This is a genomic window from Bowdeniella nasicola, from assembly GCF_900107735.1.
GTDB classification, from domain to species: domain Bacteria; phylum Actinomycetota; class Actinomycetes; order Actinomycetales; family Actinomycetaceae; genus Bowdeniella; species Bowdeniella massiliensis.
Window position 1 is genome coordinate 1 of sequence record NZ_FNQV01000005.1, and the last position, 55936, is coordinate 55936.

Annotated in this window: 64 protein-coding genes and 1 pseudogene (1 of these 65 cut by a window edge); 58 read left to right on the plus strand and 7 right to left on the minus strand. The window is 65.2% G+C overall.

Features of this window, described 5'->3' with window-relative positions; all coding sequences use genetic code 11:
* Window positions 1-236 precede the first annotated feature (236 nt).
* Together BLU67_RS04455 and BLU67_RS04460 are read left to right on the plus strand one after the other, a co-directional pair.
* Window positions 237-1436, plus strand: a complete 1200-nt coding sequence (locus BLU67_RS04455; protein ID WP_092562778.1) for an IS110 family RNA-guided transposase — start codon at window positions 237-239, stop codon at window positions 1434-1436.
* A 44-nt stretch (window positions 1437-1480) separates the two neighbouring features.
* A complete protein-coding gene (locus BLU67_RS04460; RefSeq protein WP_222842380.1) occupies window positions 1481-2485 on the plus strand; it encodes an alpha/beta hydrolase in 1005 nt (334 codons plus the stop codon).
* Window positions 2486-2577: 92 nt separating this feature from the next.
* On the opposite strand, the gene BLU67_RS04465 is transcribed toward BLU67_RS04460, so the two are convergent.
* Complete coding sequence (locus BLU67_RS04465) at window positions 2578-3321, minus strand: FadR/GntR family transcriptional regulator (protein ID WP_261977029.1); 744 nt, start codon at window positions 3319-3321, stop codon at window positions 2578-2580.
* Between the two features lie 437 nt (window positions 3322-3758).
* Here BLU67_RS04465 and BLU67_RS04470 point away from each other — a divergent pair.
* Together BLU67_RS04470 and BLU67_RS04475 are read left to right on the plus strand one after the other, a co-directional pair.
* Window positions 3759-4373: pseudogene (locus BLU67_RS04470) on the plus strand (ABC transporter substrate-binding protein); the annotation flags it as partial.
* Between the two features lie 74 nt (window positions 4374-4447).
* Window positions 4448-4897: an N-acetylmannosamine-6-phosphate 2-epimerase gene (locus tag BLU67_RS04475; protein WP_261977040.1), complete on the plus strand. Its 450-nt coding sequence runs from the start codon at window positions 4448-4450 to the stop codon at window positions 4895-4897.
* A 144-nt stretch (window positions 4898-5041) separates the two neighbouring features.
* On the opposite strand, the gene BLU67_RS12685 is transcribed toward BLU67_RS04475, so the two are convergent.
* Window positions 5042-5437: a hypothetical protein gene (locus tag BLU67_RS12685; protein ID WP_410002419.1), complete on the minus strand. Its 396-nt coding sequence runs from the start codon at window positions 5435-5437 to the stop codon at window positions 5042-5044.
* Complete coding sequence (locus BLU67_RS12540; protein ID WP_261977030.1) at window positions 5343-6941, minus strand: hypothetical protein; 1599 nt, start codon at window positions 6939-6941, stop codon at window positions 5343-5345. The genes BLU67_RS12685 and BLU67_RS12540 overlap by 95 nt, the downstream gene beginning before the upstream one ends.
* A gap of 622 nt (window positions 6942-7563) precedes the next feature.
* Here BLU67_RS12540 and rplJ point away from each other — a divergent pair.
* From rplJ to rplQ, 38 genes are all read left to right on the plus strand, one after another.
* A complete protein-coding gene (gene rplJ / locus BLU67_RS04485; protein ID WP_092562784.1) occupies window positions 7564-8085 on the plus strand; it encodes a 50S ribosomal protein L10 in 522 nt (173 codons plus the stop codon).
* A 57-nt stretch (window positions 8086-8142) separates the two neighbouring features.
* The gene (gene rplL, locus BLU67_RS04490; protein WP_092562787.1) at window positions 8143-8538 is read left to right on the plus strand and encodes a 50S ribosomal protein L7/L12; all 396 of its coding nucleotides are present in this window, start codon (window positions 8143-8145) and stop codon (window positions 8536-8538) included.
* A 905-nt stretch (window positions 8539-9443) separates the two neighbouring features.
* A complete protein-coding gene (rpoB, locus tag BLU67_RS04495) occupies window positions 9444-12944 on the plus strand; it encodes a DNA-directed RNA polymerase subunit beta (RefSeq protein WP_092562790.1) in 3501 nt (1166 codons plus the stop codon).
* Between the two features lie 86 nt (window positions 12945-13030).
* Window positions 13031-16912, plus strand: a complete 3882-nt coding sequence (locus BLU67_RS04500) for a DNA-directed RNA polymerase subunit beta' (protein WP_092562794.1) — start codon at window positions 13031-13033, stop codon at window positions 16910-16912.
* A gap of 373 nt (window positions 16913-17285) precedes the next feature.
* Window positions 17286-17660, plus strand: coding sequence for a 30S ribosomal protein S12 (gene rpsL, locus BLU67_RS04505; RefSeq protein WP_092562797.1), 375 nt, complete (start codon window positions 17286-17288; stop codon window positions 17658-17660).
* Window positions 17660-18130 (plus strand): 30S ribosomal protein S7, encoded by a 471-nt coding sequence (gene rpsG, locus BLU67_RS04510; protein WP_092562801.1) that lies wholly within the window; start codon window positions 17660-17662, stop codon window positions 18128-18130. The genes rpsL and rpsG overlap by 1 nt, the downstream gene beginning before the upstream one ends.
* Window positions 18131-18174: 44 nt before the next feature.
* Window positions 18175-20292, plus strand: a complete 2118-nt coding sequence (gene fusA / locus BLU67_RS04515) for an elongation factor G (RefSeq protein WP_092562804.1) — start codon at window positions 18175-18177, stop codon at window positions 20290-20292.
* A gap of 117 nt (window positions 20293-20409) precedes the next feature.
* Window positions 20410-21618: an elongation factor Tu gene (tuf, locus tag BLU67_RS04520; protein WP_092562807.1), complete on the plus strand. Its 1209-nt coding sequence runs from the start codon at window positions 20410-20412 to the stop codon at window positions 21616-21618.
* A gap of 528 nt (window positions 21619-22146) precedes the next feature.
* On the plus strand, window positions 22147-22455 hold the full coding sequence (rpsJ, locus tag BLU67_RS04525; protein WP_092562810.1) for a 30S ribosomal protein S10: 309 nt from the start codon (window positions 22147-22149) through the stop codon (window positions 22453-22455).
* Between the two features lie 10 nt (window positions 22456-22465).
* Entirely contained in the window at window positions 22466-23134 is a 669-nt protein-coding gene (rplC, locus tag BLU67_RS04530) for a 50S ribosomal protein L3 (protein WP_092562813.1), read from the plus strand.
* A 2-nt stretch (window positions 23135-23136) separates the two neighbouring features.
* Window positions 23137-23793, plus strand: a complete 657-nt coding sequence (gene rplD, locus BLU67_RS04535; RefSeq protein ID WP_092562816.1) for a 50S ribosomal protein L4 — start codon at window positions 23137-23139, stop codon at window positions 23791-23793.
* On the plus strand, window positions 23790-24095 hold the full coding sequence (gene rplW / locus BLU67_RS04540; RefSeq protein WP_092562819.1) for a 50S ribosomal protein L23: 306 nt from the start codon (window positions 23790-23792) through the stop codon (window positions 24093-24095). Before rplD ends, rplW begins: the two co-directional genes overlap by 4 nt.
* Complete coding sequence (rplB, locus tag BLU67_RS04545) at window positions 24095-24931, plus strand: 50S ribosomal protein L2 (RefSeq protein WP_092562822.1); 837 nt, start codon at window positions 24095-24097, stop codon at window positions 24929-24931. The genes rplW and rplB overlap by 1 nt, the downstream gene beginning before the upstream one ends.
* 12 nt (window positions 24932-24943) lie before the next feature.
* Window positions 24944-25225, plus strand: coding sequence for a 30S ribosomal protein S19 (gene rpsS / locus BLU67_RS04550; RefSeq protein WP_073715479.1), 282 nt, complete (start codon window positions 24944-24946; stop codon window positions 25223-25225).
* 50 nt (window positions 25226-25275) lie between these two features.
* Window positions 25276-25638 (plus strand): 50S ribosomal protein L22, encoded by a 363-nt coding sequence (gene rplV, locus BLU67_RS04555; RefSeq protein ID WP_092562825.1) that lies wholly within the window; start codon window positions 25276-25278, stop codon window positions 25636-25638.
* Window positions 25638-26456, plus strand: a complete 819-nt coding sequence (gene rpsC, locus BLU67_RS04560; RefSeq protein ID WP_092562828.1) for a 30S ribosomal protein S3 — start codon at window positions 25638-25640, stop codon at window positions 26454-26456. The genes rplV and rpsC overlap by 1 nt, the downstream gene beginning before the upstream one ends.
* Window positions 26457-26459: 3 nt before the next feature.
* A complete protein-coding gene (gene rplP, locus BLU67_RS04565) occupies window positions 26460-26879 on the plus strand; it encodes a 50S ribosomal protein L16 (RefSeq protein WP_092562831.1) in 420 nt (139 codons plus the stop codon).
* The gene (rpmC, locus tag BLU67_RS04570) at window positions 26879-27115 is read left to right on the plus strand and encodes a 50S ribosomal protein L29 (RefSeq protein WP_073715475.1); all 237 of its coding nucleotides are present in this window, start codon (window positions 26879-26881) and stop codon (window positions 27113-27115) included. The genes rplP and rpmC overlap by 1 nt, the downstream gene beginning before the upstream one ends.
* A 16-nt stretch (window positions 27116-27131) precedes the next feature.
* The gene (gene rpsQ, locus BLU67_RS04575) at window positions 27132-27419 is read left to right on the plus strand and encodes a 30S ribosomal protein S17 (protein WP_092562834.1); all 288 of its coding nucleotides are present in this window, start codon (window positions 27132-27134) and stop codon (window positions 27417-27419) included.
* Window positions 27420-27768: 349 nt separating this feature from the next.
* Window positions 27769-28137: a 50S ribosomal protein L14 gene (gene rplN, locus BLU67_RS04580; protein WP_092562837.1), complete on the plus strand. Its 369-nt coding sequence runs from the start codon at window positions 27769-27771 to the stop codon at window positions 28135-28137.
* A complete protein-coding gene (rplX, locus tag BLU67_RS04585) occupies window positions 28138-28479 on the plus strand; it encodes a 50S ribosomal protein L24 (protein WP_092562840.1) in 342 nt (113 codons plus the stop codon). It begins immediately after the preceding gene.
* A complete protein-coding gene (gene rplE, locus BLU67_RS04590; RefSeq protein WP_092562843.1) occupies window positions 28479-29039 on the plus strand; it encodes a 50S ribosomal protein L5 in 561 nt (186 codons plus the stop codon). The genes rplX and rplE overlap by 1 nt, the downstream gene beginning before the upstream one ends.
* A 3-nt stretch (window positions 29040-29042) precedes the next feature.
* Window positions 29043-29228 carry a type Z 30S ribosomal protein S14 gene (locus BLU67_RS04595; protein WP_073715467.1) on the plus strand — a complete coding sequence of 62 codons (186 nt, stop codon included), beginning with the start codon at window positions 29043-29045 and terminating at the stop codon, window positions 29226-29228.
* A 61-nt stretch (window positions 29229-29289) separates the two neighbouring features.
* Window positions 29290-29688: a 30S ribosomal protein S8 gene (gene rpsH / locus BLU67_RS04600; RefSeq protein ID WP_092562846.1), complete on the plus strand. Its 399-nt coding sequence runs from the start codon at window positions 29290-29292 to the stop codon at window positions 29686-29688.
* Window positions 29689-29710: 22 nt separating this feature from the next.
* Window positions 29711-30250 (plus strand): 50S ribosomal protein L6, encoded by a 540-nt coding sequence (rplF, locus tag BLU67_RS04605; protein ID WP_092562849.1) that lies wholly within the window; start codon window positions 29711-29713, stop codon window positions 30248-30250.
* Window positions 30251-30253: 3 nt separating this feature from the next.
* Window positions 30254-30625: a 50S ribosomal protein L18 gene (rplR, locus tag BLU67_RS04610; protein WP_092562852.1), complete on the plus strand. Its 372-nt coding sequence runs from the start codon at window positions 30254-30256 to the stop codon at window positions 30623-30625.
* Window positions 30626-30657: 32 nt separating this feature from the next.
* Window positions 30658-31338 carry a 30S ribosomal protein S5 gene (gene rpsE / locus BLU67_RS04615; protein WP_092562855.1) on the plus strand — a complete coding sequence of 227 codons (681 nt, stop codon included), beginning with the start codon at window positions 30658-30660 and terminating at the stop codon, window positions 31336-31338.
* Window positions 31338-31520: a 50S ribosomal protein L30 gene (gene rpmD / locus BLU67_RS04620; RefSeq protein WP_092562858.1), complete on the plus strand. Its 183-nt coding sequence runs from the start codon at window positions 31338-31340 to the stop codon at window positions 31518-31520. Before rpsE ends, rpmD begins: the two co-directional genes overlap by 1 nt.
* A gap of 2 nt (window positions 31521-31522) precedes the next feature.
* Window positions 31523-31978, plus strand: coding sequence for a 50S ribosomal protein L15 (gene rplO, locus BLU67_RS04625; protein ID WP_092562861.1), 456 nt, complete (start codon window positions 31523-31525; stop codon window positions 31976-31978).
* 208 nt (window positions 31979-32186) lie between these two features.
* Window positions 32187-33473 (plus strand): preprotein translocase subunit SecY, encoded by a 1287-nt coding sequence (gene secY / locus BLU67_RS04630; RefSeq protein ID WP_092563290.1) that lies wholly within the window; start codon window positions 32187-32189, stop codon window positions 33471-33473.
* On the plus strand, window positions 33470-34036 hold the full coding sequence (locus BLU67_RS04635; protein ID WP_092562864.1) for an adenylate kinase: 567 nt from the start codon (window positions 33470-33472) through the stop codon (window positions 34034-34036). The genes secY and BLU67_RS04635 overlap by 4 nt, the downstream gene beginning before the upstream one ends.
* The gene (gene map / locus BLU67_RS04640) at window positions 34036-34872 is read left to right on the plus strand and encodes a type I methionyl aminopeptidase (protein WP_410002417.1); all 837 of its coding nucleotides are present in this window, start codon (window positions 34036-34038) and stop codon (window positions 34870-34872) included. Before BLU67_RS04635 ends, map begins: the two co-directional genes overlap by 1 nt.
* Before the next feature lie 156 nt (window positions 34873-35028).
* Window positions 35029-35250 carry a translation initiation factor IF-1 gene (gene infA, locus BLU67_RS04645; RefSeq protein WP_092562870.1) on the plus strand — a complete coding sequence of 74 codons (222 nt, stop codon included), beginning with the start codon at window positions 35029-35031 and terminating at the stop codon, window positions 35248-35250.
* Between the two features lie 38 nt (window positions 35251-35288).
* The gene (rpmJ, locus tag BLU67_RS04650; RefSeq protein ID WP_015746489.1) at window positions 35289-35402 is read left to right on the plus strand and encodes a 50S ribosomal protein L36; all 114 of its coding nucleotides are present in this window, start codon (window positions 35289-35291) and stop codon (window positions 35400-35402) included.
* A 138-nt stretch (window positions 35403-35540) separates the two neighbouring features.
* Window positions 35541-35915: a 30S ribosomal protein S13 gene (rpsM, locus tag BLU67_RS04655; protein WP_092562873.1), complete on the plus strand. Its 375-nt coding sequence runs from the start codon at window positions 35541-35543 to the stop codon at window positions 35913-35915.
* Window positions 35916-35972: 57 nt separating this feature from the next.
* Window positions 35973-36380 (plus strand): 30S ribosomal protein S11, encoded by a 408-nt coding sequence (gene rpsK, locus BLU67_RS04660; RefSeq protein ID WP_092562876.1) that lies wholly within the window; start codon window positions 35973-35975, stop codon window positions 36378-36380.
* 99 nt (window positions 36381-36479) lie between these two features.
* The gene (locus tag BLU67_RS04665) at window positions 36480-37481 is read left to right on the plus strand and encodes a DNA-directed RNA polymerase subunit alpha (RefSeq protein ID WP_092562879.1); all 1002 of its coding nucleotides are present in this window, start codon (window positions 36480-36482) and stop codon (window positions 37479-37481) included.
* A gap of 17 nt (window positions 37482-37498) precedes the next feature.
* The gene (rplQ, locus tag BLU67_RS04670; protein WP_092562882.1) at window positions 37499-38059 is read left to right on the plus strand and encodes a 50S ribosomal protein L17; all 561 of its coding nucleotides are present in this window, start codon (window positions 37499-37501) and stop codon (window positions 38057-38059) included.
* Window positions 38060-38134: 75 nt separating this feature from the next.
* Here rplQ and BLU67_RS04675 read toward each other — a convergent pair whose 3' ends face one another.
* A complete protein-coding gene (locus BLU67_RS04675) occupies window positions 38135-38896 on the minus strand; it encodes an ROK family protein (RefSeq protein ID WP_092562885.1) in 762 nt (253 codons plus the stop codon).
* Window positions 38897-38932: 36 nt separating this feature from the next.
* On the opposite strand from BLU67_RS04675, the gene truA reads away from it, so the two are divergent.
* A complete protein-coding gene (gene truA, locus BLU67_RS04680; RefSeq protein WP_261977031.1) occupies window positions 38933-39808 on the plus strand; it encodes a tRNA pseudouridine(38-40) synthase TruA in 876 nt (291 codons plus the stop codon).
* Between the two features lie 21 nt (window positions 39809-39829).
* Here truA and BLU67_RS04685 read toward each other — a convergent pair whose 3' ends face one another.
* Window positions 39830-40645: an aldo/keto reductase gene (locus BLU67_RS04685; protein ID WP_092562891.1), complete on the minus strand. Its 816-nt coding sequence runs from the start codon at window positions 40643-40645 to the stop codon at window positions 39830-39832.
* Between the two features lie 2 nt (window positions 40646-40647).
* On the minus strand, window positions 40648-41106 hold the full coding sequence (locus BLU67_RS04690; protein ID WP_092562894.1) for a hypothetical protein: 459 nt from the start codon (window positions 41104-41106) through the stop codon (window positions 40648-40650).
* A 278-nt stretch (window positions 41107-41384) separates the two neighbouring features.
* On the opposite strand from BLU67_RS04690, the gene rplM reads away from it, so the two are divergent.
* The 5 genes from rplM (at window position 41385) to BLU67_RS04715 (ending at window position 45496) form a co-directional block, all read left to right on the plus strand.
* Complete coding sequence (rplM, locus tag BLU67_RS04695; RefSeq protein ID WP_092562897.1) at window positions 41385-41828, plus strand: 50S ribosomal protein L13; 444 nt, start codon at window positions 41385-41387, stop codon at window positions 41826-41828.
* A gap of 41 nt (window positions 41829-41869) precedes the next feature.
* Entirely contained in the window at window positions 41870-42358 is a 489-nt protein-coding gene (rpsI, locus tag BLU67_RS04700; protein WP_092562899.1) for a 30S ribosomal protein S9, read from the plus strand.
* A 126-nt stretch (window positions 42359-42484) separates the two neighbouring features.
* Window positions 42485-43384 (plus strand): variant leucine-rich repeat-containing protein, encoded by a 900-nt coding sequence (locus BLU67_RS04705; protein ID WP_092562902.1) that lies wholly within the window; start codon window positions 42485-42487, stop codon window positions 43382-43384.
* Window positions 43385-43490: 106 nt separating this feature from the next.
* The gene (glmM, locus tag BLU67_RS04710) at window positions 43491-44837 is read left to right on the plus strand and encodes a phosphoglucosamine mutase (RefSeq protein ID WP_092562905.1); all 1347 of its coding nucleotides are present in this window, start codon (window positions 43491-43493) and stop codon (window positions 44835-44837) included.
* Complete coding sequence (locus BLU67_RS04715; RefSeq protein ID WP_092562908.1) at window positions 44834-45496, plus strand: DedA family protein; 663 nt, start codon at window positions 44834-44836, stop codon at window positions 45494-45496. Before glmM ends, BLU67_RS04715 begins: the two co-directional genes overlap by 4 nt.
* A gap of 10 nt (window positions 45497-45506) precedes the next feature.
* Here BLU67_RS04715 and coaA read toward each other — a convergent pair whose 3' ends face one another.
* Window positions 45507-46448: a type I pantothenate kinase gene (gene coaA / locus BLU67_RS04720; protein WP_222842381.1), complete on the minus strand. Its 942-nt coding sequence runs from the start codon at window positions 46446-46448 to the stop codon at window positions 45507-45509.
* A gap of 83 nt (window positions 46449-46531) precedes the next feature.
* Between coaA and glmS the strand changes: the two genes are divergently transcribed.
* The 10 genes from glmS to BLU67_RS04770 form a co-directional block, all read left to right on the plus strand.
* A complete protein-coding gene (gene glmS, locus BLU67_RS04725) occupies window positions 46532-48391 on the plus strand; it encodes a glutamine--fructose-6-phosphate transaminase (isomerizing) (protein WP_092562914.1) in 1860 nt (619 codons plus the stop codon).
* 9 nt (window positions 48392-48400) lie between these two features.
* On the plus strand, window positions 48401-48781 hold the full coding sequence (locus BLU67_RS04730) for a holo-ACP synthase (RefSeq protein WP_092562917.1): 381 nt from the start codon (window positions 48401-48403) through the stop codon (window positions 48779-48781).
* Window positions 48781-50253: a bifunctional ADP-dependent NAD(P)H-hydrate dehydratase/NAD(P)H-hydrate epimerase gene (locus tag BLU67_RS04735; RefSeq protein WP_092562920.1), complete on the plus strand. Its 1473-nt coding sequence runs from the start codon at window positions 48781-48783 to the stop codon at window positions 50251-50253. Before BLU67_RS04730 ends, BLU67_RS04735 begins: the two co-directional genes overlap by 1 nt.
* A complete protein-coding gene (alr, locus tag BLU67_RS04740) occupies window positions 50250-51398 on the plus strand; it encodes an alanine racemase (RefSeq protein WP_092562923.1) in 1149 nt (382 codons plus the stop codon). Before BLU67_RS04735 ends, alr begins: the two co-directional genes overlap by 4 nt.
* A complete protein-coding gene (gene tsaE / locus BLU67_RS04745) occupies window positions 51395-51877 on the plus strand; it encodes a tRNA (adenosine(37)-N6)-threonylcarbamoyltransferase complex ATPase subunit type 1 TsaE (protein ID WP_092562926.1) in 483 nt (160 codons plus the stop codon). The genes alr and tsaE overlap by 4 nt, the downstream gene beginning before the upstream one ends.
* Window positions 51874-52704: a hypothetical protein gene (locus BLU67_RS04750; RefSeq protein ID WP_092562929.1), complete on the plus strand. Its 831-nt coding sequence runs from the start codon at window positions 51874-51876 to the stop codon at window positions 52702-52704. Before tsaE ends, BLU67_RS04750 begins: the two co-directional genes overlap by 4 nt.
* Before the next feature lie 10 nt (window positions 52705-52714).
* Entirely contained in the window at window positions 52715-53338 is a 624-nt protein-coding gene (gene tsaB, locus BLU67_RS04755; protein ID WP_092562932.1) for a tRNA (adenosine(37)-N6)-threonylcarbamoyltransferase complex dimerization subunit type 1 TsaB, read from the plus strand.
* Window positions 53338-53808 (plus strand): ribosomal protein S18-alanine N-acetyltransferase, encoded by a 471-nt coding sequence (rimI, locus tag BLU67_RS04760; protein ID WP_092562935.1) that lies wholly within the window; start codon window positions 53338-53340, stop codon window positions 53806-53808. Before tsaB ends, rimI begins: the two co-directional genes overlap by 1 nt.
* Before the next feature lie 137 nt (window positions 53809-53945).
* Window positions 53946-54644 carry a succinate dehydrogenase cytochrome b subunit gene (locus BLU67_RS04765; protein ID WP_092563293.1) on the plus strand — a complete coding sequence of 233 codons (699 nt, stop codon included), beginning with the start codon at window positions 53946-53948 and terminating at the stop codon, window positions 54642-54644.
* 15 nt (window positions 54645-54659) lie between these two features.
* Window positions 54660-55936, plus strand: partial view of a fumarate reductase/succinate dehydrogenase flavoprotein subunit gene (locus BLU67_RS04770; protein WP_092562938.1) — the 5' portion only. Its footprint extends 679 nt past the window's final position; only the first 1277 of its 1956 coding nucleotides appear in the window; it begins with the start codon at window positions 54660-54662; its stop codon lies beyond the right edge, outside the window.

The following is a 55936-nucleotide window of genomic DNA, read 5'->3' on the forward strand; positions in this document are numbered from 1 at the left end:
CCCGTTACATTTATTGGTAGGTCCTCACCAGAGGATCTGGTCGCTGGCCCTGGTATGGCTGTCTTGCCCTGTCATCGATGATCCGGGGGGTGTTGCCGCCAGGGGTCCAGGACGCGCGTTGACTGCTGATAGGGACACGGCCCGACTTCGGTTGAGGTCTCTTCGTAACGTGGGTGCCAGCATCGGGTGTCATGACACCAGCGGCCAGGGATACAAGCAGGACAAGGGAGCCTGTCATGACAACCGAATACGCCATCACACTGGGACTCGACGTCGGGAAGTCCACCCACCACGGATGCGCTCTCACTGCCGACGGGCAACGCGTGTACGACCGCGAGCTGCCCCAAGATGAGACCGCGCTGCGGAAAGTCATCACCAATCTTCAGCAGCACGGTTCGGTGCTCGTCGTCGTTGACCAGCCGAACACGATCGGGGCATTGCCGATCGCTGTCGCTCGCGATCTCGGCGCGGGAGTCGCATACCTACCCGGGCTGGCGATGCGCAAAGCCGCGGACCTGTATCCGGGACGGTCGAAGACCGACGCCAGGGACGCGTTCATCATCGCCGATACCGCCAGGACAATGCCACACACGCTCCGAGCCGTGGACCGCAACTCCGAGGTCTTATCGGCGCTGAAGGTGCTGTCCGGGTTCGACGAGGACCTCGCTCGCGAGTCGACGCGCGCGATCAACCGTCTGCGGTCCCTTCTGGTCCAGATCTACCCATCTTTGGAACGCGTTTTCCCTGGTGTCGTCCTCACCCGGGCGATCGTGTTGGATCTGTTCATCCGTTACCACGGACCCGCCGGACTCAAGGCTGCTGGGAAGGCCGGGGTGAAGCGGTGGGCACGTAACCACAGCAGGAAAGACCCGGGCCCACTCATCGACCAGGTTTTCACGGCACTGTCTGAGCAGACTGTCACGGTGCCCGGTGCAGAAGCTGTCGAGCTCGTCATCCCGAGGGTCGCAGCACAGATCAAAGAGCTCAAGCACCAGCGGGACATCGTTGCCGAAGAGGTCGAGAAGCTGGTCGACGACTTCCCTCTTTCCACGGTCTTGACGTCAATGCCGGGAGTCGGGGTCAAGACCGCAGCGCAGATCCTCCTGGCCGCCGGCGACATGTCCGCGTTCCCAAGCCCAGGACACCTGGCCGCCTACGCCGGGATCGCCCCAGTGACCCGACGGTCCGGGACGTCCATCCGAGGTGAGTTCCCCGCCCGCGCTGGGAACAAGCGGTTGAAGAACGCTTTGTTCCGGTCCGCGTGGGTCGCCTCATGCCACGACCCGCTGTCGAAGGCGTATTACGAGCGGAAGAGAGCCGAGGGCAAGCGCCACAACGCGGCGGTCATGTGCTTGGCGCGTCGCCGACTGAACGTCATGTACGCGATGATGAAAACAGGCACGCTATACGAGCCCCGAATCTCTGCAGCTGCTTGACAACCACCATAGGGACACCCCCCGAACGCACCAAGGAGACTGCCGTGAAGGCCTGGACGATCGCCGCGCTTGCCGCCGCTACGGGCGCCGGAGCATGGTTCGCGCGCCGCCACCGTCAGGTCCAACTGGCCCATCCCAGCCTGCGTCACCGGCTCAACTATCGCGTGCTGCCGGTCAACAACCCGCTCGTCCTTGCCTACTACCAGCACATCGTGCACAAGCCGACTCCCGTCCTGGAGGGCGTCAGCGTCGAGCACCTCCAGATCCCCACCGCGGCCCCGGACGACGACCACCTCGTTGACCTGTATGTCTATACCCCGCAGGCGGGTGTCACGTCCCGCGGCGCGCTGCTGTGGGTCCACGGCGGCGGCCTCATTATGGGCAGCGCCGCCCTCGACCACACGCACTCTTCGCAACTCGCACTCGACCTCGGCATCACCGTCGCCTCCGTCGACTACCGCCTCGCGCCGCACCACCCCTTCCCCGCAGCACTCAACGATTGTTTCGCGGCCCTGGCATGGCTCGCCGATGAGGCCACGAAGGGGCGCTTCGATCCCGCGCGCCTCGTGATCCTTGGCGCATCCGCCGGTGGGGGACTGGCAGCCGCGACGGCCCAACGCGCGCACGACGAGGGGATCGCGCTCGCCCTGCAAGGCCTCATTTACCCGATGCTCGAATCCGGCACGGGGCACACGCCCATGCCTGGCAAGGGCGAATTCTCCTGGACCCCCTCGGCCAACCGCTACGGCTGGCGCAGCTACCTCGGACGCGACGTCACCAATCGCGACGGGCGCCCCTACGCGGTGCCCGCCGAGCGCGAGGACCTGTCTGGCCTAGCGCCGGCGTGGATCGGGGTGGGCGAACTCGATCTGTTCTACGATGAGGACCTGCGCTACGCCGCGCGCCTTCGCGCAGCCGGCGTCCCCGTCGACCTCGTGACCGTGCCGGGCATGTACCACGCCGCCGACGGTCTGCGTCCCGAAGCACCTGCAATGCTCGAATTCCGCGCCGCCATGCTCAGCGCCCTGCGAGGAGCCCTCGCCTCCTAGCGCCGGCGACACACAACCGAGCGCGGCCGCCCGCAGCCACTAGAAGCCGCGCTAAGGGCGCCCGACGGCCTCCGCGGTGTGCGCCTGACCGACTACTCGGTGCGCGCCTCCTGCTCGGCCTCAAAGCGCTCGATATTGCGCTTCAGCGGCGCATAGTGGCTCGCAACCGCGGCCAAATATCCAGCCAAATCGCCTTCCTGCGCCGAACGCAGCATGTCCCCGTGCGAGCGCGCCGTCACCGCAATGTCCTCCGGTGTCGGCACGCCGAGCATCGGCGCCGTCACCGTGTGAATCTTCCAAAACGCCTCCACGAGCTGCATGAGCAGCGTCGAGGCAAGCGGCTCCACCAGGCGCACATGAAAAGCCCGATCCTCGTTGACGAAAATCTCGCCACGGTCAGCCTTCTCAGTCATGTCTTCGACGAGCTCATCGAGCTCCGGGTGCAGCTTGCCACGCATGAGCTCGACGAGGCTCGGGCCGATCGAGACATCGAGGCGGTGGCGCACGTCGACGATCTCTTTCAGGATCTGCAGGCTTGAGCCCTGCTGCGATATCGCGCCGCGAAAGACGATCGAGTCGATCATCGGCTGCAGCGACATCTGGCCGACGAAGGTGCCCGTGCCGTGACGCACCTCCACGATGTCGAGAGCGCTCAGCGTACGGATCGCCTCGCGCACCGAGGATCGGGAGACCTCCAGCATGTCGCACAGTTCGGACTCGGTCGGCAAGGGGTCGCCGGGGCGCAGGCCCTCGCGCAAAATGAGGTCCTTAATGTGCTGCATCGTGGCGTTGTGGAGGAGTCGAGCCGCTCGCGGCTTTGGGGGCGGGTTCGCCATCTGGCTACCTTTCGTGACCGTGGGCGAAAGTGCAGTATATGCGCCTCACACGTCGGCGTGTGAGAGTTCTTGCGCTTGTCTGCTCTTCCACGTACCCCAACTGTACCAGCGTCAGACATCAGACGTCCGATATGTCAGGAGACTCCAATGATGAATCCAACGGGAGGGACGGATCGCCGCAGCTTGCTGAGGCTTGCGGGCACCCTCACTGCTGCGGCCGGCATCGCGGCCACACTCTCAGCCTGCGGCGGCGACAAGGGTGGATCTCCACTACGAGCCCGGCAGCGGGCGGCTCCGGTAACGGTGGCGGCGAAGGCGGCAGCATCAATGCCGGCATTTCCTACGAGCTCGGCACCAACGGCTACGACCCCATGATGACCACCGCGGCACTCACCGTCGCCGCGAACTGGCACACCATGGAGGGCCTGTTCGAAATCATGCCGACGGAAGACCGCACCTGCTACGCGGCTCTGTCTAAGGACTCCGAGCCCGTCAAGGTCGACGAGATCACCTACGAGGTCACGCTGCGCGATGGCGCGAAGTTCCACAACGGTGAGGACGTCACGGCCGAGGACGTCGTCTTCTCCTTCGAGCGCGTGCTCGACCCGGCCAACCAGTCGCTGTATGCCGGCTTCATCCCCTTCCTGGACTCGGTCCAGGCCAAGGACGACAAGACCGTCACGCTGAAGCTGAAGTACCCCTTCTCCCTGGTGAAGGAGCGCCTGGCAAACGTGAAGATTGTCCCCAAGGCTGCAGCCCAGGACAAGGAAGCCTTCGACGCCAACCCCGTCGGCACCGGCCCCTACAAGATGACCGACAACGGCTCCGCCTCGGCCCAGGTCGTCTTCGAGAAGTTCCCCGACTACACCGGTCCCAAGCCGGCCAAGGCCGACAAGATGGTTTGGCAGATCCTGCCCGACGCCTCTACCCGCACCAACGCCATCGAGTCCAAGTCCGTCCAGGCAATCGACTCGGTGCCCTACCTGTCCATCGACCAGGTCAAGGGCTCGGCAAACGTCGAATCCGTCCAGGGCTTCGGGCTGCTGTTCATCATGTTCAACAACGGCGATAACTCGCCCATGAAGGACCAGAAGAACCGCCAGGCCGCGTCTACATCACGCCGTCCATCGCGCACGCCCGCGCCTGCGCCTACGCGGGTGCCTCTATCATCGCGATCGACGCGACGCTGCGGGAGCGCGGCGAGCAGGAAACCTTCGCCGACGCCGTCGTCGCAATCCACGACGAGTTTCCGGGCGTTGCGATCATGGCGGACTGTGCCTCGCTCACCGACGCCAAGGCAGCCGAGGATGCGGGCGCCGACATCATCGGAACGACGCTCGCCGGCTACACCCCCGGCTATGAGTACGCGCGGGAGAAGACCGACGGTCCCGACGTCGACTTCGTCCGCGAGGTCTTCGACGCTGTCTCCGCGCCCGTCGTCGTCGAAGGGCGGCTGCATCGCCCGGAGGACGTCGCCCGCGTTTTCGAGCTTGGCATCCACGCCGCGTGCGTGGGAACGGCCATCACTCACCCGACGACGATCACCCGCTGGTTCGCCGAAGCCGCCGGAAACTAGCGCCCCGTAGCTGCCTCGCGGCGGCTTCGACGAGCGCACCCCAGCGCCAATGAGCGCCGCTAGCAACGGGGAAGCCCCTGCCACCAGGTGGCGGGTATTGGTGACAGGGGCTTCCCCGTTGCTGCGTTGGCGTGCGGGTGTGCGTTAGAAGGGTGGTGGTCCGTTGAGGGCTTCGTCGAAGCGCCAGTCGTTGGCTAGGGTGAAGCCGCGCGGCTGCCCTGCCGCGCTTGTCTGCGTTGCCTCAGGTGTCATCGCGGTATCGGTGTTCGCGGTGGTGGTGAGGGGTTCATCTCCAGGCCGGGGTGGCGCGCCTGGTTTGGGGATGGCACACACGGGCGACGTGAGCCGGGGATGGTAGATCGGTTGTTGGTCGGGGTCGATCCGGCGGGGTGGCCGAGCTGCGGGGATCCCGTTCTGGTCGATGATGATGGTCCAGCTGTTGGGGTCACCGGGTGGTTTCTCGACTCGGGGATGATGCCGTGAACACACGAGTGCCAGGTTGGTGAGGTTGGTGGGGCCGCCACTTTCCCACGAAACAATATGGTGCGCTACGCATCCCTCGGGTGGGTCGGTACACATCGGGAAGACACACCCCCCCGTCCCGGAGGGCTAGGAGTTTCCGTAGCTTCTTGCTAGCGAGCCGGGTTTCTCGTCCCCGGTCTGCTTCGCGTGTGTCCCAGATGTGGCGGGTGCGCTCCGGAAAAGCGAGCAGCGCATCGTCTGCTGACACTGTGTGCGGGGCGGGCGGTGCCGGCGTCAACACCATGGTTTCTGGTTCGGTTGTGCTGGTTGTCGGCTCCGTGGCGCTGGCGCTGGGACGTGAGGTGTCGCCATAGGTGAAGTCATCGTCTGCCATGATGCGGTCGATAAGCGACTCGGCATCATCTTCAAAGGAGTCCGCTTCCGGGCCCTCGATATCGGCTCCATGACTTCCATTGCCACCAGGGTTATTCGGGAGCGGGCTTCCGCCACCACCATTGTTGCCTGACGGGCCGTCCTCACCTGAGGGGTCGTCGTCACCGGAGGGGCCGTCGTCACCGGAGGGGTCGTCGTTGCCGTAGGGGCCGGGGCCGTCGAACGGGTCTTCGTCGTTGAAGGACTCGACGCCGTCGAAGAGATCTTCGGAAGGATCTTGACCTGTCGGGTCCTGGCCGTTGTCGGTGTCGTTTCCGGTGAGGTGGGTGAGGTCGTCTGCCTCGGGTGGGTAGTGCCCGGTCATGGTGGTGAATAGTGCATCCAACAACCGGGTCTTCCGGTCGGCAGCCTTGCGGGTTTTGCTGTGGCGTTGGGCTCTTGCGATGGCTTCGGCTTTCTTCTCCAATGCTGGCATCAAGATGCGCAAGTATTCGGCGGGGATGTGGGCGAACAGGTTCGCCCCAAACTCACCGTCTTGGATCAGCGTGATCGCGAGCCCCCGCTCATCAAAGGACTGCTTGCGTCGTTTCGCGGTCGCGGCATTGTTGGCCTTACGTAGCGCTTCATCCAACATTTCGAGGGTGGTGCGGCATTTCTTACGGAACTCACCCGGTACCGGAGTCTCCGCCTCTTCCAACAATGCTGCTTCCACGTGCGGGAACTCGGTCTCGCTGTAGTGGGGCCGCATCTTCTCCAGCGTTTTGACCGCGGTATGCAGGTTGTCTTGGGAGATGCGGGATGCTGCGGCGGCTTTCAACACGTTCGGGAACTCAGCCTGAGAACGGGCGGTACGGATCTCGCTGGTGGCAGCATTCTTCGGGATGCGGCGTTCTTCAGCGATGACGTCTGCCATGGATAAGCCATCGATCTCGGCAGCACCCGCCCGGTCGGCTGCAGCAATAATCTGCGTGCGCAGCGTCGATACCGCATTAAATGCGCGTTCGATGTTGCGGGCCGCAATCAACTTATGCAGCGCCTCAGGCAGATCAACACCGTTCTCCACCGCCGCCGCAAGGATCCCAATCCCGAGATTCAATAGGTCTTCCGACACGACAGGCGCAGTACCTGCGGCCGGGTGGCTGGTGGGCACATCAAGACCAGCCGCCTCGAACAACGACGTGAGTTCCATAATGCGCCTCCCTCCAGCCAAACAGTGGGCGGATGATCTGTGCCTGCTGCGAGTGCTGCAAGCGACTGACCACGATCAAACCAACACGTCAACACCCAAAAACCTTGGACCCCCGAAAACCCGGATGCGCAGAGCGTCGGGAGGCGGAGTGTGGAGAACGACGGCCAGGCGAACAAGCCCTCACCACAGGGCCATGTGGTCAGCAGTCCGCAACAATTGCGTCCTCGCGCGCGTACGCGCAGGCGCGCGCAAGTGGGTACGCGCGCAAAACGATGGGCGTACGAGAGCGTGCGTGCACCCGTAGCGGTCGGGGGAGTGAGGGGCATAGCCCGTCGTGATGAGCGAACAGAACTTCGTGAGATGATGGCCTTGTGCGAGGTGGTCGATGTCACCCGTAGATGCGCGCCGGGTTACTTTACGTTTCGTCGCTCGCCTTGCTAGTGTTGTCGTTGCCGAAGACCGCCGGTCTTCCCGTCAGGGAAGCGAAGTCCGCAAGGAGCCCGCGTAGGTGGAAAGAGATACAGAGTTTTCTGTCGCCCTGTCCGCTTATGCGTGCAGGGTTTTTATTTTGCCCTCCTCGCTGCTTTGAGAAAGATCTGCGGCACCGATCGAAAGGAGGGCCATGGCGAGGCCTGATAAGGCAGCTGCCGTTGCCGAGATGGTGGAACTTTTCCGCTCCTCCAATGCGGTTGTGCTGACCGAGTACCGCGGACTGAAAGTGGAGCAGCTGAAAGAGCTGCGCCGTTCGCTTCGCGAGCACGCAACCTACGCCGTGGCGAAGAATACTCTCGCAGCCATCGCTGCCAAGGAAGCGGACATCGAAGGACTCGACGAGTACTTCGCTGGCCCGACCGCGGTGGCATTCGTATCCGGCGAGGTTCCGGATGCGGCCAAGGCGCTGCGTGATTTCGCCAAGGCGAACCCTCTGCTCGTGATCAAGGGCGCCTACATGGACGGCAAGGTTCTGCCGGCCGAAGAGGTTTCCAAGCTCGCTGATCTCGAGTCCCGCGACGTCCTGCTGGCCAAGGCGGCTGGTGTCCTCAAGGCCACCATGTTCCAGGCTGCTTACGTCTTCAACGCACCCCTGTCCAAGGCGGTTCGTACTGTCGATGCCCTGCGCGACAAGCAGGCAGCCGACGCTTAAGTCGGCAATAACAACCCCCTGCTCGCGTAGCAGAAACTCTAAGGAAGGAAAGCCCCCATGGCTAAGCTCACCAACGAAGAGCTGCTCGATGCTTTCAAGGAAATGACCCTCATCGAGCTGTCCGAATTCGTCAAGCTGTTCGAGGAGACCTTCGAGGTCACCGCTGCTGCTCCGGTTGCCGCTGTGGCTGCCGGTGGCGCCCAGGCTGCTGGCGGCGACGCCGGCGCTGGCGAGGAAGAGAAGGATGAGTTCGACGTCATCCTCGAATCCGTCGGTGACAAGAAGATCCAGGTCATCAAGGCTGTTCGTGGCCTGACCTCCCTCGGCCTGAAGGAAGCCAAGGACCTCGTGGACTCCGCTCCGAAGCCGGTCCTGGAAGGCGCCAAGAAGGAAGACGCCGACAAGGCCAAGGAAGAGCTCGAGGCTGCCGGCGCGACCGTCACTCTCAAGTAACTCCTTGCAGGCGCTAGCCTGCTGAAGCGAGACGCTTACTCAAAGACCCGCTCATCCCTCGGGGTGAGCGGGTCTTTTGGTTTCCGCGGGCGTCGTGAGATCGCTCGCAGCGAGCAGGAAAACGTGGTCAAGGTATGGGGATCATCGAGGGTATGTACTAGATTGATCGCGTGAAGAAGTCTTCCTAGCTCCGCGCCGCAGTCCTAGCGATCTCGGTTTCCACCGTTGGTGAACTGGCAGCCTGCACCGATTCGGAATCAACGCAGTCGCCGACGAGCGCGTCGGCCGAGTCGGACAAGCTTTTCGAGCAGACCTACCAGAAGCCCACGAAGGGCGGGGTAGAGGAGTACCTGTCGAAGAACCCCAAGATGTGGCTCTCACTTGTTCCGTCGGAGCCTTACCCCACCTTCGTCTCCTCGGTGGTCAACGGGGAAGATCTCACGGTGGACGTCAAGGTCAAGGACAACGAGGAAGTTGTCATTGTGCCGGTGTGCGCCGAGGAGGACTCGAAGTTCACCCTGCTGGTCAACGGTAAGGAACAGGGCGAGGGCCGTGCGGTTCGCCGAGGTCGTCCTACCGGTTCCGGCCGGATGCCGGTAATGCGAAGCTTGAGTTCAAGTTCTCCAACGAGACGCCGTTCGACGTGGCGATCTACACGCGCGAGCTGCCTAAGAAGTAGCTCGGGGGCGCCGGGCGGGCGGTAGTGTACCGCACGTGAGCAAGGCCATGAGGTCGACATCTAGACACGCGCGTAATTTGGCCCTAATGTAGAGAGTTGCGCTTATCGTGTCCGAGGTGGACTGTGGTCCGGCATCCGTTTCCGCGCGCAGGATGTGGTTGGAACAGTACCAGGTAGGGGCCGATGACGCGCCAGTGCGCATGAGAACCGTAGGGAAGGACACCCTTTGGCTGCCTCGAGCACCCCATCGGCTGACGCCATTAAGAATCGTACGGCTTCGCGCCGTCAGTCATTCGCAAAAATCCACGAACCGCTGCAGGCCCCCGATCTTCTCGGGTTGCAGACCGAGAGCTTTGACTGGCTCCTCGGCTCGGAGGCTTGGCGGGAGCGGGTAGCTGCCGCAAAGAAGAGCGGCGACCGTCAGATCCCCGAGACCTCCGGCCTGGAGGAGATCTTCGCTGAGATCTCTCCGATCGAGGACCTCGGCCAGACCATGGAGCTGACGTTCAAGGAGCATCATTTCTACGAGCCGAAGTACACGGTCGAGGAGTGCCGCGAAAAGTCCAAGACGTATGCGGCTCCGCTGTACGTCGTGGCCGAATTCATCAACCACGCCACCGACGAGATCAAGTCCCAGACGGTCTTCATGGGCGACTTCCCGCTCATGACCGACAAGGGCACCTTCATCATTAACGGCACCGAGCGTGTCGTCGTCTCCCAGCTTGTCCGCTCGCCGGGCGTCTACTTCGAGCGCAGCGAGGACCGCACCTCCGGCCGCGATATCTTCACCGCGAAGATCATCCCGTCGCGCGGCGCGTGGCTGGAATTCGAGATCGACAAGCGCGACGCCGTCGGCGTTCGTATCGATCGCAAGCGCAAGCAGTCCGTCACCCACTTCCTGCGGGCCCTTGGCATGACGACCGAGGAGATTCGCGAGGAGTTCGCGAACTACCCCGTCGTACTAGAAACCCTGGAAAAGGACACCGTCACGACGCAGGACGAAGCGCTCGTTGACATCTACCGCAAGATTCGTCCCGGTGAGCCGCCGAGCGCGGACGCGGGCCGTAACCTGCTGAACAACTTCTACTTCACGGGCAAGCGCTACGACCTGGCGAAGGTCGGCCGCTACAAGGTCAACAAGAAGCTTGGCCTGGACGCGGATCTGTCCGAGTCTGTCATGCGCGTGGAAGACGTCGTCGCGACGATCAAGTACCTTGCTGCGCTGCACGCCGGCCATGAAACGATGCCGGGCGTCAAGAAGGGCAAGGAGATCGAGGTTCGCGTCGAGACCGACGACATCGATCACTTCGGCAACCGCCGCATCCGCGCCGTCGGCGAGCTCATCCAGAACCAGGTCCGCACGGGCCTGGCTCGCATGGAGCGCGTCGTGCGCGAGCGCATGACGACGCAGGACGTCGAGGCGATTACCCCGCAGACGCTCATCAACATCCGCCCGGTGACGGCCGCGATCAAGGAGTTCTTCGGAACCTCGCAGCTCTCGCAGTTCATGGATCAGAACAACCCGCTCGCGGGCCTGACCCACAAGCGTCGCCTCTCGGCGCTCGGCCCGGGTGGCCTCTCGCGTGATCGCGCCGGCATGGAAGTGCGCGACGTGCACCCCTCCCACTACGGCCGCATGTGCCCGATCGAGACGCCGGAAGGCCCGAACATTGGTCTGATCGGTTCGCTCGCGACGTTCGCGCGCATCGATCCGTTCGGCTTCGTTGAGACCCCCTACCGCAAGGTCGAGGGCGGCAAGGTCACCGATAAGGTCGTCTACCTGACGGCCGACGACGAGGATCGTCACATCATCGCGCAGGCCAACGCCAAGCTCACCGACGATGGCCGCTTCGAAGAGGATCACGTGCTGTGCCGCGTCTCCGGTGGCGAGCCGATCCTCGCGCCGATCGAGCAGGTCGACTACATGGACGTCTCCGCGCGTCAGATGGTCTCCGTTGCAACCGCGATGATCCCCTTCCTGGAGCACGACAACGCTAACCGCGCCCTCATGGGTGCGAACATGCAGCGTCAGGCCGTGCCGCTGGTCCGCCCGGTCGCCCCGCTCGTGGGTACCGGTATGGAGCGCCGCGCTGCCGTCGACGCCGGTGATGTTCTCATCGCCGACGCGCCCGGCGTCGTCACCGAGGTTTCGGCCGATTCCGTCTACGTTGCGGAAGATTCCGGCAAGACCCGCGTCTACCGCGTGACGAAGTTTGCGCGCTCGAACCAGGGCAACGCCTACAACCAGCGCGTCGTCGTCTCTGAAGGCGATCGCCTGGAGGCGGGCTCGGTCATCGCTGATGGTCCGGCCACCGACGAGGGCGAGCTCTCGCTCGGCCAGAACCTGCTCGTGGCATTCATGAGCTGGGAAGGCTACAACTACGAGGACGCGATCATCCTGTCCCAGCGCGTCGTCTCCGATGACCTCCTGACCTCGATCCACATTGAGGAATACGAGGCCGAGGCGCGCGATTCGAAGCTGGGTCCGGAAGAGATCACGCGCGATCTGCCCAACGTCTCCGAAGACATGCTGGCCAACCTCGACGAGCGCGGCATCATCCGCATCGGCGCCGAGGTTTCCTCCGGCGATATCCTCGTCGGCAAGGTTACGCCCAAGGGCGAAACCGAGCTCACGAGCGAAGAGCGCCTGCTGCGCGCGATCTTCGGCGAAAAGGCTCGCGAAGTACGCGACACCTCCACCCGCGTGCCGCACGGCGAGTCGGGCATCGTCATCGGTGTGCGTGAGTTCAACGTCGAAAACGGCGATGATCTCGGCCCCGAGGTGACGCAGAAGGTCGTCGTCTACATCGCTCAGCGCCGCAAGATCACCGACGGTGACAAGCTCGCTGGCCGCCACGGCAACAAGGGCGTCATCTCCAAGATCCTGCCCGTCGAGGACATGCCGTTCATGGAGGATGGCACGCCCGTCGACATCATCTTGAACCCGCTCGGTGTGCCCGGCCGTATGAACCTCGGTCAGGTCATGGAGTTGCACCTCGGATGGGTCGCCGCTAACGGCTGGGACATCACCGGGCTGAAGCAGGCCGGCGAAGAATGGGTCAACTCGCTTCCGGAAGAAGCGCTGACGGGTGAGCCCGGCTCGCTCGTGGCCTCCCCGGTCTTCGACGGTATCCAGCGCCCCGAGCTCGAAGGGCTGCTCGCCAATGTCTACCCGAACCGCGACGGCGAACGCCTCGTGAACACGGATGGCAAGGCGCGCCTGTTCGATGGCCGTTCGGGCGAACCGTTCCCGGATCCGATCGCCGTCGGCTACATGTACATCCTGAAGCTGCATCACCTCGTCGACGACAAGATCCACGCGCGCGCCACCGGCCCGTACTCGATGATCACCCAGCAGCCGCTCGGCGGTAAGGCCCAGTTTGGCGGCCAGCGCTTCGGTGAGATGGAAGTGTGGGCCCTGGAGGCCTACGGCGCCGCTTACGCGCTGCAGGAGCTGCTGACGATTAAGTCTGATGACGTCACCGGTCGTGTGAAGGTCTACGAGGCGATAGTCAAGGGCGATAACATCCCCGAGCCCGGTATGCCGGAGTCCTTCCGCGTTCTCATCAAGGAAATGCGTTCCCTGTGCCTGAACGTGGAAGCGCTCGACGTCGATGGTAATGCCATCGAACTGCGCGAAACCGAAGACGACGACTTGCGCGCGACGGAGGAGCTGGGTATTGACCTCGGCCGCCGTCCCGATGGCGCGAGCTTCGACTCTCTGTAATAGGGCCGGCGCTGCCCGCCACGGCGGGCGGCGCGGTCACACCTTCGACACGGCTCTTATTAGAAATTTTGAGGAAGTAGGAAATCTTGCTCGACGTCAATGTCTTCGACTCGATCCACATTGGCCTCGCCACCGCCGACGACGTTCGTTCGTGGTCGCATGGCGAAGTGAAAAAGCCCGAAACCATTAACTACCGCACGCTCAAGCCGGAAAAGGACGGCCTGTTCTGCGAGAAGATCTTCGGTCCGACGCGCGACTGGGAATGTAACTGCGGTAAGTACAAGCGCGTCCGCTTCAAGGGCATCATCTGTGAGCGTTGTGGCGTGGAAATCACCCGCTCCAACGTTCGTCGTGAGCGCATGGCCCACATTGAGCTGGCGACTCCCGTCACCCACATCTGGTACTTCAAGGGCGTGCCCTCGCGCCTCGGCTACCTGCTGGACCTCGCGCCGAAGGACCTGGAAAAGGTCATCTACTTCGCCGCGTACATGGTCACGAAGGTCGACGAGGAGGGGCGCCACCAGGACCTGCCGGACCTGGAGGCCGAGATCTCGGTCGAGCGCAAGCAGATTGAGCAGCAGCGCGACGCGGACGTCGAGTACCGCCTGCGCAAGCTGGAAACCGATCTCGCCGCGCTCGAAGAGGCCGGCGCCAAGGCCGCGGACCTGGAAAAGGCTCGCAAGGGCGCTGACCGCGAGGTCAACAACCTGCGCCGCAACGCGGACAAGGAGCTCGATCGCCTCGAGCAGGTCTGGGACCGCTTCAAGAACCTGAAGGTCGGCGACCTGGAGGGCGATGAGTCGCTCTACCGCGAGATGCGTGCCCGCTACGGCATGTACTTCGAGGGCTCCAAGGGCGCTGCCGCGATCCAGGAGCGCCTGCGCAACTTCGACCTGAAGGGCGAAGCCGAGTCGCTGAAGGAAATCGCCGAGTCGGCCACCGGCCAGCGTCGCATCCGCGCGCTCAAGCGCCTGAAGGTCGTCAACGCATTCCTCACCACGGGCAACTCGCCCGAGGGCATGGTCCTGGACTGCGTCCCGGTCATCCCGCCGGATCTGCGCCCGATGGTTCAGCTCGACGGTGGCCGCTTCGCCACCTCGGACCTGAACGATCTCTACCGTCGCGTCATCAACCGCAACAACCGCCTCAAGCGACTGCTGGACCTGAACGCGCCGGAAATCATCGTCGACAACGAAAAGCGCATGTTGCAGGAAGCCGTCGACGCGCTGTTCGACAACGGCCGCCGCGGCCGCCCCGTCACCGGACCGGGCAACCGTGCGCTGAAGTCGATCTCCGACATGCTCAAGGGCAAGCAGGGCCGCTTCCGCGGCAACCTGCTCGGTAAGCGCGTGGACTACTCGGGCCGCTCCGTGATCGTCGTCGGCCCGACGCTGAAGCTGCATCAGTGCGGCCTGCCCAAGGCCATGGCCCTGGAACTGTTCAAGCCGTTCGTCATGAAACGCCTGGTGGACCTGCAGCACGCGCAGAACATCAAGGCCGCCAAGCGCATGGTCGAGCGCCAGCGCCCGCAGGTGTGGGATGTCCTGGAAGAGGTCATCCGCGAGCACCCCGTGCTGCTCAACCGCGCGCCCACGCTGCACCGCCTCGGCATTCAGGCCTTCGAGCCGCAGCTCGTGGAGGGTAAGGCCATTCAGCTGCACCCGCTCGTGTGTGGCGCCTTCAACGCCGACTTCGACGGTGACCAGATGGCGGTCCACCTGCCGCTGAGCCCCGAGGCGCAGGCCGAGGCCCGCATCCTCATGCTCTCGACGAACAACATCCTGAAGCCCTCGGACGGTCGCCCCGTGACCATGCCGTCGCAGGACATGATCATCGGGCTCTACCACCTGACGAACCTGCACGACGACGCCGTGGGCGCCGGCCGCGCCTTCGCTTCGCCGTCGGAGGCCATCATGGCGTTCGATGCGGGCGAGCTCGGCCTGGACGCGAAGGTGAAGATCCGCTTCACCTCCATCGTGCCCGGCCCCGACGTCGAGCTGCCCGAGGATTACGCCGCGGGCGAGCCCGTCGTCGTGGAAACGACGCTGGGCCGCACGATGTTCAACGAGGCGCTGCCCGTGGACTACCCGTTCGTCAACAAGATCGTGGACAAGAAGGTGCTCTCGGGCATCGTCAACGATCTGGCCGAGCGCTACCCGAAGGTCGAGGTTGCCGAGTCGCTGGATGCCCTGAAGGCCGCCGGCTACTACTGGGCCACCCGCTCCGGCACGACGATCGCGATTTCCGACGTCGTCGCGCCGCCGCAGAAGGCCGAGATCCTCGAGCGCTACGAAAAGATGGCCGAGGAGATCGAAGAGTCCTTCCAGCAGGGCTTCCTGCACGACGCGGAACGTCGCGAGGAACTCATCAAGGTCTGGACGGAGGCGACCGATAAGGTAGCCGACGCGATGCGTGAAAACGTGCCCGAGTCCAACACCGTGAACCGGATGGTGACCTCCGGCGCTCGCGGTAACTGGATGCAGGTGCGTCAGATCGCCGGTATGCGTGGCCTCGTGGCCTCCCCGCGCGGCGAGATTATCCCGCGTCCGATTAAGTCGAACTACCTCGAGGGCCTGTCCGTCCTGGAGTACTTCATCGAGACGCACGGCGCGCGTAAGGGTAACGCCGATACCGCGCTGCGTACCGCCGACTCCGGCTACCTCACGCGTCGCCTCGTCGACGTCTCCCAGGACGTCATCGTGCGCGAGCACGACTGTGGCACCCGCGCCGGCCTCACGCTGCCGATCGCCGAGGTGCGCGAGGATGGCACGACGGCCCGCGCGGATCGCGTCGAGACCTCCGTCTACGCCCGCACCCTGGCCGCCGACGTCACCGACGCCGATGGCAAGGTGCTTGCCGCCGCCGGTGAGGATGTGGGCGACGTCATCATCGATCGCCTCGTGGCCGCCGGCATCACCGAGGTAAAGGTGCGCTCCGTGCTCACCTGCACCTCGCGCGTGGGCACCTGTGCGCTGTGCTACGGCCGCTCGCTGGCCTCCGGCAAGCTCGTCGATATCGGCGAAGCCGTCGGCATCATCTCGGCGCAGTCGATCGGTGAGCCCGGCACCCAGCTGACGATGCGTACCTTCCACACCGGTGGCGCCGCCTCCGCGGAAGACATCACGCAGGGTCTGCCGCGTGTCCAGGAGCTGTTCGAGGCCCGCACCCCCAAGGGTGAGGCCCCGATCTCCGAGGCCGCCGGCACCGTCAAGATCGAGGACCGCGACCGCGAACGGGTCATCGTTGTCACCCGCGACGACGGGGGAGAGGATCTGGAATACCCGATCGCCTCCCGCGCCAAGCTCATGGTGGAAGACGGCGGCCGCGTCGAGGTCGGTCAGCAGCTCGTGCACGGCGTCATCGACCCGAAGAACGTGCTGCGCGTCAAGGGCCCGCGGGCCGTGCAAAAGCACCTGGTGGACGAGGTCCAGGAGACCTACCGCTCCCAGGGCGTGGACATCCACGACAAGCACATCGAGGTCATCGTGCGCCAGATGCTGCGCCGCGTGACCGTGCTCGACGCCGGGGATACGAACCTGCTGCAGGGCGACCTCGTCGAGCAGGCCCGCTTCACCGACGAGAACCGCCGCGTCGTCGCCGAAGGTGGCCAGCCCGCCTCGGCACGTCCGGAGCTCATGGGTATCACCAAGGCCTCGCTCGCCACGGAATCCTGGCTCTCGGCCGCCTCCTTCCAGGAGACGACGAAGGTCCTGACCGAAGCGGCGATGTCCGGCAAGTCGGACCCGCTGCTCGGCCTGAAGGAAAACGTCATCATCGGTAAGCTCATCCCCGCCGGTACCGGCCTTGGCCGCTACCACAACGTGGATGTCGAGCCCACCGAGGAAGCCAAGGCGGAGGCGTTCAGCCGCCTCGGCCTGTCCGAGATCGACTTCGCGCCGGTATCGCGCGAACCGCTCAACCTGGACGATCTAGACTTCGGCGACGACTTCGACGTCGACTTCTCCTAGATCATCCGCGCTCGTGGCCGGTATCTTCGAACTGAGATACCGGCCACAGCCGTGCCCGCCCTCACCGCGCACCTGCGCGTCGCCTATGCTTCGAACTGAGATACCGGCCACAGCCGTGCCCGCCGCCCAAACCTTCAAGGTGGCCGATACCACGCGGATTCACGTCGGCGCCCCTTTGACTCACGGATAAAGATCGCGCTAACCTGGTCGCTGGTGCCCGCACGCCGGGCCCTCGTGTGTGCTCCCCGCGATAAGCGGATTTCGAGCCAGATCGGGGCAAGCGGCGCGAGCCTGATTCGTTATCCGAATCCGCGCCGGCCGTAAGGCGGGCAAGAAACCAATTCAACTGTTAGAACTTCGAGACGGAGAAGTAGTGCCCACGATTCAGCAGCTGGTCCGCAAGGGCCGCAGCGTCAAGGCCGGGACCTCCAAGACGCCGGCCCTCAAGGGGAGCCCGCAGCGCCGTGGGGTGTGCACCCGTGTGTACACCACCACGCCCAAGAAGCCGAACTCGGCGCTGCGCAAGGTTGCTCGTGTGCGTCTTTCTAGTGGCATTGAGGTCACCGCATACATTCCAGGTGTCGGCCACAACCTGCAGGAACACTCCATCGTGCTCGTGCGCGGTGGCCGTGTGAAGGACCTTCCCGGTGTCCGTTACAAGATCGTGCGCGGCGCCCTTGATACCCAGGGTGTGCGCGATCGTCAGCAGGCTCGTTCCCGCTACGGCGCCAAGAAGGAGAAGAAGTAATGCCTCGTAAGGGTCCCGCGCCTAAGCGCCCCCTCGTTTCCGATCCGGTCTACGGCTCGCCGATTGTCTCCCAGCTCGTGAACTCGGTGCTGCTGGATGGAAAGAAGTCGACGGCCGAGCGCATCGTCTACGGCGCGCTGGAAGGCGTCCGTGAAAAGACGGACTCCGAGCCGACCGCCGTGCTCAAGCGCGCTCTGGACAACATCCGCCCGCAGCTGGAGGTTCGCTCCCGCCGCGTCGGTGGCGCCACCTACCAGGTGCCCGTCGAGGTCCGCTCCCTGCGTGCGACGACCCTCGCGATGCGCTGGCTCGTGGAATTCTCCCGGCAGCGCCGCGAGAACACGATGACCGAGCGCCTCATGAACGAAATTCTGGACGCCTCCAATGGCCTGGGTGCCGCGGTTAAGCGCCGCGAGGACATGCACCGCATGGCCGAAGCCAACAAGGCGTTCGCCCACTACCGCTGGTAAGCACCAGCTGGCTTGTGTCCGAACTTTAGGAAGAGAGACCACACGTGGCACTCGACGTGCTGACCGACCTGACCAAGGTCCGCAACATCGGCATCATGGCGCACATTGACGCCGGCAAGACCACCACCACCGAGCGCATCCTGTTCTACACGGGCATCAACTACAAGATTGGTGAAACCCACGATGGTGCGTCCACGATGGACTGGATGGAGCAGGAGCAGGAGCGCGGCATCACGATTACCTCGGCTGCCACCACCTGTTACTGGAAAGACCACCAGATCAACATCATCGACACCCCGGGACACGTCGACTTCACGGTCGAGGTAGAGCGCTCACTGCGCGTCCTGGACGGTGCCGTTGCCGTCTTCGACGGCAAGGAAGGTGTGGAGCCGCAGTCCGAGACCGTGTGGCGCCAGGCCGACAAGTACAACGTGCCGCGCCTGTGCTTCATCAACAAGATGGACAAGCTCGGTGCCGACTTCTACTACTCGGTGCAGACGATCAAGGATCGCCTGAAGGCGACCCCGCTCGTCATGCAGATCCCGATCGGAGCCGAGTCGGACTTCCAGGGCGTTGTCGACCTGGTGGAGATGAAGGCGCTGTACTTCCCGGAGAAGGACGCCGACGGCAATGACTCGTTCGGCACCGTCATCGACGAGCGCGAGATCCCCGCGGAGCTTCAGGCCAAGGCCGAAGAGATGCGCGCCGAGCTTGTCGAGACCGTTGCTGAGGCCGACGAAGAGCTCATGGAGAAGTTCTTCGAAGACGGCGAACTCTCGATCGACGAGATCCGTCGCGGCGTGCGCGCCCTGACGATCGCCGGCGATGCCTACCCGGTCTTCTGCGGTACCGCCTTCAAGAACAAGGGCGTGCAGCCCGTGCTCGACGCGGTCCTGTACTACCTGCCCTCCCCGCTGGAAGTTCCGGCGATCCAGGGTCACAAGCCCGGCGATGAAGACGTCACGATGGAGCGTAAGCCCAGCGAAGATGAGCCCTTCTCGGCGCTCGCCTTCAAGGTTGCCGCGCACCCGTTCTTCGGCAAGCTGACCTACGTGCGCGTCTACTCGGGCATTGCCCAGCAGGGCGCCCAGGTGCTCAACTCCACCAAGGGCAAGCGCGAGCGCGTCGGCAAGCTCTTCCAGATGCACTCCAACAAGGAAAACCCTGTTGAAGAGGCGCACGCTGGCCACATTTACGCCTTCATTGGTCTGAAGGACACCACGACGGGCGACACGCTGTGCGCCCAGGATGCCCCGATCATCCTCGAGTCGATGACCTTCCCGGAGCCCGTGATCCACGTGGCGATCGAGCCCAAGACCAAGGGTGACCAGGAGAAGCTCGGCACGGCGATTCAGAAGCTGGCCGAAGAGGACCCGACCTTCACCGTCCGACTGGATGATGAGACCGGCCAGACCGTCATCGGCGGTATGGGCGAGCTCCACCTCGACGTCCTCGTTGACCGCATGCGTCGCGAGTTCAAGGTTGAGGCCAATGTCGGTAAGCCCCAGGTGGCCTACCGCGAAACCATCCGCCGCCCGGTGGAGAAGGTGGAATACACCCACAAGAAGCAGACCGGTGGCTCCGGGCAGTTCGCGAAGGTGCAGGTCACCTTCGAGCCGCTCGATACGGCCGAGGGCGAAACCTACGAGTTCGCCAACGCCGTCACCGGTGGCCGCGTCCCGCGTGAATACATCCCGTCGGTGGACGCTGGCATCCAGGACGCCATGCAGCTCGGCATCCTCGCCGGATACCCGCTCGTGGGTATCAAGGCGACGCTGATCGATGGCGCCTACCACGATGTCGACTCCTCGGAGATGGCATTCAAGATCGCTGGTTCCATGGTGCTGAAGGAAGGCGCTCGCCGCGCCGACCCGGTGCTCCTGGAGCCGATGATGGCCGTCGAGGTGCGTACGCCTGAGGAATACATGGGCGACGTCATCGGCGACCTCAACTCCCGTCGTGGAATGATCCAGTCGATGGAGGACGCGACCGGCGTCAAGGTCGTTCGCGCCCTGGTGCCGCTGTCGAGCATGTTCGGGTACGTTGGTGATCTGCGTTCAAAGACGCAGGGCCGCGCGGTGTACTCGATGCAGTTCGATAGCTACGCCGAGGTTCCTCGGAACGTTGCCGAGGAAATCATTCAAAAGACCCGGGGCGAGTAGTCCCACCGGTCAACCGGAAGAAAAACAACCGACCAGTAGGACCTCTCCCCGCCAGCAGGTACACTGAAAACCTGCCATAGGCTGTGAGAAAACTACCCGAGTCCCAGGAGGACACCAGTGGCTAAGGCCAAGTTCGAGCGGACAAAGCCGCACGTTAACATCGGTACGATCGGTCACGTCGACCACGGTAAGACGACGCTGACCGCCGCCATCACCAAGGTGCTGGCTGACAAGTACCCGGATCTGAACGAGTTCCGCCCCTTCGACCAGGTCGACAACGCTCCCGAGGAGCGTCAGCGCGGCATCACCATCAACGTCTCCCACGTTGAGTACCAGACCGAGAAGCGCCACTACGCGCACGTTGACGCCCCGGGGCACGCCGACTACATCAAGAACATGATCACCGGCGCCGCTCAGATGGACGGTGCGATCCTCGTGATCGCCGCCACCGACGGCATCATGGCCCAGACCCGCGAGCACGTTCTGCTCGCCCGCCAGGTGGGCGTGCCCTACCTGCTGGTTGCGCTGAACAAGACCGACCAGGCGATGGCCGAGTACGGCGACGACGCTGAGGACATGCTGGAGCTCATGGAGGAAGAAATCCGCGAGCTGCTCTCCTCGCAGGGCTTCGACGGCGACAACGCCCCGATCGTCCGCGTCTCCGCTCTGAAGGCCCTGGAAGGCGACTCCGAGTGGGTCGAGTCCGTTGCCACCCTCATGGAAGCCGTGGACGAGAACGTCCCGGAGCCCGTGCGTGACATGGACAAGCCGTTCCTCATGCCGATCGAAGACGTCTTCACCATCACCGGCCGCGGCACCGTTGTGACCGGCCGTGTCGAGCGTGGCAAGCTGCCGATCAACTCCGAAGTTGAGATCGTCGGTATCCGCGAGCCGCAGAAGACCACCGTCACCGGTATCGAGATGTTCCACAAGCAGATGGATGAGGCGTGGGCCGGCGAGAACTGTGGTCTCCTCCTGCGCGGCACCCGTCGCGAAGACGTGGAGCGTGGCCAGGTTGTCGTTAAGCCGGGTTCGATCACCCCGCACACCAACTTCGAGGCGCAGGTCTACATCCTGTCCAAGGATGAGGGCGGCCGCCACAACCCGTTCTACACGAACTACCGTCCGCAGTTCTACTTCCGCACCACGGACGTCACCGGCGTCATTTCGCTGCCCGAGGGCACCGAGATGGTCATGCCCGGCGACAACACCGAAATGACGGTCGAGCTCATTCAGCCGATCGCCATGGAAGAGGGCCTCGGCTTCGCTATCCGCGAGGGTGGCCGCACCGTTGGCTCCGGCCGCGTGACGAAGATCCTGAAGTAAGGCACCTGCTGAGCTTCTGATCTGACACGATCAGTCAAAGGGCCCGGTTCCGCACGGAGCCGGGCCCTTTGCTATGCCCAGAGATTCCGGTGTGGCGGCTACAGCGGTGGTTCGGCGGGGGAGAGGGCTGTCTGACGGCGGTTCCTGACAGCGCGACACGCCCGAGCGCGGGGGCGTGGGCAGGCTCACGCACCCATATGCCCCCTGCGGGTTTCACATCCGCGCCCACATGCGGTAATCTCGAACGGCCGGAACGCCTGGCGCCCACATGGGTTGCCGGCCAGAACGTACGCTGAATCACGCAGATGCGGGTTTACATGGTGCGGGAAGTTCTGGCAGACTAGTACGGTTGCTCGGATTCACGTCCGAGTGTGCAGACTTCGGGCGGGTGGTAAATCGCCCCCGTCCAACCAAGTAACCAACGACCCGGAACCTGCCGGAGCGTGGTCAAATGCGCTCATTGCGCACGCGACACGCCCGAGCGCGGGGGTCGGAGAAGTTGCGGTACGAGAGAGGTTAGACGACGCCATGGCGGGACAAAAGATCCGCATCCGGCTCAAGTCCTACGACCACGAGGTCATCGATAGCTCGGCACGTGAGATTGTCGATACGGTGACCCGCGCTGGTGCGACGGTCGTGGGCCCGGTGCCGCTGCCGACTGAAAAGAACGTGTTCTGCGTTATTCGGTCGCCCCACAAATACAAGGACAGCCGTGAGCACTTTGAGATGCGCACCCACAAGCGGCTGATTGACATTATCGACCCGACGCCCAAGGCCGTTGATTCGCTCATGCGTCTCGACCTGCCCGCGGACGTCAACATCGAGATCAAGCTCTGAGGAACCTGACATGACTACGATTACCCAGCCGGAAGCTGGCAAGGCCGTCAAGGCGCTTGTTGGCTCGAAGCTCGGCATGACCCAGGTCTGGGATGACGAGGCGCGCCTCGTCCCCGTCACCGTCATCAAGGTGGACACCAACGTGGTTACTCAGGTGCGCACCCTCGATGTCGATGGCTACCAGGCCGTGCAGGTTGCTGCCGGCGAAATCGATCCCCGCAAGGTGACCCAGCCGCTCAAGGGCCACTTTGCTAAGGCCGGTGTGACCCCGCGTCGCACCGTCCTCGAGATCCGCACCTCGGATGCGGACAACTACAGCGCTGGCCAGGAGATCGGCCTCGACACCTTCGCCGCTGGCGAGCTCGTCGACGTGACCGGTACCTCCCGCGGCAAGGGCTTTGCCGGTGTGATGAAGCGTCACGGCTTCGGCGGTGGCCCCGCCTCGCACGGTGCCCACAAGATTCACCGCAAGCCGGGCTCCATCGGCGGCTGCGCGACCCCGGGACGCGTGTTCCGTGGCATGCGCATGGCCGGCCGTATGGGCAACGAGCGCACCACCGTCCAGAACCTCACGATCCACGCCATCGACGAGGAGAACGGCTACGTTCTGCTCTCCGGTGCCGTTCCCGGTGCCAAGGGCGCCACGGTCGTGATCCGTAACGCCGCGAAGGGAGCCTAGTCATGACCGCCACCACGGTCGACGTTCTCGACGCAACTGGTAAGAAGACCGGCACGGCTGAACTGCCCGCCGAGATCTTCGACGTCGAAGTTAACGTTCCCCTGATTCACCAGGTCGTCGTTGCGCAGCAGGCCGCTCGTCGTGCCGGCACCGCCGCGACCAAGACCCGCGCCGCCGTTTCCGGCGGTGGCCGCAAGCCGTGGCGCCAGAAGGGCACCGGCCGCGCGCGCCAGGGTTCCATCCGCGCTCCGCAGTGGGCCGGTGGCGGCGTCGTTCACGGCCCGCAGCCGCGTTCCTACGCCCAGCGCACCCCGAAGAAGATGAAGGCCGCCGCGCTGCGTGGTGCCCTGTCGGATCGCGCCCGTCACGGTCGCGTCTTCGTCATCTCCTCGTTCCTCGACGGTGACACCCCGTCGACCAAGAAGGCCCTGGCCGCCCTCAAGGGCGTCAGCACCGGCCGCACGGCGCTCGTCGTCGTGACGCGTGAAGACGAGCTGACCCAGCTCTCGCTGCGCAACGTGCCGACCGTCCACCTTCTCTGGCCGGACCAGCTGAACACCTACGACGTCCTCGTTCGCGATGACGTGGTGTTCACCTCCGATGCGCTCGACGCATTCCTCGCCGGCCGCGAAGCGGACGCGAAGGAGGAAACCAAGTGAGCATCGAGCCGTCGAAGAACCCGCGGGACATCATTTTCGCTCCCGTCGTTTCCGAAAAGAGCTACAACCTGATCGACGAGGGTAAGTACACGTTCATCGTGGACCCCCGCTCGAACAAGACCGAGATCAAGAACGCCATCGAGCAGATCTTTGACGTCAAGGTCGCATCGGTCAACACCATCAACCGCAAGGGTAAGACCCGCCGTACCCGCGACGGTCTTGGCAAGCGCAAGGACACCAAGCGCGCCATCGTCACGCTGCGTGAGGGCACCATCGATATCTTCGGTGAGGTGGCTATCTAATGGCTATCCGCAAGTACAAGCCGACGACCCCGGGCCGCCGCGGCGCCTCGGTCTCCGAGTTCACGGAGATCACGCGCTCGACGCCCGAAAAGTCGCTGCTGCGTCCGCTGCACAAGACCGGCGGCCGTAACTCGACGGGCCGCATCACCTCGCGTCATCGCGGTGGCGGTCACAAGCGCGCCTACCGCGTCATCGACTTCCGTCGCCATGACAAGGACGGTATCCCCGCCAAGGTCGCGCACGTCGAGTACGACCCGAACCGCACCGCGAACATCGCACTGCTGCACTACGCCGACGGCGAGAAGCGTTATATCCTGGCTCCGGCCAAGATCAAGCAGGGCGATCGCATCGAGGCCGGTCCCGCCGCGGACATCAAGCCCGGCAACAACCTGCCGCTGCGCAACATCCCGCTCGGTACCGTCGTGCACGCCATCGAGATCAAGCCCGGTGGCGGCGCCAAGATCGCTCGCTCCGCGGGCGCCGGCGTTCAGCTCGTCGCCAAGGAATCGACCTGGGCCCAGCTGCGTATGCCCTCCGGTGAAATCCGCAACGTCGACGCGCGCTGCCGCGCGACCGTCGGCGAGGTCGGCAATGCCGAACAGTCGAACATCAATTGGGGCAAGGCCGGCCGCATGCGGTGGAAGGGCAAGCGCCCGCACGTGCGTGGCGTCGCCATGAACCCGATCGACCACCCGCACGGTGGTGGCGAGGGTAAGACCTCCGGTGGCCGTCACCCGGTCAGCCCGTGGGGCCAGAAGGAAGGCCGTACCCGCCGTCCGAACAAGCCGAGCGACAAGATGATCGTGCGTCGTCGCCGGACCGGCAAGAAGCGCTGATAGGGAGACGAAATGCCACGTAGTTTGAAGAAGGGCCCCTTCGTCGACGACCATCTGCAAAAGAAGGTCGATCAGATGAACGAGGCTGGTAAGAAGAACGTCATCAAGACCTGGTCGCGTCGTTCCGTCATTACCCCGGATTTCCTGGGTCACACCTTCGCGGTGCACGACGGACGTAAGCACGTGCCGGTATTTGTCACCGAGTCGATGGTTGGCCACAAGCTCGGGGAGTTCGCGCCGACCCGCACCTACCGCGGGCACGACAAGGACGACCGTAAGGCCCGCCGCCGCTAAGCGGGGCGCGATTACATCCTCGAACCATGAACCAAGTTAGGCAGGAAGCGATGGAAGCCAAGGCGCAGGCGCGATATGTGCGCGTCACGCCCATGAAGGCACGGCGCGTCATCGACGTCGTTCGCGGCAAGGGCGCAGTGGAGGCACTCGATATCCTCCGCTTCGCACCGCAGGCGGCAGCCGGTACCGTACGCAAGGTGCTCGAAAGTGCGATTGCAAACGCTCGGGTCAAGGCCGATCAGGCCTCCGAGTCGTTCAATGAAAATGACCTCGTGGTTCTCGCGGCATATGTCGACGAGGGCCCGACGATGAAGCGGTTCCGTCCCCGCGCCAAGGGCGCGGCGGGCCGCATCAACAAGCGGACCAGCCACATCACTGTTGTTGTCGGTGCGCCAGAAGAAGGGAATCGGTAATGGGGCAAAAGGTTAACCCGACCGGGTTCCGTCTCGGAATTACGACGGACCACCGTTCGCGTTGGTTCTCCGACTCCTCCAAGGAAGGCCAGCGGTACAGCGACTACGTCCGGGAGGACGTCGCGATCCGCAACCTCCTGTCCGAGGACCTGGAGCGCGCGGGCATTGCTCGCGTGGACATCGAGCGCACCCGTGACCGCGTTCGCGTCGATCTGCACACGGCCCGCCCGGGCATCGTGATCGGTCGCCGTGGCGCCGAAGCTGACCGCCTGCGCGGCCAGCTCGAAAAGCTCACGGGCAAGCAGGTCCAGCTCAACATTCTGGAAGTTAAGAACCCCGAGATCGACGCGCAGCTCGTCGCCCAGGGAATCGCCGAACAGCTCGCTGCTCGCGTCTCCTTCCGTCGCGCCATGCGCAAGGGCATCCAGTCCGCCCAGCGTGGCGGCGCCAAGGGCATCCGTGTGCAGTGCTCCGGCCGCCTCGGCGGTGCGGAAATGTCGCGCTCGGAGTTCTACCGCGAAGGCCGTGTGCCCCTGCACACCCTGCGCGCCAACATTGACTACGGCTTCTTTGAGGCCCGCACCACCTTCGGACGCATCGGCGTGAAGGTCTGGATCTACAAGGGCGATGTCACCGACAAGGAACTCGCTCGCGCCCAGGCCCAGGCTGCCCCGCGTGGTGGCCGTCGCGGCGAAGGCCGCCGCGGACGCCGTGGTGAAGGTGCCGGCCGCCGTGGCGCTCCGCGCCGCAGCGAAGCCCCCGAGGCTGCCGCTAACCCCGAGCAGCCTCAGGCGAGTGAAACCGGATCGGAGGCATAAATCATGCTTATCCCGCGTCGGACTAAGTTCCGTAAGCAGCACCGCCCCAAGCGGAGCGGTCGCGCCAGCGGTGGCACCGAAATCAACTTCGGTGATTACGCGATCCAGGCCCTGGAAAGTGGCTACATCACGAACCGCCAGATTGAGGCTGCTCGTATCGCCATGACCCGTCACGTCAAGCGTGGCGGCAAGGTGTGGATCAACATCTTCCCCGACCGCCCGCTGACCAAGAAGCCGGCCGAAACCCGCATGGGTTCCGGTAAGGGTTCGCCTGAGTGGTGGGTGGCCAACGTTAAGCCGGGCCGCGTCATGTTCGAGCTCGGTGGTGTTCCCGAGCAGCTCGCTCGCGAGGCCATGAGCCGCGCGCAGCACAAGCTGCCGATCAAGACCCGCTTTGTGAGCCGTGAGGGTGGTGAAGGCTAATGGCCATCGGATCCAAGGGCCTGACCCCGTCCGACCTGGACGGAATGGACAACGAGCGCCTCGCCGAAGAACTTGCGAAGGCGAAGGCCGAACTGCTGAACCTGCGGTTCGCCGCTGCGACCGGCCAGCTCGAAGACCATGGCCGCGTTAAGGCCGTGCGTCGCGATATCGCACGCATCTACACGATCGTCAACGAGCGTGAGCTGGGCATTCGCACCGCTCCCGTGAAGAAGTAAGGAAGGTCTGTAGGCAATGAGCGATAACGCTACCACTGAGGCCGCGCCCCAGGCGCGCAACTACCGCAAGACCCGCCGTGGCTACGTGGTCAGCGACAAGATGGATAAGACCGTCGTCGTTGAACTCGAAGACCGCGTCAAGCACGCCCTGTACGGCAAGGTCGTTCGCCGCACCTCCAAGGTGAAGGCCCACGATGAGAACAACGAGTGTGGCATTGGCGACCTCGTTCGCATCATGGAGACCCGTCCACTGTCCGCCACCAAGCACTGGCGCGTCGTGGAAATCTTGGAAAAGGCTCGCTAAACCCAGCTGCTCCAAGCATGACAACGGGGCCGGCAATCAGTCCGATTGTCGGCCCCGTTGATGTGTGCGGCCGCCTCGTGTGAGCGGGGGAGTACGGCAGTGCGCAGCGGCGTGAGCGATTACACGCCTAGCCGCCGAAAAACGCTTGGATTGCGCTTGGTCAATGATCTATACTCGAACGGTTGCCTTGTGGCCACTGGACCTTCCTGCGCCTTTAATTTCGCAGATTCTTCGGGTCCGGAACGGTCACCGTGCCTCGCTTCAGAGGCCGGACAAGGCAGTGCAGTAAACCGTTCGGCTAGGCTCGGGCATTTGACCGAGAACCGGCACGACGACAGGAGAACACTCAATGATCCAGCAGGAGTCGCGGCTTAAGGTCGCCGACAACACCGGTGCGAAGGAGATTCTTTGCATCCGGGTTCTCGGTGGCTCCGGCCGGCGCTATGCCGGTATCGGCGACACGATTGTCGCCACCGTCAAGGACGCCATCCCCGGCGGCAACGTGAAGAAGGGCGACGTGGTCAAGGCCGTCATCGTCCGGACCAAGAAGGAACGTCGCCGTCCCGATGGCTCATACATTCGATTCGATGAGAATGCTGCCGTCATTTTGAAAAATGATGGTGAACCGCGCGGTACGCGTATCTTCGGCCCGGTTGGCCGCGAGCTGCGTGACCGTCGTTTCATGCGCATCATCTCGCTCGCCCCGGAGGTGCTCTAAATGGCAAAGGTGAAGAAGGGCGACCAGGTCGTCGTCATCGCCGGTCGCGATAAGGGCAAGACCGGACGCGTGCTCAAGGTTCTGACCGAGACCAACCGCGTGGTGGTCGAAGGCGTTCAGCGCGTTAAGAAGCACACCAAGGTTGGCCAGTCCACCCGTGGCGCCCGCACCGGTGGTATTGAAACCATCGAAGCGCCGATCCACATCTCCAACGTGATGGTCGTGGATCCGGAAACCAAGAAGGGAACTCGCGTGGGCTACCGCGTCGAGACCGTCGAGCGCAACGGCCGGACCAAGACCCAGCGCGTGCGCATCGCTAAGCGTTCGGGTAAGGAGCTGTAATGAGCGAAACCAAGACTCAGCCCCGTTTGAAGGTGCGTTACCGCGACGAGGTCATCAACGGCCTGCGCGAGGAATTCAACCACCCCAACATCAACGAGGTTGCTAAGCCCGTCAAGATTGTTGTCAACATGGGTGTGGGAGACGCGGCTCGCGACTCCAAGCTCATCGACGGCGCGATCAACGACCTCACGCTGATCACCGGCCAGAGGCCGCAGGTGACCAAGGCCCGCAAGTCCATCGCCCAGTTCAAGCTGCGCGAAGGTATGCCGATCGGTGCGCACGTCACGCTGCGCGGCGACCGCATGTGGGAATTCCTGGACCGCCTCCTGTCGCTGGCCCTGCCCCGCATTCGTGATTTCCGTGGCCTGTCGCCCAAGCAGTTCGACGGCAACGGAAACTACACCTTCGGCCTCACGGAACAGTCCATGTTCCACGAGATCGACCAGGACAAGATTGACCGCGTGCGCGGCATGGACATCACCATCGTGACGTCCGCCAAGACTGACGACGAAGGTCGCTCGCTGCTGCGCCGCCTCGGCTTCCCGTTTAAGGAGAACTGACAGATGGCGAAGACCTCCCTGAAAGTCAAGGCCTCCCGCAAGCCGAAGTTCGGCGTGCGAGGCTACACCCGGTGCCAAAAGTGCGGTCGTCCGCGCTCGGTGTACCGCAAGTTCGGCCTGTGCCGTATCTGCCTGCGTGAGATGGCCCTTGCTGGCCAGCTCCCCGGCGTGACGAAGAGCAGCTGGTAACCACTACGTTGTAGGTCCCCACTAGGGAAACCGCGACGAGGAAGGGCGAAGGCCCAACAACATGACTATGACAGATCCCATCGCAGACATGCTCACGCGTCTGCGTAACGCCAACTCGGCGTACCACGAGACGGTGTCGATGCCGTACTCGAAACTGAAGGCGAACATCGCCGAAATCCTGAAGGCCGAAGGCTACATCGCGGACTGGTCCGCGGAGGACGCCGAGGTGGGCAAGAAGCTCACCCTCGAGCTGAAGTACGGCAACGACCGCAAGCGCGCCCTCGTCGGCGTCAAGCGCGTGTCGAAGCCGGGCCTGCGGGTCTACGCCAAGTCCACCAAGCTCCCCAAGGTGCTTGGCGGACTGGGTGTCGCTATTTTGTCCACGTCCTCCGGTCTGCTGACGGACCGCGAGGCCGAATCTAAGGGTGTAGGCGGGGAAGTCCTCGCGTACATCTGGTAAGAACCGGAAAGGAGAACGCACAATGTCACGTATCGGCAAGATTCCCGTTCCGGTTCCCTCCGGCGTGGACGTCTCGATCGATGGCAACGTCGTGACCGTCAAGGGCCCCAAGGGCACCCTGACTCACTACGTTCCCGCTCCGATCACCGTGGACCGCGACGAGGACGGCGCCATTGTGGTGACCCGTCCCAACGACGAGCGCGAATCGCGTTCGCTGCACGGCCTGACCCGCACCCTCATCGCCAACATGGTCGAGGGTGTCACGAAGGGCTACGAGAAGAAGCTGGAGATCGTCGGTACCGGTTACCGCGTCACCGCCAAGGGCCAGAACCTCGAGTTCGCGCTCGGCTTCTCACACCCCATCTCGGTCACCGCTCCCGAAGGCATCACCTTCGTGGTGGAAAGCCCGACCAAGTTCTCGGTCTCGGGTATTTCCAAGCAGCTCGTCGGTGAAACCGCGGCCTCCATTCGTAAGCTGCGCAAGCCTGAGCCTTACAAGGGCAAGGGTGTGCGTTACGCCGGCGAGCAGGTTCGCCGCAAGGCAGGAAAGGCTGGTAAGTAACCCATGTCCGTTAGCGTTAAGGGCAAGGGCAAGGCGATCGCCCGGAAGCGCCGCCACCAGCGCGTGCGCAAGCACATTGCCGGCACCGCGCAGCGTCCCCGCCTCATCGTCAAGCGCAGCGCGCGCCACATGGTGGCCACGCTCGTCGACGACGTTGCGGGTCACACCCTGGCGTCGGCTTCCACGATGGAAGTCGATCTGCGTCAGGCTGAAGGTTCCAAGGTCGATAAGGCACGCAAGGTGGGCGAACTGCTCGGCGAGCGCGCTAAGGCAGCGGGCATCGAGTCCGCCGTCTTCGACCGGGGCGGAAACAAGTACCACGGCCGCGTGGCCGCCGTCGCTGACGGTGCCCGCGAAGCCGGCTTGGCCCTGTAACCAGCGAGAACGAAGAGAGCAGGAGTAAATCCATGGCTGCACCGCAGCGAAATCGGACCGGCTCGGGTTCCGCCGAACAGGGACGCGAGCGTAACGAAGGCCGCCGGGGCCGCGACGAACAGCGTCGCGACAACCGCCGTGGCGGCGATGACAAGAACCAGTTCGTCGAGCGTGTTGTCACCATCAACCGCGTCGCGAAGGTTGTGAAGGGTGGCCGTCGCTTCTCCTTCACCGCCCTCGTGGTCGTCGGTGACGGCGATGGCACGGTTGGCGTCGGCTACGGCAAGGCGAAGGAAGTTCCCGCCGCCATTGCCAAGGGCGTGGAAGAGGCGAAGAAGAACTTCTTCCGCATCCCGCGCATTGCCAAGACGATCCCGCACACTGTGCAGGGTGAAGACGCTGCAGGTGTTGTCCTGCTGCGTCCGGCCGCTCCCGGTACCGGTGTTATCGCCGGCGGTCCGGTGCGCGCGGTCCTGGAATGCGCTGGCATCCACGACATCCTCACCAAGTCGCTGGGATCGCAGAATGCGCTGAACATCGTGCGAGCCACGGTTGCCGCGCTCAAGCAGCTCGAGCAGCCCGAAGCGGTTGCGGCTCGCCGCGGCCTGCCGCTGGACCGCGTCGCGCCCTCCGCGCTGCTGCGCCACCGCGCCGAAGGTGAAGCTCGTGCCAAGGCCGAGGCCGAAGCCGAATCCGCCGAGGCAGGTGCGTAATGGCAAATCTGAAGATCACCCAGAAGAAGTCCACCATTGGCGGGCTTCGCAACCAGCGTGAGACGCTGCGCGCCCTCGGGCTGCGCAAGATCGGTCAGAGCGTCGTCCGTCCGGACAGCCCCGCGATTCGTGGGCAGATCCGCGTGGTCGACCACCTGGTCGCTGTCGAGGAGGTTGAGTGAGCATGGCTGAAGAGTCGACGCCACTGAAGATTCACGATCTTCGTCCTGCCCCCGGCGCCAAGAAGGCCAAGACCCGCGTGGGTCGAGGCGAAGGCTCCAAGGGTAAGACCGCTGGTCGTGGTACCAAGGGCACCAAGGCCCGCTACCAGGTCCCTGCCGGGTTCGAAGGCGGCCAGATGCCGCTGCACATGCGGCTGCCCAAGCTGCGTGGGTTCAAGAACCCGAACAAGGTGACCTACCAGGTCGTGAACCTGACGAAGCTCGCCGAGCTCTTCCCGAAGGGCGGGGACGTCACCGTCGCCGACCTCGTGGACAAGGGCGCGGTTCGCGCAAAGCAGCCGGTGAAGATTTTGGGCACGGGAGAGATCTCCGTGGCCGTCAACGTCACGGCTGATGCGTGGTCGGGCTCCGCCAAGGAGAAGATCGAGGCCGCTGGCGGCTCCATTACGGGGGCCTAACGCGGTCGGCACACCAAGTTTTCGGTGCTGCCACCCACCTGTGGAACGCCCCCGTGCCTCAGCGAGGCGCGGGGGCATTTCCGCAGATGCGAGTTTAGCTCGTACACTCTAAAGAGATTGACCCTCGAGTCGGACCCCGACTCTCCAGTTGGCCGTGCACCGGGCGAAGAAAACGGTGTCGCAGGCGGCCAACGCACTGGGAGGAATTTTGCTCGCTGCATTCGCTCAGGCGTTTAAAACCCCTGACCTGCGTCGGAAGCTGCTGTTTACGCTCGCCATCATGGCCATCTACCGGTTCGGCTCGTTCGTGCCCGCGCCGGGAGTTGACTACGGGAACGTGCAGCAGTGCGTGGCCGGCGCCGAAAGCACCTTCCTTGGCATGATGAACCTCTTTTCCGGAGGCGGCCTACTTCAGCTCTCGGTCTTCGCCCTCGGTATCATGCCGTACATTACGGCGTCGATTATCGTGCAGCTCATGCGGGTCGTCATTCCGCGGTTCGAGGATCTGCACAAGGAAGGTCACGCGGGCCAGGCCAAGCTCACCCAGTACACGCGTTACCTGACGATCTTCCTCGGTGTCTTGCAGTCCACCGTCATGGTCACGACGGCGGCCAACGGCCTGCTCTTCCAGGGCTGCCCGGTCAGCCCGATCCCGAACGCGGGACCCGGCACCCTGCTGCTGACGATCCTGACGATGACCGCCGGTACCGGCCTGATCATGTGGCTCGGCGAGCTCATCACCGAAAAGGGCATCGGCAACGGCATGTCGCTGCTGATCTTCACCTCGATCGCCGCGACCTTCCCGACGGGCCTTGGCCGCGTCTTTGGTCTGGAGTCCGGCCTCGTTAAGCTGCTCATCATCATCGCGGTGATCCTCCTGATCACTCTGGCCGTCGTCTTCGTCGAGCAGTGCCAGCGCCGCATCCCGGTCCAGTACGCCAAGCGCATGGTGGGCCGCCGCCTGTACGGTGGCTCCTCGACCTACATCCCGATGAAGATCAACCTCGCGGGCGTTATCCCCGTGATCTTCGCGTCCTCGATCATGCACCTGCCGATCATGATCGCCGAGTTCAATCGGACCGCAGATTGGTCTCTCGCGCTGCAGCAGTGGTTCGCGCCCTCGCACCCGATGCGCCTGGCCGTCTACACCCTGCTCATCCTGTTCTTCGCGTTCTTTTACACTGCGATTACGTTCAACCCGCAAGAAGTAGCCGACAACATGAAGCGCTACGGCGGCTTCATCCCCGGCATCCGCGCCGGCAAGCCCACCGCCGACTACCTCAACTACGTGATGACGCGTATTACGGCGCCCGGCGCTCTCTACCTCGCTGTCGTCGCCCTCGTCCCCGAGATCCTGTTCGCGGTCATGGGATTGGACGGCGCCATGCCATGGGGCGGCACATCGATCATGATTATGGTCGGTGTCGCACTGCAGACTGTTAAGGACATCGATTCACAACTGCAACAGCGTCACTACGAAGGATTCCTGTCATGAGCGCGCGATTAGTATTGTTTGGTGCCCCCGGAGCTGGCAAGGGCACGCAAGCGGAGCGCCTGGCCTCCCACCTGGGAGTCCCGACGATTTCCACCGGCGAGCTCTTCCGCTCGCACATCTCTGAAGGCTCCGAGCTCGGCCACCTCGCCGGCTCCTACATCGCGCGCGGCGAGCTCGTGCCCGATTCAGTCACCGTCGAGATGCTGAAGGAGCGCCTCGCCGCCAAGGACACCGGTAACGGTTTCCTCCTCGACGGCTTCCCGCGCAACCCCGCGCAGGTCGAGCTGCTCGACGAGCTGCTCGGAGATCAGGGCCTCGATGGCGTCATCGAGATCACCGTCGATGAGGACGCGGTTGTTGGGCGTCTGCTCAAGCGCGGCATCGACCAGGGTCGCACGGATGACACCGAAGACGTCATCCGTACCCGGCTGAACATCTATCGCGAGACGACCGCCCCCGTTGCCGACATCTACCGGCAGCGCGGCCTGCTGGTCTCCGTGGACGGCATGGGCGAAGTCGACGAGGTCACCGCACGCATCCTTGCGGCCGTTGACGCCCTGTGATGTTCGGACCTAAACCGGAAATCAAGACGCGCGCCCAACTCGCCGCGATGGCTGAGGCGGGCGCGATCGTCTATGACATGCTCACCGCCGTCGAAGCGGCCGCCGAGGTCGGAATCACGACGGGCGAGCTCGATGCGATCGCCGAACGGGTCTGCCGCGATGCCGGTGCAAAGCCGAACTTCCTTGGCTACCACGGCTATCCCGCAACGGTCTGCCTGTCGGTCAACGAGGAAATCGTGCACGGCATCCCGGGCGAGCGCGTGCTGCGCGACGGCGATATCGTCTCCGTTGACGGTGGGTGCAGTGTCGCCGGGCCCTCGGGACGGCGCTGGCATGGCGATTCCGCTCGCACCTTTATCGTCGGAACGCCTCGCCCGGAGGATCTCAAACTTTCCGAGATCACCCGGGAAGCCATGTGGCAGGGGATTGCTGCCCTCGCGGACGCCAAATCCCTGAACGTTGTCGGCAAGGCCGTCCAGCGCGTGGTGGAAGACAACCCCGTCGACGGGCGTGAACTTGGCATCGTGCGCGAATACGTGGGGCACGGCATTGGCTCCGCGATGCACCAGCCGCCCGACGTCGTGAACTATGCGAGCCCGAAGGGCCCCAAGATCAAGTCCGGCATGGCGGTGTGCGTCGAACCGATGCTCGTGCTTGGCAGCCCCGATAATGAAACGCTCGATGATGACTGGACCGTCGTGACCCTCGATGGTTCACGCGCCTCGCACTGGGAGCACGCCGTCGCACTCGTAGATGGGGGAGTGCGCGTCTTGACGCTGCCCGATGGTGGCGCGGCCGACCTCGCGCGCTACGGCGTTACCCCGATCGAGCTGTAGCGCCCTGGTGGCGCGCTTCACGTCGGCGAAGAGTTTCTTTCGCGCTCTAATTCCCATAGGATGGTCAGCTGGACGTGCGTACACGTGCCATACATCCCTATGGCACCGCACGAGGGTGCCAATCGGCGCCGATATATGAGGAGAAGTACGTAGAGCATGGCAAAAAAGGACGGCGTCATCGAGGTTCAGGGCACTGTCGTCGAAGCGCTGCCCAACGCGATGTTTCGAGTAGAGCTTGATAACAAGCACATTGTGCTTGCCCACATTAGCGGGAAGATGCGTCAGCACTACATTCGTATTCTTCCCGAAGATCGGGTCGTCGTTGAGCTGAGCCCCTACGACCTCACTCGGGGTCGTATCGTCTACCGCTACAAGTAACTGTTAGCTGCCGAGATTATCGGTGGCGGAGGAATGACATGAAGGTCCAGCCTAGCGTCAAGAAGATCTGCGACAAGTGCAAGGTTATTCGCCGGCACGGTCGCGTCATGGTCATCTGCGAAAACGTTCGTCACAAGCAGCGTCAGGGCTAAGTGACGAGAAAGATGGGCATCGCCCATCGATCCTGCTGCCAGCGCATCGCGCAACCCCCGGTCCGGAGGCCGGGGCTCGCAATCCCGCGAGAAGGCAACGGGAAAGACCTCCGGTCCGAACAGTCAGGAGACTGATCAGTGGCACGTCTAGCTGGCGTTGACCTCCCCCGCGAAAAGCGGCTTGAGGTTGCGCTGACGTACATTTACGGTGTGGGTCGCACCCGCGCCCAGGAAGCTCTCGAAGCGACGGGTGTTTCGCCCGATCTGCGTGTCAAGGACATGCAGGAATCTGATCTCGTTGCCCTCCGCGATTACATCGAAGGCAACTTCAAGGTGGAAGGTGATCTCCGCCGCGAGGTCGCAGCCGACATTCGCCGCAAGGTGGAAATTGGTTGCTACCAGGGTCTGCGTCACCGTCGTGGCCTGCCGGTGCACGGCCAGCGCACCAAGACCAATGCTCGTACCCGCAAGGGTCCGAAGCAGACCGTTGCCGGTAAGAAGAAGACCCGCTAACTGTAGTCCGGCACAGCGCAAGCTGACCGGTCCGATGACCTGGAGATAGAAACACATATGCCTCCCAAGACCCGCACATCCGCGGTGGCGCGCAAGGGCCGCCGCCGGGATCGCAAGAACGTTGCCCAGGGCAACGCCTACATCAAGTCCACGTTCAACAACACGATCGTGTCCATCACCGATCCGGAAGGCGCCGTCATCGCATGGGCCTCCTCCGGTCAGGTGGGCTTCAAGGGTTCGCGTAAGTCGACGCCGTTTGCCGCTCAGCTCGCCGCTGAAGCCGCCGCGCGCCGCGCCCAGGAGCACGGCATGAAGAAGGTCGACGTGTTCGTTAAGGGCCCCGGCTCTGGACGTGAGACCGCTATCCGCTCCCTTCAGGCCACTGGCCTGGAGGTCTCCTCGATCTCTGACGTTACGCCGCAGGCACACAACGGGTGCCGTCCGCCGAAGCGTCGTCGCGTCTAAGACGCTTCCGCCCCGGTAGCGGTAGACAGAGACCCACCGGGGACCACACGTTGTCCCGCACGGCGTCAAATAGCGGATGCCGGCTGAAAGGATTACCAAGTGCTGATTGCCCAGCGTCCCACGCTGACCGAGGAGGTCGTGAGCGAGAACCGCTCGCGATTCGTTATCGAACCCCTGGAGCCAGGATTCGGCTACACCCTTGGCAACTCGCTTCGCAGGACTTTGCTGTCCTCGATTCCGGGTGCCTCGGTTACCTCCATCCGGATCGACGGCGTCCTTCACGAGTTCTCCACCATCCCGGGGATCAAGGAAGACGTCACCGAGATCATTTTGAACATTAAGAACCTGGTCGTCTCCTCCGACCACGACGAGCCCGTCGTTATGTACCTGCGCAAGCAGGGCCCGGGCGTCGTTGTTGCCGGCGACATCACGCCGCCGGCCGGCGTCGAGGTGCACAACCCGGATCTGCACATTGCGACCATCAACGCCAAGGGCAAGCTCGAGATCGAGCTCACCGTTGAGCGTGGCCGTGGTTACGTGCCGGCCGCCATGAACAAGGACGAAACCGCCGAGATCGGTCGGATCCCGGTGGATTCGATCTACTCGCCGGTGCTGAAGGTGACCTACAAGGTGGAAGCCACTCGTGTCGAGCAGCGCACGGACTTCGATCGCCTCGTGGTCGACGTGGAAACCAAGCCCTCGATGGCTCCGCGCGATGCTCTTGCCTCCGCTGGCAAGACCCTCGTCGAGCTGTTCGGCCTGGCCCGCGAACTCAACGTGGAAGCAGAAGGCATCGAGATCGGCCCGTCGCCGACGGATCAGGCCCTCGCCCAGGATCTGGCACTGCCGATCGAGGACCTGGACCTGCAGTCGCGGTCGTACAACTGCCTCAAGCGCGAGGGTATCCACACCCTCGGGCAGCTGGTTGCACGCTCGAAGGAAGATCTGCTGGACATTCGTAACTTCGGTAAGAAGTCGATCGATGAGATCCAGGAGAAGCTGGCCGACTACGGTCTCGGCCTGAAGGATTCCGGCGTTGACTTCGCATCCGAAGACGACGGTGTCACCTTCGAAGACCTGCACTTCAGCGACGAGCTCTGATAAGAAAAGGACCAAACATGCCTACCCCGTCTAAGGGACCCCGCCTGGGGAGCTCCGCTTCCCACGAAAAGCACATGCTCAGCAACCTTGCGACGTCGCTGTTCGAGCATGAAGCGATCCGCACCACGGAAACGCGGGCCAAGCGCCTGCGCCCCGTCGCGGAAAAGCTCATTACGCTCGCTAAGCGCGGCGATCTGCACGCCCGCCGCAAGGTGATGGAGACGATCACCCGTAAGGACATCGTCGCCAAGCTGTTCGAGGACCTCGGCCCGAAGTTTGCCGAGCGTCCAGGCGGCTACACCCGCATCACCAAGATTGCCCCGCGCAAGGGCGATAACGCTCCGATGGCCTTGATCGAGCTTGTCACCGAGGCGTACAGCCCGAAGCAGGCCGTCGTCAAGGAAGCCGAGAAGGCAACCGAGAAGGCCGCCGACAAGGACGAGAAGAACATCCCCGCCACCCCGGCAGAGGAAACCGAATTCGCGCAGAGCGATGAGGAAACCGAAGAGACCGAGGTTGAGGTCAGCCAGGAGGCCGACGCGGCCGCCGAGTCCGACAAGGACGCTGACAAGGAGTAACGTCTCCTCGCACTGAGCTCGCGCAACGCAGCTGATCCCCGTCCGGGAATCCGGGCGGGGATCACGCGTATCTGGCTAGTCCTGGGGCGCCATCTCCCAGGCGCGCACACCGCCCGAGATGCCGGCAGCGTTCGGAATGATGATGACCGAGGGGCCAAGGCGCGCGACGTTCGCGGCGGTGATGCGGCGCCCGTTACCGCCGCCAACGTAGAGGCGGTCCCAGTGGTAGACGGGCTGCAGCGACTCGATGACGAGGCGGGCGCGGCGTGACCAGTGCGCATCCCCCAGGCGCAGGCGCTCGTGTTCGCCGATGTAGTCGTCGTAGGTCAGGCCCCATTTGACGGGGCACTGGCTCAGTTCGGCATGCGGGGCAAGGACGCCGTTGTCGAAGATCGCATTGCCGAGCCCCGTGCCGAGCGTGATGACCATTTCGAGGCCGGTGCCGGTGACGACGCCGCAGGCGTGGACCTCGGCGTCGTTTAACACCAGGGCGGGCATGTCCAGGGATTCCTCGATCGCGCCGCGCATGTCGAAGCCCGTCCAGGCGGCCAGGAGCTCGGGCAGGACGCGGGTGCGGGGGCCGGCGCGGCAAATGTAGTGCGGGGTGGTGACGACGACGCCGCGGCGAATCATGCCCGGCATTCCGACGGTGACGCGCCGAGCGGCGGGGAGCTGGGTGGCAAGGTCGCGGATGATCGAGACGAGGCGCGCAGGCGAGAGCGGATAGGGCGTCACGGCGCGCACCGGCGCCGCGTGCATCACTCCGGAATCGTCGAGTACGGAGGCCTTGATGCCGCCGCCGCCGCAATCGATGGCGAGCGTCGTGCGAGGGGTCATGACTGCACGCTATCGCACCTGCCTACAATGACGTGCGTGAGGCGAATCCGACTTGATCTGGCCTATGACGGCACCCAGTTTTCAGGCTGGGCGGCCCAGTCCGGGCAGCGTACCGTCGAGGGCGTGCTGACCGAGGCGCTCGCGACCGTGCTGCGCGAGGACGTGCGGCTCACCGTCGCCGGTCGCACAGACGCCGGCGTTCACGCGGCCGGGCAAGTCGCGCACTTCGACTGCTCGGCGGATGCGTGGCTGGCGCTTCCGGGACGCAGCGATCGCGCGCCGGCCGATGCACTCATCGATCGGCTGCACGGCATCATGACGCGCGGTGGAGCGCCGCCGAAGTCCTCCGACGTCGTCGTGCACCGAGCCGAAGAGGTCTCCCGCGACTTTGATGCGCGCTTTGCCGCGATCGGGCGCTCCTACCGCTATCGCATCACCGACCTGTCGGCTGGCGGATTTGATCCGCTAACGCGGCACTGCCGGTGGTGGGTGCGCGAGCATCTGGCGGCCGACGCGATGCAGGCCGCCGCCGATTACCTCATTGGGGAGTGGGATTTTGCGGCGCTGTGCAAGCCGCGCGAGGGGGCGACAACGATCCGCCGGCTGCTGACTTGTGCCGTGACGCGCAGCGAGGCGGGCATCGAGATCGACCTGGCCGCCGACGCGTTTTGCCATTCGATGGTGCGCTCTATCGTCGGGTGCCTGGTGGAGGTGGGCCGCGGCAAGAAAAGCCCGGACTGGATGGGCGAGGTACTCGCGCGCAAGGACCGTTCGCTCGCCGCCGCCGTCGCGCCCGCGCACGGGCTCACGCTCACTGCGGTGCGGTATCCGCCGCCGGAGCAGTGGGCTGCCCGGCAAGAAGCGACCCGGCAGGTTCGCACGTCGGCCGCGGGGCGGGGAAGCGCCGACTAGCGGCGAGGAGCTGGCATCGTGCTACTGCCGGTCGGTGGGTGCGGTGCCAAAGTGCTGGCCGCGTTCTAGTTCGCCGATTGCCGCCATCTCCGCTGCGGTGAGGTCGAAGCTGAAGATGTCGGCGTTACTGCGCAGCCGCTCGGCGTTCACGGACTTCGGGACGGCGGCGGTGCCGAGTTGCAGGTGCCAGCGGATCACCACCTGCGCCGGGCTGACGCCGTGTGCGCCCGCGATCGCGACGATCGTGGGATCACTCAAGAGGTGGCCGCGCCCGAGCGGGCTCCAGGCCTGAGTGACGATGCCATGCTCGGCGTGAAAGTCCCGCAACTCGGCCTGCTGCAGGTAGGGGTGGAGCTCGATCTGGTTGAGGACCGGTAGCTCGCCGGTTTCCTCGCCGAGGCGCGTGATCTGATCGGCCGAGAAGTTCGCGACGCCGATGGAGCGCACCCGGCCGGCATCGCGCAGCTCGATGAGCGTGCGCCACACATCGACATATTGATTGCGGCTCGGTCGCGGCCAGTGAATGAGGTAGAGATCGATCCGGCCCAGGGCGCGTTCGGAGGCATCAAAGGCGGCGCGGACAGCCTCGGGAGCTTGCGAGTCCTCGCCCCAGAACTTGCTCGTGACGGTGATGTCATCGCGCTCGACGCCGCTGCGGGCGAGCCCCCGCCCGGCCTGCGCCTCGTTGGCGTAAAACTCCGCGCTGTCGACCAGTCGGTAGCCGAAGGCAAGGCCCTCGGTGACGACGTCCTCGGCCTGGCTGGCCGGGACCTTATAGAGCCCGAAACCGAGGATAGGCAGGCGATGCCCATCGCGAAGGGCTACGTGGTGCTCCATCGCTAGGCGAGTTCGTCGTCTTCTTCCTCGTCGAAGGCGAACTCGGCCGAGGAGTCATCCCGGCGGTCGATCGCGTCCTCGTATTCCGCCTCCGCGTCATCCTCGGCGCTGTCCTCGTAGTCCTCATCGTCGCCGTCGTACAGATCGGCGTCGTCGTAGCCATCGGACAGGTGCATCGCGGATTCTTCCGGGGCGGCATCGCGGCGCGGTGCGCCCTCGGCGCGGGCCAGAATCGACTGCTCCTCGCCGGGCAGGTCCTCCGGGCCGTCATCGTCGGGCTCGGCGACGAGCTGTCCGACACCGCCGGGGGAGCGGTCATAGGGAATGTCATCGCGCGGCTCATCGTTTTCGGGTTCTTCTTGCCGCAGGCGATCATCGAGCGTGTTGCCAGTGCCCTGGTAGGTGTCCACGGGCGGCTGGTCGCCGTCGCCGAAGGTATCGTCGTTGATTGAAGTGCTCATAGCCTAAGTCTGCCACGGTGTGGACTGCCGCACACCCGCGTCACGACCTTTGACCCGCGCGGGCGGGCGCGATAATCTAAGTGATTGTTGTGCGACTGCCCCTTGGCGCCTCCCACTCGCCGATGGAGCTCGCGGTCCCACAGCGCAAACCATGACCATTTCCAGCGAAATGTCACTGCCGAGGCGTGTTTGAACCGGCTCGCTCTCGCATGTTCACGATGCGGGTGCCCGGCAAGGCCCAGGCAGTGATTGCTGAAGAGAAACGATAGGCAGAGTCCGTGCGTACGTACACTCCTAAGCCCGGGGAAATCGACAAGCAGTGGCACGTCATTGACGCCACCGACGTCGTCCTCGGCCGCCTGGCCTCCCAGGCAGCCCGCCTGCTCCGTGGGAAGCACAAGCCGATTTTTGCACCGCACGTTGATACCGGTGACTTCGTCATCATCATCAACGCCGAGAAGGTCGCCCTGACGGGCGCCAAGCTCGAACAGAAGATGGCCTACCGCCACTCCGGGTTCCCGGGCGGCCTGAAAGCCACCTCCTACGCCGAGCTCCTGGCCAAGCACCCGGAGCGCGCCGTCACGAAGGCGGTGGCCGGCATGGTCCCGAAGAACTCGCTGGGTCGCGCGCAGATGCGCAAGCTGAAGGTCTACGCCGGCAGCGAGCACCCGCATGCCGCTCAGAAGCCCCAGCCCTACACCATCGACCAGGTGGCGCAGTAACCCGTTAAGGGTTCGCCGCCGACACAGATCTGAGGAGAACAGTGGCTGAGACCATTGCAGACTACGAGCTGGAAGAGGACGCTCCCAGCACTTACACATCGGAAACCGAGAAGGTCAACACCGGCGCCGGCGTTTCCGCGACCGCCCCGGGCCAGGCCCTCGGTCGTCGCAAGCGCGCCATCGCCCGCGTCCGCCTGATCCCCGGTTCGGGCAAGTGGACCATCAACGGCCGCGAGCTCGATGAGTACTTCCCGAACAAGCTGCACCAGCAGCTGGTGAACTCGCCGTTCGAGCTGCTCGACATCGAAGGCCGCTTCGATGTTATCGCTCGCATCAACGGCGGTGGCTCGTCCGGTCAGGCCGGTGCGCTGCGTCTGGGCATTGCCCGCGCGCTCAACGAGATCGACCGCGACGCCAACCGTCCCGCGCTGAAGAAGGCTGGCTTCCTCACGCGCGACGCCCGCGCCACCGAGCGCAAGAAGGCCGGCCTGAAGAAGGCCCGTAAGGCTCCGCAGTACTCCAAGCGCTAACCCGCCTCGAGCTGCGTGCATGGCCCGCGTCCCATCATGGGGCGCGGGCCTTTGCGATGTGTGCCACAGCCGCTAGTCTGGTCCAGTCCGAGCGGCCCCGCCGCCATGCATGCAGGGAGGAACCCCATGACGAGCCCAGACCCCTCGACTTATACCGCCGAGACACTCAATGATCCGACGCTTTCGCCCGAGACCCTCGCCCACATCGCACAGCACCGGCCCGACCTGCGCGCCGCCGTCGCGAAGCATCCCGCGTGCTATCCGGCGCTGAAGGAATGGATCGATCAGCAGGCCGGCTCCTCGGCATACGCCGCTTCCGGCACGGATCAGGTGGGAGAAGGCGCGAAGAAGATCGCCGCCGAGGCGAAGGAATTCTTCCAGACCAACGTCGCGCCCGCCGCGAGCAGCGCCGCGAAGAACCTGCGCAATGCCACCACCGCCGAGTACGCCAAGGTCAAGGGCAGCAAGGACGTCGCCGCCTGGATCCCGCTCGCGATTCCCGCGCTCGGCCTGCTCGGGCTCATCAGCCTCTTCCTGCCGTTTGTCTCCGTCACGGTGGACTTCCTGGGCGATCGTCGCAGCCAATCGATCACGTTGTTTTCCGAAGGGATGAGTGGCCGCGGCGTGATGCTGCTGCTCTTACTGCTTGCGGTCATCGTCTTTGGCGCCTTGAGCCTGCTCAAGCAGGTGGCGTGGGCACCGCTCGCCTCCCACATCGCGGCAGCCGTCGCGGGGCTCCTCGGCCTGTTCATCAGCATCGACGCGCTCGCATCGCTGTCCAGCGCGTCCTCCGCGGGCTACGATTTCGGCGCGAAGATCTCGCCCAGCATCGGGCTGTTCTTGCTGCTGCTAGTCTCGCTGGCGCTCCTGGCCGCCGCCGCCCTCGCGCTGTGGCCGCGCTTTGCCAAGGCCAAGCAGCAGCCGCCGGCCGCCCCGCCGTCCAGCACCCCGCCGCCGAGCACGCCGCCGAGCGCGCCTCCGTCCAGCACACCGCCGAGCACGCCGCCGACCACCCCCGAGGCGTAGGGCTCCGGCTCAGTCAGCTGCTCGGGGATGGATCGTGCTGCAGGGGGAGTTAACTGCCGAATCGGCGTGGCAGAATAATGGGGTTAGCTTGCGAAAGGATCCCACTGTGACCCGCCTTTTCGGTACCGACGGCGTTCGCGGACTCGCGAACCGTGACATCACCCCCGAACTCGCCCTTGGCCTTGGTGTGGCCGCCGCGCGCGTGCTCAGCCGCGAGGGTTCGAGCGACCACCGGCCGCGCGCCGTGATCGGGCGCGATACGCGGGTCTCCGGCGAGTTCATCGTCTCGGCGCTCGCGGCGGGCCTCGCCTCGGCGGGCGTGGATGTCACCCGCGTCGGCACGCTGCCCACCCCGGCGATCGCGCACCTGACGGCCGCGACCGACGTCGACCTCGGCGTCGTCGTCTCCGCCTCGCATAACCCGATGCAAGATAACGGCATCAAGTTCTTCGCCCACGGCGGCTACAAGCTGGAAGACGCCGTCGAAGACGAGATCGCCGCGATGCTCGGCACCGAATGGGAGCGCCCGACGGGCGGGGACGTCGGCCGGATCGGCAAGGACGATGTCACCGCCGATCGCACCTATATCGACCACCTGCTCGCTGCCGTTGATACCCCGCTCAAGGGGCTGCGCATCGCAATCGACTGCGCGAACGGGGCCGCCTCCGATGTGGCGCCCACGGCGCTGCGAGAAGCCGGGGCGGACGTCGTCGTCATTAATGCCTCGCCCGATGGCACGAACATCAATGCCGAGTGCGGCTCGACGCATCCGGAGACGCTGCAGGCCGTCACGGTCGCCTCGGGCGCTGCCTTCGGCGTCGCCTTCGATGGCGATGCGGACCGGTGCCTCGCCGTCGATGCCGCGGGCCAGATGGTCGACGGCGATCAGATCATGGGGCTGCTCGCGATCGACATGAAGGAGCGCGGCATGCTCAACTCCGACATGCTCGTCGTGACCGTCATGTCCAACCTCGGCTTGCTGCTCGCGATGCGGGATGCGGGCATCCAGACGATGCAGACGGCCGTGGGCGACCGCTACGTGCTGGAGGCGATGCGCGAGGGCAACTATGTGCTCGGCGGCGAACAGTCCGGCCACATCATTAACGCGAACCACGCGACGACGGGTGACGGGCTGCTGACGGCCCTCATGCTCGCCTCCAAGGTGGCGCGCAGCGGGAAGTCGCTTGCCGAGCTCGCCTCCGTCGTGCAACGCCTGCCGCAGATCCTCATTAACGTGCGCGGGGTGGACAAGGCCGCGGCCGCCACCGATGAGGGCGTGGCCGAGGCCGTGCGCGTCGCCGAGGATTTCCTTGGCGATACCGGCCGGGTGCTGCTGCGCCCCTCGGGCACCGAGCCCGTCGTGCGGGTCATGGTCGAGGCCGCGACCCAGGACCATGCCGATGGCGTGGCCCACCGGATCGCGGACGTCGTCAAGGAGCGACTCACACTGTGATCGAATGGTTCACGTCGGTGCAGGATGCGGTGCTGAGCCTCGTCGACAGCCCGTGGATCCTGCTCGCCGTGTTCCTGCTCACGGTGATCGACGGGTTCTTCCCGCCGGTCCCCAGTGAATCGATCGTCATCGCCGCGGGCGTCCTCATCGTCGCGGGGCAGGGCCCGCACATCGGCTGGCTCATCCTCGCGGCCTCAGCCGGCGCTTTTGTGGGCGACATGATCGCCTTCACGATCGGCCGATTCTTGCCGATCGAACGCATCCCGCTGCTGCGCGGCGAAAAAGTCGCGCGCGCCATGCTGTGGGCCGAGCGGGCGCTCGCTGAGCGTGCGACCGTCTACATCATGTCGGCACGCTTCATCCCGATCGGGCGCGTGGCCGTCAACATTACGGCGGGCGCCGTCGGCTTTCGCCGCACGTTCTTTATCGTCATCGCCGCGTGCGCCGCCGTGTGCTGGGCGCTGTATTCGGTGGCGCTCGGCCTCGTGGCCGGAACTATCCTGTCCGACCGGCCGCTCGTCGGCGTCCTCGTCGGCGTCGCCGGCGGCGTCATCATCGGCTTCGTCCTCGACTTCGTGCTCAAGCGCGTCTACGGGCGCCTGCTGTCACGCAAGGCCGAGAAGTTCGCGCGCGGCGAGTCCGCTCGCGCCGGATTCTAGGCGTGCGCACCTAGAGCTTGCGCAGCCGCATGCGGTGCATCGAGTGATCGGCCGATTTTTGTAGCACGAGGCTCGCGCGGCCCCGCGTGGGGGCGACGTTCTCCATGAGGTTCGGGGCGTTGATCGAATCCCAGATGGTGGCGGCAACAGCGCGCGCGGCATCGTCGTCGAGGCCCGCGTATTTCGCGAAGTAGGCGCCGGGCACGGAAAAAGCGGTGGAGCGCAGCTGCAAGAACCGCTCGATATACCAGCGCTTGACGTCGGCGGGGCGCGCGTCGACGTAGATGGAGAAATCGAAAAAGTCCGAGACGGCGAGGGAGGAATCCTTGCCGGTGCGCGCCGGCTGCAAGACGTTCAGGCCCTCGATGATGAGGACGTCGGGGCGGCGGACGTGGATCTTTTCCCCGGGCACGATGTCGTAGGTGAGGTGGGAGTAGACGGGTGCGGTGACCTCGGGGGCGCCGGACTTGACCTCCTGGACGAAGCGCAGCAGCGCGCGGCGGTTATAGGACTCGGGAAAGCCCTTGCGCGTCATGAGGCCGCGGCGCTCGAGTTCCTCGTTGGGGTAGAGGAAGCCGTCGGTCGTCACGAGTTCGACGTGCGGGGTCTGCGGCCAGCGGCGCATCATCTCGCGCAGCAGGCGGGAGGTGGAGGATTTTCCGACGGCCACCGAGCCCGCGACGCCGATGACGAACGGGGTGCGGGAGGTGGAATCGCCAAGGAATCCCGAGGTGGTTTGGTGCAGGGCGCGGGTGCCGGCGACGTAGAGCTGCAGCAGGCGTGACAGCGGCCGGTAGACGGTGTCCACTTCCGCGAGGTCGATCGGATCTCCCAGGCCCGCCAGGCGCCGCACGTCCTCATCGGACAGCGGTAGCGGGGTCGATTTGGAGAGTTTCGCCCACTGCTCGCGGGTGAAATCCACGAAGGGGGAGTACTGGTTGTCGGTCCTCACGGCTCCTAGTTTCCCATAGTGCGATGCGCGCCACCTGCGCGGCGTTATTCCGTCGCAAGGACTACGGCGTTATTCTTTTCCCCATGTGTGGAATCGTGGGCTATGTTGGCCCGAATGCGCCGAGCAATCGACCGTTAGACGTGTGCCTTGAGGGGCTCGCGCGCCTGGAGTACCGCGGCTATGACTCGGCCGGGGTCGCGCTCGGGGCGCCGGGGCTGCTCGTGAGCCGGAAAAAGGCGGGCAAACTCGCCAACCTGCTCGACAGCCTGGCCGCCGATCCGCTGCCCGAGGCCGTGACCGCGATCGGACACACGCGCTGGGCGACGCACGGCTCGCCCTCAGATATGAACGCCCACCCGCACCTGAGCGCTGACGGCAAGCTCGCGCTCATTCACAACGGCATTATCGAAAACTTCGCGTCGCTTCGCGCCGAGCTCGAGGCCGAGGGAGTGCCGTTTGCCTCGCAGACCGATACCGAGGTCGTCGCGCACCTGCTCGCCCGTGCTTTTGCTGAGATCGGGGACCTCACCGAGGCGATGCGCGTCGTCACCGCGCGCCTGGCGGGCGCCTTCACGCTGCTCGCAATCCACGAGGATGCGCCCGGCGTCATCGTCGGGGCGCGACGCAATTCGCCGCTCGTCATCGGGCTTGGCGAGGGCGAGAACTTCCTCGGCTCCGACGTCGCCGCCTTCATCTCGCACACCTCGCGGGCCCTGGAAATGGGCCAGGACCAGATCGCGACGGTCACCGCCGATGACGTGAGCATCATTGACGCCGATGGGCAGCCGGTTACCGGGCGCACCTACGAGGTGGACTGGGACGCGTCGGCGGCCGTCAAGGGCGGCTTTGCCACGTTCATGGAAAAGGAGATCCACGACCAACCGGGAGCGGTTGCCGATACGCTGCGCGGGCGCGTCGACGAATCCGGTCACCTCGGGCTCGATGAGCTGCGCATCGATGAGGCCGTGCTGCGCGCCATCGATAAGATCATCGTCATCGCCTGTGGGACGGCGGCCTATGCAGGCCACGTCGCGAAGTACGCGATCGAACACTGGTGCCGCATCCCCGTCGAGGTCGAGCTCGCCCACGAGTTCCGCTATCGCGATCCGATCGTGTCCGAAAAGACGCTCGTCGTCGCCATCAGCCAATCCGGCGAGACGATGGACACCATCATGGCGGTGCGGCATGCGCGCGAACAGGGCGCCAAGGTGCTCGCGATCTGCAACACGCACGGCTCCACGATCCCGCGGGAGGCCGACGCCGTGCTCTATACGCACGCCGGGCCCGAGGTCGCCGTCGCTTCGACGAAGGCGTTCCTCGCGCAGATCACCGCCTGCTACCTGCTGGGGGCCTACCTCGCCCAGCTGCGGGGCAATATGTTCGGCGACGAGATCCGCGCGCTGCTGGCGGAGCTCGCCGAAATGCCGGACAAGATCCAGACCGTGATCGACTCCGAGGACGCGGTGCGCGAGCTCGCCCGCGAGCTCAGCGACGTAACTTCCGTGCTGTTCCTGGGGCGGCACGTGGGCTTCCCCGTGGCGCTTGAGGGCGCGCTGAAGCTGAAGGAACTCGCCTACATTCATGCCGAGGGCTTTGCCGCGGGTGAGCTCAAGCACGGGCCGATCGCCCTGATCGAGGAGGGCCAGATCGTGATCGTCATCGTGCCCTCCCCGCGCGGGCGCGATCAGCTGCACGCCAAGGTCGTCTCCAATATTCAAGAGGTGCGCGCCCGCGGCGCGAAGACGATCGTCATCGCCGAAGACGGCGACACCGACGTCGAGCCCTACGCCGAGGTGATCATGCGGATTCCGGCCGCGCCGACGCTGCTCGCGCCGCTGCTGGCCGTCGTGCCGCTGCAGCTGTTCGCCTGCCACCTGGCCGGTGCGAAGGGGCTGGATGTCGATCAGCCGCGCAACCTCGCCAAGTCCGTCACCGTGGAGTAGACATAAGGTATGGCAGTGCGCGGGATCGGGGTCGACGTCGTCGACGTAGAACGTTTTGCCGCGACTCTCGGCCGCAACCCGCGCCTGGCGTCTGCGCTGTTTACCGCGGGCGAGCTTGCGGGTGCGGGCGGGCGGCAGCGCCCGGCGCGCTCGCTGGCCGCGCGGTTCGCCGCTAAGGAGGCCGTCGCCAAGGCGCTCGGTTCGCCCGGCGGCATGCGTTGGCACGACTGCGAGGTTCTCACGGCCGCCTCGGGGGCGCCGGCGCTTGCGGTGCGTGGCACCGTCGCCGAGGTCGCCGCTGCACGCGGGGTCACCTCCTGGCAGCTGTCGATGTCGCACGACGGCGGGGTCGCGATCGCCTTCGTCATCGCCGAAGGGAAGGACGCCTAATGCGCACCGCCTACACCTCCGAGGCAATCCGTACCGCCGAAGCGCCCCTGTTGGCCGACGGCGTGCCCCTCATGCGCCGGGCCGCCCGCGCTATCGCCGAGCGCGCCGCCGCGGTCGTAAGCGAGCGCCGCGCAGCGGGGGTGAACGCCGAAGTGCTCGTGCTCGTCGGCGGCGGCAATAACGGCGGCGACGGCCTGTGGGCCGCCTACGAACTTGCCGATTTCGGCCTCGCGCCGCGGGTACTCCTCGCTCATGAACACCCGCACGCCGAAGGGCTCGCCGCCGCGCGCGGCGCCGGGGTGAAAATCGACCAGCTGGCAGACGTCGATGACGTTGCGGCCTATGCGGGCCGGTTCGGGATCTGGCTCGATGCGCTCGCCGGGATTGGGCTTTCCGGCCCGCTGAGCGAGCCACTCGCGGGCCTGATCGACGCACTCGCCGCCGAACGGGAGCGAGCCGAAACCTTCGTCCTCGCCGTCGATTGCCCCTCGGGATTATCCGATGACCCGGGCGCGAGTCTCGCGATCCGCGCCGATGAAACGATCACCTTCGCGGCGCTGACGCCCGCGCTGCTGCTCCCGCCCGCCTGCCGCCTGATCGGGCGCGTGAGGGTGGAAAACCTCGGCATCGAGCTGGTCGGCGCGCCCGCCGCAATCGAGCTGGGCGCCGTCGAGTTGCGCGCGTCCTTCCCGCGCGCCCGCCACCTCGACCACAAATACACCCGCGGCGTCGTCGGCATCGACGCGGGCAGCGAGACCTACCCGGGCGCGGGCCTGCTCGCGACCCGCGCGGCGCTCGCGGCCGGCCCCGGCATGGTGCGATTCCTCGGCGAGGAGGGCGTCGCGCGCCTCATCATTCCCGCCATGCCCGAGGTCGTCACCGCGCCCGGGCGCATTCAGGCGGCACTGATCGGCTCGGGCACCGAGGGCGGGCCGCGCATCGCCGCCGCGCTCGCCGATTTTCTCGCGCGCGACATTCCCGTCGTCGCCGATGCGGGCGCGCTGACGTGCGTGAGCGAGGCCGCGCGGGACCGCGGCGCGCTGATTCTCACCCCGCACCTGGGCGAATTGGCGACGCTGCTGGGCTGCGAGCGGGCCGACGTCGAGGCCGATCCGGTGCGCTACGCCCGCCAGGCTGCCGAGCGCTTCGACGCCGTCGTCGTTGCCAAGGGGCCAGAGACGGTCATCGTCGAGGCCAGCGAGCCCATCGTCACGATCCCGCCCGCCTCGCCCTACCTCGCGACGGCCGGCAGCGGGGACGTGCTCGCCGGAGTGCTCGCCGCGACCCTCGCCCAGTTCGCCGCGCGCGCCGAAGCCGGCGAGACCGTGCCGGCGTTGTCCTACCAGGCCGGGATCGCGGCCCAGCTGCATGCGAGCGCCGTCGCGCATTGCCCGAGTGCGCCCGGCCCCATCCGCGCGCTCGATCTCGCCGCCGGGATCGCGCTCGCGCTCGGTGCCACAATGGAGCCATGAGTTACCCTTCGCGCGCCATCATCGATCACGCGGCGCTGGCCCACAACTATGGCGTCATCGCCGGGCGCACCGCCGCCGAGGTCATGCCGATCGTCAAGGCCGATGCCTACGGCCACGGGCTGGTGCCCTGCGTCGCGACGCTGCACCGCGCGGGCGCAGCCATCGTGGGCGTCGCCCAGCTCTCCGAGGCGCTCGAACTCGCCGCGGCCCTTGACGGTGCGGGCCCCACGATCTTCACGTGGCTATACTCGCCGCACCAGCGCGCCGAGCTGCGCGCCGCGATCCGCGCCGGGCTGCACTTCTCGGTGCCCGATCACTGGGCGCTCGCCGCGATCAGCCAGGCCCGGGCCGACCTCGCCGCCGAGGCCGCCGGGGGCGCGGACGCACTGCCGCCGGTCGCCGTCCATCTCAAGGTCGATACCGGCATGGGGCGTGGGGGAGTGCTCGCCGAGGATGCGCCCGCCCTCATCGCGGCCGCGCTCGATACCGCGGGAATTGACGTCGTCGGCATCTGGTCCCACCTCGCGCGCGCCGACGATGACGCGGCGACGACGGCGCGCCAGGAGGCCACCTTCGAGCGGGTCCTTGCCGAGGCGCGCGCGGCCGGCGTCACCATCGACTACGCGCACCTCGCGGCGGCGGGCGGCGCGCTCTGGCACCCCGCCACGCATCACACGCACGTGCGTCCCGGCATCGCGCTGTACGGCATCATGCCCGACGACTCGGACCCGGCGGCCGCAAAGCTCCGCCCCGTCATGCGCCTGGAGGCCGACCTCACCATGGTCAAGCGCGTGCCCGCGGGCACGCCCGTGTCCTACGGGCACACGCAGACCGTGGCGGCGACGACGCTTGGCATCGTGCCGCTCGGCTACGCCGACGGGATGGACCGCCACGCATCCTCCCGCGCGCGCGTGCGCGTGGGCGCGCGCGAGGCTTGCGTCGTCGGCCGCATCTGCATGGACCAGTTCATCATCGACCTCGGGCCCGATTCGCCCGCGGAGCCCGGCGATGCGGCGATCGTGTGGGGGCCGGGCGGGCCCTCGGTCTCGGACTGGGCGCGCGCCGCCGGCACGATCGGCTACGAGATGGTGGCCCGGCTCGGTCCGCGCGTGCCGCGCATCCACATCAACGAGGACAAGCCATGACGCACACCGTGATCCTGCCCGATGCCGACGCCACGCGCGCTCTTGGCGAGCGCCTCGCCCGGATCGCCCGCGCGGGCGACGTCATCGTCCTTACCGGGGCGCTCGGGGCGGGCAAGACGACACTCACCCAGGGCCTCGGCGCAGGCCTCGGCGTGCGCGGCCGCGTCACCTCACCCACGTTCACAATCTCGCGCATCCACCCCGCCCCGGAGCGCACCCCCGATCTCGTGCACGTCGATGCCTACCGCCTCACGGGACTGCTCGACCTCGAGACGATCGACCTGGACGCCTCCATCCCGGAGACGATCACCGTCATCGAATGGGGCGAGGCGCTCGTCGACGAACTCGGCGTTGACTACCTCGCGATCACGTTGGACCGGGAGGCCGGAGGCCTCGCGGAAGGCGCCCGCCTCGCCCACCTCACGCCCCACGGCTCCCGCTGGAGCGCAGCCGAGTTGGCGGTGCTTGCCGGCTCATGATCTACCGCGTCGGCGTCAGCGCCCTGCTCGCCGTGCTGCTGGTGTGCGGCGCGGCGCCGGGCGTGAGCGCCGCGGGCTGGATCGATCCGGATGAGGAGCCGAACCGCTCGATCGCGGCGTGGGTCGCCGATTCCGCGCGCGAGTGGATCGCCCTCGATGACACTCGTAGCGCCGACCTCGATCCCGCCGCGCTGTCCTTCGGCACGCCCGTGCGCGCCCTGACGTGGCACCCGCGCGTCCTCGGCGCGGGCGAAGAGAGCGAGCCGCTCTGGCCCGATGAGGACGCGGGTCCAGGTCGCCTCGTGCCGCCCTCGCGCGAGAACGAGCCCGAGCGACGTCCCTCCCCGCCGCGCCACCCCGGTGCGCTTCCCGCCGGCAGTGATCCCGTGACCGAGGGCCTCGTCCAGGCCGTCGACGTCTGGTGGGTGCCCGTCCTGCTGGACGGCGCCGGCGTCGGCGTCCTAGAAGTGGCCTTCGAGCGCGCGACGACGACGGTTGCGGCTACCTGGTCGGCGCCCGCGGCGCAGCGCATCATCGGCGCACCCCACACGATCGTGCGAGACGACTACGGCTTCATCGGGATCAACCTGCCGAACGTCGTCGCACTGGATGCCGCCGCCCGCGACCACGTCGCCGGCGAGGTGCCGATCGAAACCTACCTGGACTCGCTCACGGCCAGCATGAAGGGCCCGGCCGCCGAGGCCGCCCGCACCGGCGGCGCCCGCGCCCCCATCATCGCGACGATCCTCACCCTGCTGATCCTCGGCGCCCTTATGTGGCTCTTTGCCTGGCAGCGCGACCAGGATGAGGAGGATCAAACGCCGTAGAATCGGCGCTATGACCACCCCCTTTACTCACGTGCTCGCGATCGATACTTCGGCGGGTACGAGCGTTGCCCGCATCGACGACGAGCGCGTCCGCGTGGCGAGCGAGCCGAATCCGCGCGCCCACGCGGAAAACCTCGCGCCCCTGATCACCCAGGTCGGCGGCACCGAGGCGCTGGATGCCATCGTCGTGGGCGTGGGGCCCGCGCCCTTTACCGGCCTGCGCGTCGGCATCGTGACAGCGCGCGTGCTGGCCGATGCCCTCGGACTTCAGCTAGCCGGCGTCTCGATCCTCGACGCGCTCGCGCGCCAGGGCTTCGATGAGCTCGGCGAAGGCCCCGTCACGGTCGTGACCGACGCCCGCCGCCGGGAGGTCTACACCGCATCCTTTGACGCCGCGGGGGACGACGATGTGCGCGTCGTGCGCCCGCCCGAGGTGATCTCGCCCGCGGACCTCGTCCCAGCTGGCACCCTCGTCGGCGCGGTGCACCTCCTTGCTGACAGCGAGGCGCCCGCGCTCCCGCTCGAGCTCGATGTCACGACGTATGTGCGTCTCGCGCGCTCGCGCACCGCCGCCGGGATCGCGATGGACACCGAGCCGCAGTACCTGCGCGAGCCCGATATCCACCGCGGCTAGTGCTACGCGAGCTCACGCGCGCCGATATCGCGCGAATCGTCGAACTCGAAGCCGAGCTCTTCGGCCTCGATGCCTGGTCCGCCGCCACGTTCGAGGCCGAACTCGCGCGCAGCGATCGCGCATGGTGGGGGATCGAGCGCGGCGGCGAGCTCGCGGCCTATGCGGGCATCCTCATCGCGCCGCAGGCCGAGCTGCTCTCGATCGCGGTCGCGCCCGCGCACCAGGGCAGCGGACTCGGCCGTGAATTGCTCGCCCAGATGATGCGCCTGGCAACGGCCGGCGGAGCGCGAGAATTATTCCTGGAAGTGCGAATCGATAATGAGATTGCGCGCGCACTTTATGCCTCTGCGGGTTTTTCCGAGATAGGAATTCGGCGCCGATATTATCGCGGCGGAATCGATGCGGTCGCCATGGTCGCGCGCCTGGTGGCGCCCCCTCCCGGACCGATCGGCGCCGACGCAATTACGTAACAGTAATCGTGCGTAATTCTGCGGAAATCCCGAAATCGGCGTGACGTGACCAACGCCTCGTTAAATCGGTCGAACCGGACACATCTAGGACGTTCATCCGGGCTTATTGGCCGCCCTATCTCGGTATGATCACAAACGTGGTCTCTACAACTGTGACGACGAAACGTAAGGCACGAGATACCTCTGTCGCACTCAAGATCGGCATGGCGGTCTCGGGCATTCTTTTCGTCCTGTTCATCCTCATGCACATGTACGGCAACCTGAAGATGTTCGCCGGCGCTCAGGCATACAACGACTACGCTGAGCACCTCCGGACCTTCGGCGAGCCCATTTTGCCCTATGAAGGCCTGCTCTGGATCTTGAGGATCGTCTTGCTGGCCGCGCTCATCCTGCACGCCTACGCAGCCTTCTCGCTGTGGCACAAGGCGAGCAGCGCGCGCGGAAGCAAGTACGTCGCCAGGCGGACCCTTGCACAGACCTACGCCTCCCGCACCATGCGCTGGGGTGGCGTCATTCTGCTGCTGTTCATCATCTTCCACATCCTGCAGTTCACGACGCTGACCATCCAGCTCGGCGGCAACTACCTGCAGATGACCCCGTATGACCGCATGGTCGTGGCGTTTGGCGAATGGTACGTCTGGGTCATCTATCTGATCGCGATCCTCGCGCTGACGATGCACGTGCGCCACGGTGTGTGGTCCGCGATGGCAACGCTGGGCGGGAACAAGAAGCGTCGTCAGGACACCATTAATCTCGTCGCCATTTTCGTGGCCGCGATCGTTCTCGTGGGCTTCATGCTCCCGCCGACGGCGATCCTGTTCGGCTGGATCAGCTAGCTAAGGAGGAAGAACATGACTGAACTTATTGATGGTCTGTACACGCTAGGCGAGCCGATCGCCGATACCAAGGCACCCAAGGTGCCGATCGCCGAAGTCTGGTCGCAGCGCAAGTTTGAAGCCAAGCTTGTCAACCCGGCCAACCGCCGTAAGCTGCGCGTCATCATCGTGGGAACCGGCCTTGCTGGCGGCGCTGCTGCCGCTTCGCTAGGCGAAATGGGCTACAACGTCGACGCGTTTTGCTACCAGGACTCCCCGCGCCGCGCGCACTCGATCGCGGCCCAGGGCGGTATCAACGCGGCCAAGAACTACCGCAACGACAACGACTCGACCTACCGCCTGTTCTACGACACGGTCAAGGGCGGCGACTACCGCGCCCGCGAGTCCAACGTCTACCGCCTCGCCGAGGTCAGCGCCGATATCATCGACCAGTGCGTCGCGCAGGGCGTGCCCTTTGCTCGTGAGTACGGCGGCCTGCTCGATAACCGCTCCTTTGGTGGCGTCCAGGTCTCGCGTACCTTCTACGCGCGCGGCCAGACGGGCCAGCAGCTGCTGATCGGCGCCTACCAGGCGCTCGAGCGGCAGGTGGCTGCCGGCACCGTCACGATGTACTCGCGCCACGAAATGCTCGATCTCATCATCGACAACGGCGTCGCGCGCGGCATCATCGCTCGCGACATGGTGACCGGAGAAGTCCAGACCCACACGGCCGACGCGGTGGTCCTTGCAACCGGTGGCTACGGCAACGTCTTCTTCCTGTCGACCAACGCCATGGGCTGCAACGTCACGGCGAACTGGCGCGCCCACCGCCTGGGTGCCTACTTCGCCAACCCCTGCTTCACGCAGATCCACCCGACGTGCATCCCGGTCTCCGGCGACTACCAGTCCAAGCTGACCCTGATGTCGGAATCGCTGCGTAACGATGGCCGCATCTGGGTGCCCAAGAAGGCCGAGGACTGCAAGAAGGATCCGCGCGAGATCGCCGAAGAGGACCGCGACTACTACCTGGAGCGTAAGTACCCCGCCTTCGGTAACCTCGTGCCGCGCGATATCGCTTCGCGTGCCGCTAAGCAGGTTTGCGATGAGGGTCGCGGCGTGGGCCCCTCCGGGCTCGGCGTCTACCTCGATTTCGCCGACGCGATCGAGCGCATGGGCAAGGATCAGGTCAGCGCCAAGTACGGCAACCTGTTCGACATGTACGAGCGCATCACGGGCGAAAACCCCTACGAGGTCCCGATGCGGATCTTCCCGGCCGTGCACTACACCATGGGCGGGCTCTGGGTCGACTACGA

Bases quoted from the DNA above. Each gene is read 5' to 3' on its own strand.
- BLU67_RS04735 (WP_092562920.1), top strand. From the start codon at position 48,781: ATGCGCACCGCCTACACCTCCGAGGCAATCCGTACCGCCGAAGCGCCC.
- rplF (WP_092562849.1), top strand. From the start codon at position 29,711: ATGTCACGTATCGGCAAGATTCCCGTTCCGGTTCCCTCCGGCGTGGAC.
- rplN (WP_092562837.1), top strand. From the start codon at position 27,769: ATGATCCAGCAGGAGTCGCGGCTTAAGGTCGCCGACAACACCGGTGCG.
- rpmJ (WP_015746489.1), top strand. From the start codon at position 35,289: ATGAAGGTCCAGCCTAGCGTCAAGAAGATCTGCGACAAGTGCAAGGTT.
- alr (WP_092562923.1), top strand. From the start codon at position 50,250: ATGAGTTACCCTTCGCGCGCCATCATCGATCACGCGGCGCTGGCCCAC.
- rpsG (WP_092562801.1), top strand. From the start codon at position 17,660: ATGCCTCGTAAGGGTCCCGCGCCTAAGCGCCCCCTCGTTTCCGATCCG.
- rpsJ (WP_092562810.1), top strand. From the start codon at position 22,147: ATGGCGGGACAAAAGATCCGCATCCGGCTCAAGTCCTACGACCACGAG.
- rpmD (WP_092562858.1), top strand. From the start codon at position 31,338: ATGGCAAATCTGAAGATCACCCAGAAGAAGTCCACCATTGGCGGGCTT.
- BLU67_RS04705 (WP_092562902.1), top strand. From the start codon at position 42,485: ATGACGAGCCCAGACCCCTCGACTTATACCGCCGAGACACTCAATGAT.
- rplO (WP_092562861.1), top strand. From the start codon at position 31,523: ATGGCTGAAGAGTCGACGCCACTGAAGATTCACGATCTTCGTCCTGCC.
- BLU67_RS04635 (WP_092562864.1), top strand. From the start codon at position 33,470: ATGAGCGCGCGATTAGTATTGTTTGGTGCCCCCGGAGCTGGCAAGGGC.
- rpsQ (WP_092562834.1), top strand. From the start codon at position 27,132: ATGAGCGATAACGCTACCACTGAGGCCGCGCCCCAGGCGCGCAACTAC.
- tsaE (WP_092562926.1), top strand. From the start codon at position 51,395: ATGACGCACACCGTGATCCTGCCCGATGCCGACGCCACGCGCGCTCTT.
- rpsE (WP_092562855.1), top strand. From the start codon at position 30,658: ATGGCTGCACCGCAGCGAAATCGGACCGGCTCGGGTTCCGCCGAACAG.
- rpsC (WP_092562828.1), top strand. From the start codon at position 25,638: ATGGGGCAAAAGGTTAACCCGACCGGGTTCCGTCTCGGAATTACGACG.
- rpsK (WP_092562876.1), top strand. From the start codon at position 35,973: ATGCCTCCCAAGACCCGCACATCCGCGGTGGCGCGCAAGGGCCGCCGC.
- rplD (WP_092562816.1), top strand. From the start codon at position 23,137: ATGACCGCCACCACGGTCGACGTTCTCGACGCAACTGGTAAGAAGACC.
- BLU67_RS04455 (WP_092562778.1), top strand. From the start codon at position 237: ATGACAACCGAATACGCCATCACACTGGGACTCGACGTCGGGAAGTCC.
- map (WP_410002417.1), top strand. From the start codon at position 34,036: ATGTTCGGACCTAAACCGGAAATCAAGACGCGCGCCCAACTCGCCGCG.
- BLU67_RS04595 (WP_073715467.1), top strand. From the start codon at position 29,043: ATGGCGAAGACCTCCCTGAAAGTCAAGGCCTCCCGCAAGCCGAAGTTC.
- rplX (WP_092562840.1), top strand. From the start codon at position 28,138: ATGGCAAAGGTGAAGAAGGGCGACCAGGTCGTCGTCATCGCCGGTCGC.
- rpmC (WP_073715475.1), top strand. From the start codon at position 26,879: ATGGCCATCGGATCCAAGGGCCTGACCCCGTCCGACCTGGACGGAATG.
- glmS (WP_092562914.1), top strand. From the start codon at position 46,532: ATGTGTGGAATCGTGGGCTATGTTGGCCCGAATGCGCCGAGCAATCGA.
- rplR (WP_092562852.1), top strand. From the start codon at position 30,254: ATGTCCGTTAGCGTTAAGGGCAAGGGCAAGGCGATCGCCCGGAAGCGC.
- rplE (WP_092562843.1), top strand. From the start codon at position 28,479: ATGAGCGAAACCAAGACTCAGCCCCGTTTGAAGGTGCGTTACCGCGAC.
- BLU67_RS04690 (WP_092562894.1), bottom strand. From the start codon at position 41,106: ATGAGCACTTCAATCAACGACGATACCTTCGGCGACGGCGACCAGCCG.
- BLU67_RS12540 (WP_261977030.1), bottom strand. From the start codon at position 6,941: ATGGAACTCACGTCGTTGTTCGAGGCGGCTGGTCTTGATGTGCCCACC.
- rplL (WP_092562787.1), top strand. From the start codon at position 8,143: ATGGCTAAGCTCACCAACGAAGAGCTGCTCGATGCTTTCAAGGAAATG.
- BLU67_RS04685 (WP_092562891.1), bottom strand. From the start codon at position 40,645: ATGGAGCACCACGTAGCCCTTCGCGATGGGCATCGCCTGCCTATCCTC.
- tsaB (WP_092562932.1), top strand. From the start codon at position 52,715: ATGACCACCCCCTTTACTCACGTGCTCGCGATCGATACTTCGGCGGGT.
- rpsH (WP_092562846.1), top strand. From the start codon at position 29,290: ATGACTATGACAGATCCCATCGCAGACATGCTCACGCGTCTGCGTAAC.
- rplV (WP_092562825.1), top strand. From the start codon at position 25,276: ATGGAAGCCAAGGCGCAGGCGCGATATGTGCGCGTCACGCCCATGAAG.
- rpsS (WP_073715479.1), top strand. From the start codon at position 24,944: ATGCCACGTAGTTTGAAGAAGGGCCCCTTCGTCGACGACCATCTGCAA.
- rplQ (WP_092562882.1), top strand. From the start codon at position 37,499: ATGCCTACCCCGTCTAAGGGACCCCGCCTGGGGAGCTCCGCTTCCCAC.
- BLU67_RS04675 (WP_092562885.1), bottom strand. From the start codon at position 38,896: ATGACCCCTCGCACGACGCTCGCCATCGATTGCGGCGGCGGCGGCATC.
- BLU67_RS04750 (WP_092562929.1), top strand. From the start codon at position 51,874: ATGATCTACCGCGTCGGCGTCAGCGCCCTGCTCGCCGTGCTGCTGGTG.
- rplC (WP_092562813.1), top strand. From the start codon at position 22,466: ATGACTACGATTACCCAGCCGGAAGCTGGCAAGGCCGTCAAGGCGCTT.
- BLU67_RS04730 (WP_092562917.1), top strand. From the start codon at position 48,401: ATGGCAGTGCGCGGGATCGGGGTCGACGTCGTCGACGTAGAACGTTTT.
- infA (WP_092562870.1), top strand. From the start codon at position 35,029: ATGGCAAAAAAGGACGGCGTCATCGAGGTTCAGGGCACTGTCGTCGAA.
- rplP (WP_092562831.1), top strand. From the start codon at position 26,460: ATGCTTATCCCGCGTCGGACTAAGTTCCGTAAGCAGCACCGCCCCAAG.
- rplB (WP_092562822.1), top strand. From the start codon at position 24,095: ATGGCTATCCGCAAGTACAAGCCGACGACCCCGGGCCGCCGCGGCGCC.
- BLU67_RS04465 (WP_261977029.1), bottom strand. From the start codon at position 3,321: ATGGCGAACCCGCCCCCAAAGCCGCGAGCGGCTCGACTCCTCCACAAC.
- rplJ (WP_092562784.1), top strand. From the start codon at position 7,564: ATGGCGAGGCCTGATAAGGCAGCTGCCGTTGCCGAGATGGTGGAACTT.